Below are 54,087 nucleotides of genomic sequence, written 5' to 3' on the forward strand. Positions count from 1 at the left end.
CACGGTGACCAGGCCCGCGCCCGCGCGGTCGCCGGGGCCGGGCAGGGTGGCGGCAAGGTGTGGCGCCACCACCTCGCCCAGCCATTGGCGAGTCGCCAGCCAGGCCGGCGACGGATGGGCGGCACGCTCGGCGGCTTCCGCGCCGCCCCCCGGCAGACCCATCAGTACCACCCAGCTGGGTGCGTCCAGCACGCCGGGCAGCGGCGCCAGGCCGCTGAGCAAGGCGCCCACCGAGCTGTCCGCCTCCGGCTCGGGGCCGATGAAACGCAGGCGGAACGCAGGTGCCAGGCCGCGCTGCTGCGCATGCCGGTTCGCCAGCCTGAAGGCCTCTGCCGGACCGGCCAGGTCCAGCAGCAGGGTGCCGGGCAGCATCACGAACAGCAGGTCGATCACGGACCGCATCCTTGCGGCTTGAACACGCGCTCGGTCGACGCAGGGTGGCGGGCGAGTGCCGCAGCCGGGCGGCGCGGCCGCGGCAGCAGTTCGCCGCCGCAGTTGGGGCAGCGGCCCTTCAGGCGACCGTCGGCGCAGGGGGCGCAGAAGGTGCATTCGAAGGAGCAGATGCGGGCCTGGTCCGAATCGGCCGGCAGGTCGCGGTCGCAGCACTCACAGCCGGGGCGCAGTTGCAGCATGGTGCTCCTCCTCGGTCAGCGCGCGCGGTCCAGCGCCTGCTCCACCGTGCACAGGGTGGCGAATCGGTCCACCAGCACCGTCTCGGTCCGCTCCTTGATCTGGGCCGGTGTCAGCGTGGCGCCGGCGGGCGTGCGCATGGCGAAGGTGAGGGTGGCTTCGGTGATGTAGTCCACCTCGTAGCCTTCGTCGCTGGCGTGGCGGGTGGTGGTCTCGCAGCACTGTTCGGTGCGGATGCCGGCCACCATCAGGCGGCGGATGCCATGGGTGTGCAGCCACACCGGCAACTCGCTGCCCACCAGCGCGCTGTGGCGGTGCTTTTCCATCCGAAGGGCCGCATCGAAGGGCGCCAGGCCATCGAGCGCCCGCACCAGCCCGCTGGCCGGGGAAAAGGGGTTGTCGGCGGTGTGCGGCGGATCGGTGTGGAACACCTGCACCACCGGGATGCCGCGCGCCGCGCAGCCGGCGACGAGCGCGTTGCAGCGCTCCAGGAAAGCCGGCAGGTCAGCGTCGGACCAGTAGGGGCGGGCGCGGAACGATTGCTGCACGTCGATGAGCAGGAGGGCGGTTTGCATCAGGGGCTCCGGGGTGAAAGTGCCCTCATGGTGCGCCCCGCCGGTCAGTGGGCCAACGCCCGCGGCGGACCCATGGCGGTCATTTCAGGACATCAGGCGCCCAGCCCCGCGCAGGCCTGCAGCGCCGCCTCGGTGCCCTGCTGCACGATGGCTGCGCGCCAGGCGTCGGTGTCGGTGTAGAACGCGGCCAGCAGCCGCTGCTTGATGGCCTGGGCCTGCGGCGCACCCACCTCCGGATGGTTCTCCAGCCACTGGTCGCCGCGCATCGCCTCGATGGTCTCGCGCAGCGGCACGGTGCCGTACTCCAGCGCGATGCCGGTGTATTCCGCCTGCGGGCACTCCTGGTAGGCCGCCATCCACATCAGGCCTTCGAGCTGGGCCGAGCTGGAGCTGCCGTCGTGGATGGAGGTCACGGCCGGCCCCCACCATTGCTGAGCCCGCGCCCAGGCCTGGGCATCGTCCTGGCAGGCGAAGATGCGTTCGCCCACGCCGGTGGGGCCCAGGCCGGTGTGGAAGTCGATCCAGCCGAGACGCTCGCAACGCTGGCCATGCTCCTGCAGCACGTGGCGCAAGGTCTGGTGGCTCCAGGTCGGGTTGGCGCCGCCGTAGAACAGGCCCTGGGGGTGCGTGTACTGGCCGCCGCTGATCGCCTGCTGCAAGGCCTTTTCGCCATGCTGTGCGAGGAAGCGCATCAGCACCGCTTCGTTTTCGGGCGTGGGTGGCCACTGCGGTGGCACCAGCGCGTGCGCGATCTCCTCATAGCCCGGGTTGGTGGGCGGCGGGCGGGAGAAGTCGATGAAGTTGCGGTTCAGGTCCACGTTTTCATGGGTGGTGCGCCGCCACCATGAAAAACCGTAGGGGTTGAGGGCGTGGATGTAGAGCACGGCGGCGCCCGCCGCGTCGGCCGCACGATGAAAGGCCGGGTCCGACAGCAGGGCGATCTGCACGCCGGAGCCGCAATAGCCTTCCACGCCATGGCAGGCGCTGGTCAGGACCAGCAAGCGCCTTGCGTCGGCGGCGCCGAAACGCGCCACGTCCATGGCCAGCACCTCGCCGTCGCGGCCCAGCAGCGGGTGGCGGTGGCTGTGCACATCCAGGCCGGCAGTCTCGGCAGCGGCCAGGAACTTCTCGCGCGCCTCCCGGTAGCTGCGGGAGAAGAACTCGGTGACGGAAGAGGGCATCAGTGGCCCTTCAACGCGGCGTGGCCAGCCACTGCTCTGCCATGCGCACCCATACCGTGGCCCCCAGCGGAATCAGGTCGTCGTTGAAGTCGTAGCTGGGGTTGTGCAGCATGCACGGCCCCATGCCATGGCCGCCCGCGCGGTGCGCGCCGTCGCCGTTGCCGATGAGGAAGTAGCAGCCCGGCTTGGCCTGCAGGAAGTAGCTGAAGTCCTCGGCGCCCATCGTAGGCTCGAAGTCCAGCACATTGGCCGGCCCCGCCACATCGGCCAGCACCTGCTGCACGAAACGGGTCTCGGCCTCGTGGTTGATGGTGGGCGGGTAGTTGCGGTCGAACTGGAACTCGCAGGACGCCTCGAAGGCGGCGCAGGTGGCTTCGGCGATGGTCTTCATGCGCCGTTCGATCAGGTCCAGCACCTCGGTGGTGAAGGTGCGCACCGTGCCTTCGATCACGCACGCTTCGGGCACCACGTTGGTGGCTTCGCCGGTGTGGATCATGGTGACCGAGATCACCCCGGTGTCGATCGGGCGCTTGTTGCGCGAGATGATGGTCTGGAAGGCCTGCACCATCTGGCAGGCTGCCGGCACCGGGTCGATGCCCAGGTGCGGCATGGCGCCGTGCGCGCCCTTGCCGCGGATCGTGATCTTGAACTCGTTGCTGGAGGCGAACACCGGGCCGCTGCGCACCGCGAACTGGCCGACCTGCAGGCCGGGCCAGTTGTGCACGCCGAAGATGGCCTCCATCGGGAAGCGCTCGAACAGGCCGTCCTTCATCATCTCGCGTGCGCCGCCACCGCCTTCTTCGGCCGGCTGGAACACCAGGTACACGGTGCCATCGAAGTTGCGGTGTTTGCTGAGGTGCTTGGCCGCCGCGAGCAGCATGGCGGTGTGGCCATCGTGGCCGCAGGCGTGCATCTTGCCGGGGTGTACGCTGGCATGGCCGAAGGCATTGCGCTCGGTCATGGGCAGCGCGTCGATGTCGGCGCGCAGGCCCACGGCCCGCGACGAGCTGCCGTTCTTCACGATGCCGACCACGCCGGTCTTGCCCAGGCCCCGGTGCACCTCGATGCCCCATTCAGAAAGGGCCTTGGCAATCAGGTCCGCGGTGCGGACCTCCTCGAAGCACAGTTCCGGGTGTTGGTGGATGTCGCGCCGCAGCGCAGCAATGCTGGCCGCGTCGGCCAGGATGGACTCGATCAACTGCATGCTGGTCTCCGGATCGCTGGCCGCTGCGGGCCGCGCTCGATGGAAAAAGGCATCTTAATGCCGCAACAAGTTGTTTGCCCGAGTGGGGCATGGCGGCTTGTGGCCTGTGCGATATTCGCCCGATGGAAGCCGCTGCCACCACCGTACGTGCTGCCTGCCCGCACGACTGCCCCGACACCTGCGCGATGCGCGTCACCGTGCAGGACGGCCGCGCGATCCGCGTGCAGGGGGACCCCGAGCACCCCACCACCCACGGCGCGCTGTGCACCAAGGTCAGCCGCTATCCGGAGCGTACCTACCACCCGGACCGGGTGCTGCATCCGCTCAAGCGCGTGGGCCCCAAGGGCAGCGGGCAGTTCGAGCGCGTGAGCTGGGACGAGGCGCTGGCTGACATCGCCCAGCGCCTGCAGGCCATTGCCGCACGCGACCCCCAAGCCATCCTGCCCTACAGCTATGCCGGCACCATGGGGCTGGTGCAGGGGGAGAGCATGGCGGGCCGGTTCTTCCACCGGCTGGGCGCGTCGCTGCTGGATCGCACCATCTGCGCCGCCGCCGGCGGCGAGGCGCTGCGCCAGACCTATGGCGGCAAGGTCGGCATGCATGTGGAGTTCTTTGCAGAGAGCCGGTTGATCGTGATCTGGGGCAGCAACTCCATCGCCTCCAACCTGCATTTCTGGACCTTCGCGCAGCAGGCCAAACGCAACGGCGCCAAGCTGGTGTGCATTGACCCGCGCAAGACCGAAACCGCCGACAAGTGCCACCAGCACATCGCGCTGCTGCCCGGCACCGACGGCGCGCTGGCGCTCGGCCTGATGCACGAGCTGATCGTGCACGGCTGGCTGGACCTGGACTACATCGCCCGCCATGTCGAAGGCTTCGATGCGCTGCGTGAGCGCGCCCTGCAGTGGCCGCCGGAGCGGGCGGCGCAGGTGTGCGGCATCACGGCCGACGAAGTGCGTGGCCTGGCGCGCGACTACGCCAGCATCGCGCCCGCCGCCATCCGCTTGAACTACGGCATGCAGCGTGTGCGGGGCGGTGGCAACGCGGCACGCCTGGTCGCGCTGCTGCCCTGCCTGACCGGCGCCTGGCGCCATCGCGCCGGCGGGCTGCTGTTCTCCAGCTCCGGCTGGTTCCCCACCAACCCGCAGGCCCTGCAACGGCCCGACCTGCTGACCGGCCGGCAGCCGCGCACCATCAACATGAGCACCATCGGCGACGACCTGCTGCGACCGGGCTCGCCCGAGTTCGGCCCGAAGATCGAGGCGGTGGTCGTCTACAACAGCAACCCGGTGGCGGTGGCGCCGCAGTCGCCCAAGGTGACACAGGGCTTCCGCCGCGAGGATCTGTTCACCGTGGTGCTGGAGCACTTCCTCACCGACACGGCCGACCACGCCGACTATGTGTTGCCGGCCACCACCCAGCTCGAGCACCTGGACGTGCACCTGAGTTATGGCCACACCTACGCGCTGCTCAACGAGCCGGCCATTGCGCCGGTGGGCGAGGCCAAGCCGAACACGCAGGTGTTCCGCGAGCTGGCGGCCCGCATGGGCTTCACCGAACCCTGTTTTGCCGACAGCGACGAGGCGATCGCCCGCGTGGCCTTCCGCGGCGACGCGGTGAGCTTCGACGCCCTGCGCACCCACGGTTGGGTGAAGCTGCCACTGCCCGACGCCCCGTTTGCCGAGGGTGGCTTCCTCACGCCCTCTGGCAAGGCGGTGGCCTGCGCCCCCGGTGTGGACCTGCCTGACCACCTGCCCAACCACGAGAGCGCCGCCGCCACGCCTGCACTGCATGCGCGCTTTCCGCTGGCAATGATCTCCCCGCCGGCGCGCAACTTCCTCAACTCCACCTTCGTGAACGTGGTGAGCCTGCGTGCAATCGAAGGCGAGCCCCTGCTCGAGATCCACGAGCAGGATGCCGCACCGCGCGGCATCCACAGCGGCGCGATGGTGCGCGTGTTCAACGAGCGCGGCGAATACCGCTGCCGCGCCGAAGTGAGCGTGCGGGCGCGGCCCGGCGTGGTGAACGGCCTGGGCGTGTGGTGGCGCAAGTTCGGGCCGGACGGCACCAATGTCAACGAGGTCACGCACCAGCAGCTCACCGACCTGGGCCGCGCGCCCAGCTTCTACGACTGCCTGGTCGAGGTGGCGGCGGTTTGACGGGGATGCGCCGTTTTGTGCGTGCGGGGTGGTGGCTGCTGCTGGCCGCGGCGGTGGCAGCGGGCCTGGCCGGCTGCGGATCGGTGAGCTACTTTGCGCAATCGGTGCACGGCCACCTGAGCCTGATGGGTGCCGCCCGCCCGGTGCCCGACTGGCTGGACGATCCGCAGACCCCGCCCAAGCTGCGCGAACGCCTGGTGCTGGCCAGCCGCATGCGCGAGTTCTCGGTGAGTGAGCTGCACCTGCCGGACAACAACAGCTACCGCCGTTTTGCCGACCTGAAGCGTGGCGCCGCGGTGTGGAACGTGGTGGCCGCGCCAGAGCTGTCGCTCACGCTCAAGACCACCTGCTTCCCGGTGGTGGGTTGCGTGGGCTACCGTGGCTTCTTCGAGCGGGCCGCGGCCGACAAGGCGGCCCAGGAGTTGCGCGAGCAAGGCTACGAGGTGTCGGTGTACGGCGTGCCGGCGTATTCCACCCTCGGCTGGACCAACCTCTTTGGCGGCGACCCGCTGCTGTCCACCTTCATCAGCTACCCCGAAGGGGAACTGGCCCGCATGATCTTCCATGAGCTGGCGCACCAGGTGGCCTATGCCAAGGGCGACACCATGTTCAACGAGTCCTTTGCCACCACGGTGGAAACCATCGGCGGCGAGCGCTGGCTGCAGCGGCACGCCGAACCGGCGGCGCGCGAGGAGTACGAGCGCTATGACGCCCGCCGGCGCGACTTCCGCACGCTCACCCAGCGCTACCGCGACCAGCTGGACGCGCTGTTCAAGAGCGACAAGCCCGATGTTGACAAGCGCGCCGGCAAGGCCGCGCTGATGCGGCAGATGCGCGAGGACTATGCGCGCCTGAAGGCCGAACGCTGGGGCGGCTACAGCGGCTATGACGCCTGGTTCCAGAATGCCAACAACGCGTCCCTTGGCGTGCAATCGGCCTACACCGCGCTGGTGCCCAACTTCCAGCGCCTGTTCGAGCGCCAGGGTGGCGACTTCGACCGGTTCTATGCCGAGGTCAAGCGCCTGGCCGCCTTGCCGCGCGACGAACGCCGCGCCACACTGGGCGCCGACCGCTCACTTGCCACCGATTGACCTCGAACAGTCCCCATGGCTGACATCCACATCCGACGCGACCACACCCTCGGCCTGCCCAAGGCCCGCAAGCTGGCCTGGGCCTGGGCCGAGAAGGTGGAGGAGAAGTTCGACATGGAGTGCACGGTGATCGAGGGCGACACCAGCGACACGGTGGAGTTCACCCGCAGCGGGGTGACCGGCCAGCTCACCGTGGCCCCGGATCATTTCGAGCTGGAGGCCAAGCTCGGGTTCCTGCTCGGTGCCTTCAGCAAGACCATCGAAGCGGAGATCGAGAAGGAGCTAGACGCTCTGCTCAGCGCAAAGAAGGCGAAGCCGGCGAAGCGCTGACACCGTCGTTCTGGCGGCGGTGTCAGGGGCAGGCCGTCCAAGGCTGGCGCGTGGCCCACTTCACTCATGTCCCCCGGCGGCCCGATCAGCGCGCCGGCCCACGCGCGTTGCGTTTACTTCAACGACTCGATCAGGTCGATGTACTCCTGCATGGCTTCTTCGCTGCTCTTGCCCTTCAGGCCGTCCCAGGCGTCGAACTTTGCGCGGCCCACCATGTCGGTGAAACCGGGGCGCTTGCCTTCCACGTCACCTGTGGTGGCCTGCTTGTACAGCGCGTAGATCTTGAGCAGGGTCATGTTGTCCGGCTTCTCCGGCAACTGTTTGGATTCGGCGACGGCTTGTTCGAATTGCGCTTTGAGGTCGGCCACGGGAAGTCTCCTGCGTGAAAATCGGAATTGACGGGGGCAATGGTACTCAGCATCGTCCCGATCCAGCAGGGCGCGCGCCCTAGAACAGCAAACCCGGGAGACCCGACTGATGCCCAAGGCCATCGAGCGCATGTCGCGCGTGGACACTGCGTGGCTGCGCATGGACACCGACGCAAACATCATGATGATTGTCGGCGTCTGGATGCTGGAGCCCCGGCTGTCCTACGAAGCGCTGTGCGAGCGCGCCTCAGCCAGCCTGCTGAAGTACAACCGCTTCCGCCAGCGTGTGGTCGAAGACGCCATGGGCGCGACCTGGGTGGAGGATGAGCACTTCGACATCCATCACCACGTGCAGCTGGAAACGCTGCATCGCAAGCGCGGCCAGACGGCGCAGGCGGCGCTGCAGCAGCGGGTGGCGGAGCTGGCCGCCACCCCGCTGGACCCGGCGCACCCGCTCTGGCAGTTCCAGCTGATCGAGGACGTGGACGGCCAGAGCGCGCTCATCTGCCGCATCCACCATTGCATCGGCGACGGCATCGCGCTGATCTCGGTGATGCTGTCCATCGCGGATGGCGGCAAGCCACCGCCGGCACGCAAGCAGAAGGCCGACGACGAGAGCGACTGGTGGACCGACGCGCTCATCAAGCCGCTCACGGGCCTCACGGTCAAGGCGATCGGCATGTATGGCGATGGCGTGGCCAAGTCGGTGGAGATGCTGGCCAACCCGTACCAGCCGCTGTTCGGCTCGGTGGAGATGGCCAAGACCGGGTTCCAGGTGATCAATGACGTGGCGGCGCTGGCGCTGATGAGCGACGACTCGCCCACGCGCCTGAAAGGCAAGGCCACGCCGGGCAAGCGGGTGGCCTGGGGCCAGCCGCTGCCGCTGGAAGAGGTGAAGGCGGTCGGCAAGGCCTTCAACTGCTCCATCAACGACGTGCTGCTGGCCAGCGTGGCGGGCGCCATCGGCGACTACCTGCGCGACAAGGGCGACGATCCCGCCGGCAAGGAGATCCGCGCCATGGTGCCGGTGAACCTGCGGCCGATGGACAAGGCCCACCAGTTGGGCAACCGCTTCGGCCTGGTGCCACTGACGCTGCCGATCGGCATCGCCAACCCGGTGGAGCGGCTGTATGCCGTGCGGGCCCGCATGAATGAACTCAAGGGCAGCTACCAGCCGCTGCTGGCCTTTGGCGTGCTGGCAGTGGCCGGACTCCTGATCAAGCCGGTGCAGGCCGCGCTGCTGAACATGTTCGCCAAGAAGGCCACGGCGGTAATGACCAACGTGCCAGGCCCCAAGGAGCCGCTGAAGTTCTGCGGCAGCACGGTCAGGCAGGTGATGTTCTGGGTGCCGCAGTCCGGCGACATCGGCATGGGCGTGAGCATCCTCAGCTACGGCGGCGGGGTGCAGTTTGGGCTGATCACCGACCGCAAGCTGTGTCCGGACCCGGAGGCGATCATCGAGCGCTTCGCGCCCGAGTTCGAGAAGCTGCTGATGCTGGCGCTGATGTTGCCGTGGGAGCCTGCCTGAGCCGCGGGCCCTCGGCGGCTCATTCGTCTTCCAACTCGGCCTTGGCCATCTCCACGTCCAACCGCTCCATCGCGTCCATCGGCGTGCAGGCGGCGGCGTCGGCGTAGAGCTTTTCCGCTTCCTTCATCTTCTTGTCGCCTTCGAGCATCACCAGCCCGTTGGCGTACTCCACCATCGCGATGGCCGACGTGGGGTTGAGCTTGAGGGCTTCCTTGTACATCTTCAGGCCGGTGTCCTTGCTCGCGCCCTGGGTCTTGCCCAGCAGCGAGCCCACCTTGTCGATCACCTCGGCATGGAAGGCGCCCAGCGCGATGTGGGCGTCGGCGTGCTTGGGCGCCAGCTTGATGGTGGTTTCCAGCGCCGTCTTCACCTTGCCGCCCAGGCCCTGGGCCAGCGCCTTGGCCACGCTGATGCCCTGGCTGTAGCGGCCCAGCGCATAGGCCATCCAGTAGTGCGCGTTGGGGTTCTTGGGCTCGGCGCCGGCCTGTGCCTCGGCGCGCTCGGCCACCTCCATGAACATCACCAGCTTGGTCTTTTCGTTCTTTTCCAGGTAGTTGGCGTAGATGGCCTGCGCCTTGTTGGCCACCGTGATGCCGGCGTCGCCCGCCTTCAGGCCCGCCTCGTGGGCCTTCTGGAATTCACCGGCGTGGAACAGCGCCCAGGCGGCCAACACCTTGTCGTCCTTGGGGAAGGGCTCGGCGTCGCCGGCATGCAGGCGGGCCCAGTGTTTCTTCAGCGCCGCGGCGTCGTAGCTGTACTCGGCGTTGTCGTAGGGAAAGGCGGTCCACTTGGCCATGCTGAAAGTCTCCTTGGGGGCGTTGAAGGGCAGGGCGTTCAGGACGCCTTCTGGTATTGGCTCACCAGCGCGTGCAGGTGGTCCTTGGCAGCGGGTTCGAGGTAGGGCATGAGCAGGCACAGCACGTGGTGAGCGCCTCGGGCCAGCGCCATGCCGGCGCTCTCGGGCTCCAGCGCCTTGCGCGGGTCGCGCACGTATTCGTAGCTCAGCCAGTAGGTGAGCACCACCACCATCGCGCTGGCCACCGGCTCGGCCTCGCGGCTGTCGATGCGCACCGCGCTGCCGCGCGACAGGCCATCCAGCACCGACTGCACGGCGCGCGACTTGTTCTTCAGCACGTACTGGAAATGCGTTTCCAGGCGCCGGTTCTTGCTGAGCAGGTCGTTGAGGTCGCGGTAGAGGAAGCGGTACTGCCAGATCAGCTCGAACAGCATGTGGAAGAACAACCACGCGTCCTCCACGTTGCGCACGTTGTCGGCCGCATGCAGCAGCTCGTTGAGGGACTTTTCATAGCGGTCGAAGAGCGAGTTGATCAGCTCGTCCTTGGCCGGGTAGTGGTAGTAGAGGTTGCCCGGGCTGATGTTCAGCTCGGCCGAAATCAGCGTCGTGGAGACGTTGGGCTCGCCAAAGCGGTTGAAGAGGTCGAGCGTGACCTCGAGGATGCGCTCGGCGGTGCGACGCGGTTTTTTGGGCTGCATGGGGCGGCGGGTCTCCTCCGGGGCCAATCTACCAAAGTCCCCGAGAGAGGCCTACCCAGGCGTTGCTTGCGCGCCCAACGCGTCACCGCACCCCCGCCTAGAATCGCGCGCCATGGCGGTTTGCTTCGATCACATCTCCAAGACCTACGCCGGTGCGCACCGCCCCGTCCATGCCCTGCAGGACGTCAGCTTCCAGATCGAGGATGGCGAATTCTTTGGCCTGCTGGGCCCCAACGGCGCCGGCAAGACCACGCTGATCGCCATCCTGGCCGGCCTCACGCGTGCCACCCAGGGCCGGGTCACTGTGAACGGGCACGACGTGGTGGGCGACTACGCCGCGGCCCGCAAGGCGCTGGGCATCGTGCCGCAGGAGCTGGTGTTCGACCCGTTCTTCAACGTGCGCGAGGCCTTGCGCATCCAGAGCGGCTACTTCGGCGTGCACAACAACGAGGCCTGGATCGACGAGCTGCTGGAGAGCCTGGGCCTGGCCGACAAGGCCGGCGCCAACATGCGCCAGCTCTCCGGCGGCATGAAACGCCGCGTGCTGGTGGCGCAGGCGTTGGTGCACCGACCGCCGGTGATCGTGCTGGACGAGCCCACGGCCGGCGTGGACGTGGAACTGCGCCAGACGCTATGGCAGTTCATCGCCCGGCTGAACCGGCAAGGCCACACGGTGCTGTTGACGACGCACTACCTGGAAGAGGCCGAAGCGCTGTGCGGGCGCATCGCCATGCTCAAGCAGGGCCGCATCGTGGCACTGGACCGCACCGCCAACCTGCTGGCCGGCACCGCGAGCACCATGCTGCAGTTCAAGACCGACCAGGCACTGCCCGCCTCGCTGGCCGACCGCGCACGCATCACCGGCCGCATCGTGCAGCTCACCGCGCACGACGCCGCCGAGGTGGAGGCGCTGCTGCGCCAGCTGCGCGAGGCGCGTGTGCCGGTGGAGGACCTGGAGATCGGCCGCGCCGACCTGGAGGACGTGTTCCTGGAGATCATGCAGTCGCCTGGGCACCTGGAGGCTGCTGCATGAGCCGCCGGGCCGCTCCCAAGGCGAATACCGCAGCCCGCAGGGCGGAGGTTGCCAGATGACCGCCATCAGCCTGGAGGGCGCTCGCACCCTGTTCTACAAGGAGGTGCTGCGCTTCTGGAAGGTGAGCTTCCAGACGGTGGCTGCGCCGGTGCTCACGGCGGTGCTGTATTTGCTGATCTTCGGCCACGTGCTGGAAAACCGGGTCGAGGTGTTCAAGGGCGTCGGTTACACCAGCTTCCTGGTGCCCGGGCTGGTGATGATGAGCGTGCTGCAGAACGCGTTCGCCAACAGCTCGTCCTCGCTGGTGCAGAGCAAGATCACCGGCAACCTGGTGTTCCTGCTGGTCACGCCGCTGTCACACTGGGCCTGGTACGTGGCCTACGTGGGCGCGTCCATGGTGCGCGGGCTGGTGGTGGGGCTGGGCGTGTTCCTGGTCACCGCGTGGTTCGGGCCGCCGAGTTTTGCGGAGCCGGGCTGGATCATCGTGTTCGCGGCGCTGGGCGCGGGCATCCTGGGCACGCTGGGGCTGATCGCCGGGCTGTGGGCCGACAAGTTCGACCAGATGGCGGCCTTCCAGAACTTCATCATCATGCCCATGACCTTCCTGTCGGGCGTGTTCTATTCGGTGAAGTCGCTGCCGCCGTTCTGGTACGAAGTGAGCCACCTGAACCCGTTCTTCTACATGATCGACGGCTTCCGTCGTGGCTTCTTCGGCGTGAGCGACGTGTCGCCCTGGTTGAGCCTGGGCATCGTGGGGGTGGCCTTCATCGCGGTGGCCACGCTGGCGCTGCGGCTGCTGGCCAGCGGCTACAAGCTGCGGCCCTGATACGATCGGGGCACCATGGCCGACCCGACCGCCGACGACGTTCGCGACTACATCGCCCAGGGCTTGCGCTGCGAGCACCTGGAAGTCGAGGGTGACGGCCGCCATTTTTTTGCCACCATCGTGGCCGCCGAATTCGAGGGCCTGCCGCGTGTGCGGCGGCATCAAAGGGTTTACCAGGCCCTGGGCGATAGAATGCGCGAGCAAATCCACGCGCTGTCCATGAAGACGCTGACGCCCGCCGAGTGGGCCCCCTCTGCCAACGCCGCCGGTTCCACCCCAGCGGCAGGACACCACCACCACTGACACCCACCCGTGGCCGTTGCCGCGGGTGGCGGGAAAGCGTCACCCCTCGACGCCCACCTGTCCGCCCGCCGCAGGCCGCCTCCCGGAAGGCCTGATCCATGGACAAACTTCTCATTCGCGGCGGACACCGCCTCCAGGGCGAGGTGCAGATTTCCGGCGCCAAGAACGCGGCGTTGCCCGAACTGTGCGCCGCGCTGCTGGTGCCCGGCCCGGTGACCCTGCACAACGTGCCGCGCCTGCAGGACGTGGCCACCACCTTGAAACTGGTGCGCAGCATGGGCGCCACCGCCGAGCGCTCCACCGAGCGGGCCGACGAAGTGGTGATCGACGCCTCCAAGATCCACGCGCCGGTGGCGGTGTACGACCTGGTGAAGACCATGCGGGCGTCCATCCTCGTGCTGGGGCCGCTGCTGGCGCGTTTTGGTGAATCGCGCGTGTCCTTGCCCGGCGGCTGCGCCATCGGCTCGCGCCCGGTGGACCAGCACATCAAGGGCTTGCAGGCGATGGGTGCGGACATCGTGGTGGAGCACGGCTACATCGTGGCCAAGTGCAAGCGCCTGAAGGGTGCGCGCATCACCACCGACATGATCACCGTCACCGGCACCGAGAACCTGATGATGGCCGCCACCCTGGCCGAAGGCGAGACGGTGCTGGAAAACGCGGCGCAGGAGCCGGAGATCCCCGACCTGGCCGAGATGCTGATCGCCATGGGCGCCAGGATCGAAGGCCACGGCACCCGCAAGATCCGCATCCAGGGCGTCGAGGCGCTGCATTCGCCGGCGCAGCCACACCGCATCATCCCCGACCGCATCGAGACCGGCACCTTCCTGTGCGCGGTGGCCGCGGCGGGCGGTGACGTGACCTTGCGTGGCGCCTGCCTGCACCACCTGGACGCGGTGGTGGACAAGCTGCGCGAGGCCGGGGTCACCATCGAGGCGGGACCGGACTGGATCCGCGTGAAAGCCGACAAGCGCCCGCGCGCGGTGGGCTTCCGCACCACCGAATACCCGGGGTTCCCGACCGACATGCAGGCCCAGTTCATGACGGTGAACTGCATCGCCGAGGGCGCCGCGATGATCAACGAAACGATCTTCGAAAACCGTTTCATGCACGTGAACGAACTGGTGCGCCTGGGCGCGCGCATCGACATCGACGGCCACTCCGCCATGGTGAACGGCGTGGAGAGCCTGTCCGGTGCCACCGTGATGGCCACCGACCTGCGCGCATCGGCCAGCCTGGTGATCGCCGGCCTGGTGGCCAAGGGCGAAACGGTGGTGGACCGCATCTACCACCTGGACCGCGGCTACGACCAGATGGAAGCCAAGCTGCGCGGCATCGGCGCGGACATCGAACGGGTGAAGGAATGAGCGGAGTGCCCACATGCTGACCCTTGCCCTGTCCAAGGGACGCATCTTCGAAGAGACGCTGCCGCTGCTGAAGGCCGCCGGCATCGAGGTGGACGAAGATCCGGAGCGCTCGCGCAAGCTGATCTTTGCCACCAGCCGGCCGGACGTACGCGTGGTGCTGGTGCGCGCCACCGACGTGCCCACCTATGTGCAGCATGGCGGCGCGGACATCGGCGTGGCCGGCAAGGACGTGCTGCTGGAGCACATGGCGTCCTCGTCCGGCGGTCTGTACCAGCCGCTGGACCTGCGCATCGGCCAATGCCGCATGAGCGTGGCGGTGCGCGATGACTTCGACTACGCCGCCGCCGTGAAACAAGGCTCGCGCATCCGCGTGGCCACCAAGTTCACCCACACCGCGCGCCAGCATTTCGCTGAAAAGGGCGTGCACGTGGACCTGATCAAGCTGTACGGCTCCATGGAGCTGGCGCCGCTCACCGGCTTGGCCGATGCCATCGTGGACCTGGTGTCCACCGGCAGCACGCTGAAGGCCAACCACCTGATCGAGGTGGAGAAGGTCATGGACATCTCTTCCCGCCTGGTGGTGAACCAGGCGGCCCTCAAACTCAAGCGCGAGCCCATTCGCGCGCTGATCGACGCCATTTCCTCTGCCATTCCAAACGCCATCGCATCATGACGCTGAACCTTCGCCAACTGCAGACAAGCGCCCCGGACTTCGAAGCGGAGTTCCAGCGCGTGCTGCATTGGTCGGCGGAGGCAGACCATGCGATCGAGGAGCGGGTGGCCACCATCCTGGCCGACGTGAAGGCGCGCGGTGACGCGGCCGTGCTGGAGTACACCCAGCGCTTCGACGGCCTGCAGGCCGGATCGGTGGCCGCGCTGGAGCTCACGCGTGAGGAGCTGAAAGCCGCGCTGGAGGTCATCACCCCGGCGCAGCGCCAGGCGCTGGAGGCCGCCGCGGCCCGAGTGCGCAGCTATCACGAGCGTCAGTTGCAGGCCTGCGGGCTGAGCTGGAGCTACCGCGACGAGGACGGCACGCTGCTCGGCCAGAAGGTGACGCCCCTGGACCGGGTGGGCATCTACGTGCCCGGGGGCAAGGCTGCGTATCCGTCCAGCGTGCTGATGAATGCCATACCGGCCCAGGTGGCGGGCGTGGGCGAGATCGTGATGGTGGTGCCGACACCGGCGCGCAGCGCCGGATCCAATGTCGCGCGCGGCGAGAAGAACGCGCTGGTGCTCGCCGCCGCCTATGTGGCGGGCGTGCACCGGGCGTTCACGATCGGCGGCGCGCAGGCGGTGGCGGCGCTCGCGCACGGCACGGCCACCATCCCGCGCGTGGACAAGATCACCGGCCCGGGTAACGCCTACGTCGCCGCCGCCAAGCGCCGCGTCTTCGGCCAGGTCGGCATCGACATGATCGCGGGGCCCAGCGAGATCCTGGTGCTGGCCGACGGCAGCACGCCACCCGACTGGGTGGCGATGGACCTGTTCAGCCAGGCCGAGCACGACGAGCTGGCGCAGAGCATCCTGCTGTGCCCGGACGCCGGCTACATCGCCCAGGTGCGCGCGGCCATCGAGCGCCTGCTGCCGGGCATGCCGCGGCGCGACGTGATCCGCGCCTCGCTGGAAGGCCGAGGCGCGCTGATCCACACGCGGAGCATGGAAGAGGCTTGCGAGATCAGCAACCGCATTGCGCCCGAGCACCTGGAGATCAGCGCGCGCGAGCCGCAGCGCTGGGAGCCGCTGCTGCGCCATGCGGGGGCGATCTTCCTGGGCGCCTACACCAGCGAGTCGCTGGGCGACTACTGCGCCGGCCCCAACCATGTGCTGCCCACCTCGGGCACCGCGCGCTTCTCGTCGCCGCTGGGCGTGTACGACTTCCAGAAGCGCTCCAGCCTGATCGAGGTGAGCGCGGCGGGCGCCCAGGTGCTGGGGCCGATTGCCGCCGAGCTGGCCTACGGCGAGGGGCTGCAGGCGCATGCCCAGGCGGCCGAATTCCGACTGACCGACCGCACCGCAAAGGACACCTGATGAGCAGCCTGCAACAACGCCTGCAGAACACCGTCCGCCAGGACGTGCAGTCCATGCACGGCTATGCCATCCAGCCCAGCGCGGGCCTGGTGAAGCTCGACGCGATGGAAAACCCGTTCCGCCTGCCCGAAGCGCTGCAGCGCCAACTGGGCGAGCGCCTGGGGCGCGCGGCGCTCAACCGCTATCCCGTGGCCTGTGTGCACGAGGCCCTGAGTGCGCTGTCGCGCTTTGTCGGCGTGCCTGAGGGCTGCTCGCTGATGCTGGGCAACGGATCGGACGAGCTGATCACCATGCTCAGCATGGCGGTCGCCGTGCCAGGGGCCTGCGTGCTGGCGCCGCTGCCGGGTTTCGTGATGTACGAGATGTCGGCCAGGCTGCAGGGGCTGCAGTTCTTGGGCGTGCCGCTCACGGCGGATTTCGAGCTGGACGAGCCCGCGATGCTCGCGGCGATCGAGACGCACAGGCCGGCCATCGTCTACATCGCCTACCCCAACAACCCGACCGCCAACCTGTGGAACGACGAGGTGATCGACCGCATCGTGGCCGCGGTCGGCCGGCAGGGCCGTGGCCTGGTGGTGTTCGACGAGGCCTACCAGCCGTTTTCTTCGCGCAGCTGGCTGCAGCGCATGGCGCAGCATGAGCACGTGCTGGTGATGCGCACGCTCAGCAAGTTCGGCCTGGCCGGTGTGCGGCTCGGCTACCTGGTGGGCGCCACGCCCCTCATCCAGGAGATCGAGAAGGTGCGCCCGCCCTACAACGTGAGCGTGCTCAACGCCGAGGCCACCCTGTTCGCGATCGAGCATGCGGACGAGTTCGCCCGCCAGGCGGCGGTACTGCGCGCCGAACGCGAGCGCCTGCAGGCCGCGCTGAAGCAGATGCCCGGCGCCCAGCCGTTCCCCAGCGAGGCCAACATGATCCTGGTGCGCGTGCCGGATGCCCGGCGTGCCTTCGAGGGCATGAAAGAACGTGGCGTGCTGGTCAAGAATGTGTCCACCATGCACCCGCTGCTGGCCAACTGCCTGCGCCTCACGGTGGGCACGCCGGACGAAAACACCCTGATGATCGACGCCCTGAAAGCGAGCCTGTGATGGAACCCCGCGTCGCTGAAGTCCAGCGCAACACCAAGGAAACGCAGATCCGCGTGCGCATCAACCTCGACGGCGCCGGCGAGGCCAAGCTGCACACCGGCATCGGCTTCTTCGACCACATGCTGGACCAGATCGCCCGCCACGGCCTGATCGACCTGGACATTGCCGCGCAGGGCGACCTGCACATCGACGGCCACCACACGGTGGAAGACGTGGGCATCACGCTGGGCCAGGCGGTGGCCAAGGCGGTGGGCGACAAGAAGGGCCTGCGCCGCTACGGGCATGCCTACGTGCCGCTGGATGAAGCGCTGTCGCGCGTGGTGGTCGATTTTTCCGGCCGGCCCGGGCTGCACATGGACGTGCAGTTCAAGGCCGGCACGATCGGTGCATTCGACACCCAGCTTGCGTTCGAATTCTTCCAGGGCTTTTCCAACCACGCCGGCGTCACCTTGCACATCGACAACCTCAAGGGCGACAACGCGCACCACCAATGCGAGACGATCTTCAAGGCGTTTGCCCGCGCCGTGCGCATGGCGCTGGAGGTCGATCCGCGCGCGGCCGATGTGATCCCGTCCACCAAAGGCTCCCTCTGATGAACCAGCCCCCACGCTCACTTCGTTCGCTGCCCCCCGAGGGGGCGCGTCAACGCCTTCGGGCGGCCGGGCGGCGCTGACATGGCCCGCACCGTCGCCGTCGTCGACTACGGCATGGGCAACCTGCGCTCGGTGTCGCAGGCGGTGATGCATGTGGCGCGGGGCGAAGGTGTGGAGGTGATCGTCACCTCCTCGCCCGATGCCGTGCGCGCTGCCGAACGCATCGTGCTGCCGGGCCAGGGCGCCATGCGCGACTGCATGCGCGAGCTGCTGGACAGCGGCCTGCAGCAGGCGGTGCTCGAAGCCGCCGCCAGCAAGCCGCTGATGGGGGTGTGCGTGGGCATGCAGATGCTGCTGGACCACAGCGACGAGCAGGACACCCCGGGCCTAGGGCTCATCCCAGGCCGCGTGCAGCGGTTCGAGCTCGGAGGCCAGCTGCAGCCGGACGGCAGCCGCTACAAGGTGCCGCAGATCGGCTGGAACCGGGTGGTGCAGGTGCCCCACGGCGGTGCGGTGCATGCCATGTGGCAGGGCGTGCCCGACCAGGCGTACTTCTATTTCGTGCACAGCTTTTTCGCTCGCCCGTCGGACCCGCACCACAGCGCCGGCGAAACGGAGTACGGTCTGCGCTTTACCAGCGCCGTGGCCCGGGATAACATTTTTGCCACCCAGTTCCACCCCGAGAAGAGCGCAGCGCACGGCCTGGCCCTCTACCGCAACTTCCTCCACTGGAAGCCCTGACACGGTTTCTCGGGATCCCACCTTCCTCCACCACCGCTTCACAGCCATGTTGCTGATTCCGGCGATCGACCTGAAAGACGGCAAGTGCGTGCGCCTCCAACAAGGCGACATGAACGTGTCAACCACCTTCGGCGAGGACCCGGCCGCCATGGCCCGGCGCTGGCTGGATGCGGGCGCCCGGCGCCTGCACCTGGTCGACCTCAACGGCGCTTTTGCCGGCAAGCCGATCAACGAAGCCGCGATCAAGGCCATCCTCGCCGAGGTGGGCGACGACATCCCGGTACAGCTGGGCGGCGGCATCCGCGACCTGGACACCATCGAGCGCTACCTGGACGACGGCCTGAGCTACGTGATCATCGGCACCGCCGCGGTCAAGAGCCCCGGTTTCCTCAAGGACGCCTGCAGCGCCTTCGGCGGCCACATCATCGTCGGCCTGGACGCCAAGGACGGCAAGGTGGCCACGGATGGCTGGAGCAAGCTCACCGGCCACGAGGTGGTGGATCTCGCCAAGAAATTCGAGGACTACGGCGTCGAAGGTGTCATCTACACCGACATCGGCCGCGACGGCATGCTCACCGGCATCAACATCGAGGCCACCGTCACGCTCGCGCAGGCGCTCACCATCCCGGTGTTCGCCTCCGGTGGGCTGTCAAACATTGCCGACATCGAGCGCCTGTGCGCGGTGGAAAGCGAAGGCATCGAAGGCGTGATCTGCGGCCGCTCCATCTACACCGGCGCGCTCGACTTCGTGGCGGCGCAAAAGCGCGCCGACGAGCTGGCCGACGAACTCACGCAGTAAGGCATGCTGGCCAAACGCATCATCCCCTGCCTGGACGTCACCGGCGGGCGTGTCGTCAAGGGTGTCAACTTCGTGGAGCTGCGCGACGCCGGTGATCCGGTGGAGATTGCCGCGCGGTACAACGACCAGGGCGCCGACGAGCTCACCTTCCTGGACATCACCGCCACCAGCGACGAACGCGACCTGATCCTGCACATGATCGAGGCGGTGGCGTCCCAGGTGTTCATTCCGCTCACCGTCGGCGGCGGCGTGCGCACGGTGGAGGATGTGCGGCGCCTGCTCAACGCCGGGGCCGACAAGGTCAGCTTCAACTCGGCGGCCGTCGCCAACCCGCAGGTCATACGGGATGCGTCGCAGAAGTACGGCGCCCAGTGCATCGTGGTGGCCATCGACGCCAAGGCGCGCGAGGGCGGCGGCTGGGACGTGTACACCCACGGCGGGCGCAAGAACACCGGGCTGGACGCGGTGGCCTGGGCCCGCCAGATGGCGGAGCACGGGGCTGGCGAGATCCTGCTGACCAGCATGGACCGTGATGGCACCCGGATCGGCTTCAACCTCGAGCTCACCCGCGCGGTGTCGGACGCGGTGCCGGTGCCGGTGATCGCCTCCGGCGGCGTCGGCAACCTGGAGCACCTGGCCGACGGCATCCAGCTCGGCCATGCCGACGCCGTGCTGGCGGCCAGCATCTTCCATTACGGCCAGCACACCGTGGGCGAGGCCAAGGCGCTGATGGCATCACGGGGCATACCGGTCCGCCAGTGAGCGAGGTCCGCATCATCGGCGGCGCGTGGAAGCGCAGCAAACTGCCGGTGCTGGACAAACCCGGGCTGCGCCCCACGCCCGATCGCGTGCGCGAGACACTGTTCAACTGGCTGGGGCAGGACCTGGCCGGCTGGCGCTGCCTGGATGCGTTTGCGGGCAGCGGGGCGCTGGGTTTCGAAGCCGCATCCCGTGGCGCGGCCAGCGTGGTGCTGCTGGAGCGCGATCCTGCGCTGGTGCGTCAGCTGCGCGCCGCCCAGCAGCGGTTGCAGGCCAGCACGGTGCGGGTGGAACAGGCCGATGCACTGGCATGGATGCGGCGGGCGGCGCCGGCCAGCTTCGACCTGGTGTGCCTGGATCCGCCGTTCGACGCCGGCCTGTTTGAGCCGGCCTTGGCCGCGGCCCGCCGGCTGCTGCGCGAAGACGGTGTGCTCTACCTGGAGGCGCCCGAGCCCTGGAGCGAGCCGGTGCTCGCCCCCTTGGGATACCGCCTGCGCCGCCAGGGGCGGGCCGGCGCGGTGCATTTCCACTTGTTGCAGCGCGACATTACACTGGCCGGATCCCCCGCCGAGGAGCCCGCGTCTTGACCTCCGTGACCCGTCTGACCGCCGTCTATCCCGGCACCTTCGATCCGTTCACCCTGGGCCACGTCGACCTGATGCGCCGTGCCAGCCGGCTGTTCGAGCGCCTGATCGTGGCGGTGGCGGCCGGCCACCACAAGCGCACCATGTTCACCATCGCCGAACGGCTGGAGATGGCGCAGGAGCTGGCGTCCCAGCATCCCAATGTGGAGGTCATCGCCTTCCGCGGCCTGCTGCGCGATTTCGTGGTGCACCACGGCGGCAAGGTGGTGGTGCGGGGGCTGCGGGCGGTGAGCGACTTCGAATACGAATTCCAGATGGCGGGCATGAACCGCCAGCTGATGCCCGAGGTTGAAACACTCTTCCTCACCCCCAGCGACCACTACCAGTTCGTTTCCGGCACTTTCGTGCGCGAGATTGCCATGCTGGGCGGTGATGTTTCCAAGTTCGTGGCACCCTCGGTGCTCCAACGACTGCAGGAGCGGGTGTCGCGCAGCGACCCTGAGTGAGGCCGGCATGGCCCTGATGATCACCGACGAGTGCATCAACTGTGATGTCTGCGAACCGGAGTGCCCCAACCAGGCGATCTCCATGGGCGCGGACTATTACGTGATCGACCCGAACCGCTGCACCGAATGCGTGGGGCATTTCGATGAGCCGCAGTGTGTGCAGGTGTGCCCGGTGAGCTGCATCCCGGTGGACCCGGGGCGTCACGAGACACGCGACATGCTGATGGCCAAGCACCGGGCGTTGCAGGTCGCAGCGGCTGCTCCCGAGCAGGGCCAGCCCGTCAGCGAACCGTGACGGGCGCGTCCGGCGCGTGGCTGGGCGATTTCTTCGACTTCTTTTTCTTGCTCTTGCTGGCCGCCGGCGCAGACGCGGACCGGGCCGCAGGCACGCCTCGTTCGCCCCGGATGCCGACCGCCACGGCTGGCTGAACGGCGGCTTCCCGGCGCTCGCGCTCCTGCGCCAGGCGCCGCGCGAGCGCGGCTTCACGCTTGGCGGCGGCTTGTGCAGCCTGTCGCTGGGCGTTGGTCCGTTGGTCGTCCACGTCCACCGGGCGGCCGGCCGGGCAGGGCTCGCTGCTGTACTGGTTGCCTTCGGGGCCGCAGCGGTAGACCGTTTGAGCCGGTGCCATGGCGGGGAGCAGCACCAGCGCACACACCAGCAGCCGCTTCACGATGCGGCCTCCGGGGTGGCATCGTCCGCCGGCTGGGGCGGCTTCGGTTGCTTGGGCCGTGGCGGCTTCGCATGGATTTTCATCATCGCCTTCTCCATGTCGCCCGCAAGCACCAGGTCCAGCGCTTCCAGCGATCGGTCGATCGCCTTGTCGATCAGTTCCCGTTCGGCCAGAGGCGGCTTGCGAAGCACGTAGTTGATGACCTCCGCCTTGACGCCCGGGTGGCCGATGCCCAGGCGCAGGCGCCAGTAGTCCGGGCTGCCGAGCTGGGCATGGATGTCCTTCAGCCCGTTGTGGCCTGCATGGCTGCCGCCGAGCTTGAGCTTCATCTGGCCTGGCAACAGGTCGAGTTCGTCGTGCACCACCAGCACTTCTTCCGGCGCGATCTTGAAGAAGCGCGCCAGCGCCGCCACCGACTTGCCGGACAGGTTCATGTAGGTCTGCGGTTCCAGCAGCCACACGGGGCCGTCGGGCCGGTTCACCCGAGCCACCAGGCCGTGATAGCCGCGATCGGGCAGCAGCGTGGCACCCAGCTTGCGCGCCACTTCGTCCACCCACCAGAAGCCGGCGTTGTGGCGTGTCGCGTCGTATTCCGGCCCGGGGTTGCCCAGGCCTACCAGCAGTCGAATCATGGGGCGGGATTATCGAGGGGCTCGGAAACGAAAAAGCCCCACCGAAGTGGGGCTCGAGGGGTGCACCCGAAAGGGGGCGGTCGCGTTCGGCGACCAGCCCCTTATTTCTTGCCCTTGCCCTTGGCGGGCGCGGGTGCCGGTGCGGGGGCGGCGGCTGCAGCCACTTCTTCCTCGGCGACGGGAAGGGTCGCCACTGCGATCACCGGGTTCGGCTTGCCGTGCGTCACCACCTTGGTGCCCTTGGGCAGCTTGATGTCGTTGACGTGCAGCGACTGGCCCTTGGTCAGCTCGCCCAGGTCGACGGTGATGAACTCCGGCAGCTGAGAGGCCAGGCAGTTGATTTCCACTTCGGCCATCACGTGGTTCACCAGGCACTTGTCGGTCTTGACGGCCGGCGAGTTTTCCTCGTTCACGAAGTGCAGCGGCACCTTCTTGTTGATGCGGGTGGTCTCGTCCACGCGCTGGAAGTCGATGTGCATGACCATCGGCTTGTAGGCATGCATCTGGTAGTCACGCAGCAGGACCTTCTCGGTCTTGCCGGCCACTTCCATGTCCAGCAGCGACGAATGGAAGGCTTCCTTCTTCAGCGCATGGAACAGGGCGTTGTGATCGAGCTCGATCATCTTGGCCTCGCCGGCGCCATAGACAATGCCAGGCACCTTGCCAGCCACGCGCAGGCGGCGGCTCGCTCCGGTCCCCTGCAACGTGCGCTCATAAGCGACGAATTTCATGGTTTCACTCCAAAGGTGAGGCGCCCGCGACCAGGCGCCTATGGATGGGCCCGAAAGGCCCGACAAAAAAGAGAAGGGACACCGAAGGTGTACCCGCTTCTCCATCTAAAAATTATTGTTCTGCTCCGCAAACAGGGAGGTCACTGATTCGCCGTCCGAAATGCGGCGGATCGTCTCCGCGAACAGGAAGGCCACGGACAACTGGCGAATCTTGGTGCAGCCCTTGGCCGAGGCGCTGAGCGGAATGGTGTTGGTGATCACCACTTCGTCGAGCTGGGAATTCTTGATGCGTTCGATGGCCGGGCCGGAGAACACCGCGTGCGTGCAGTAGGCGTAGACGCTCTTGGCGCCGCGCTCCTTCAGCACCTCGGCCGCTTTCACCAGCGTGCCGGCGGTGTCGATCATGTCGTCCATGATCACGCAGTTGCGGCCATCGATCTCGCCGATGACGTGCATCACCTCGGAGACATTGGCCTTGGGGCGGCGCTTGTCGATGATGGCCAGGTCGCAGTTCAGCTGCTTGGCCAGCGCACGGGCGCGCACCACGCCGCCCACGTCCGGGCTCACCACCACCAGGTCGGAATAGGACTTGGCCTTCACGTCCGACAGCAGCACTGGCGAGGCGTAGATGTTGTCCACCGGGATGTCGAAGAAGCCCTGGATCTGGTCGGCGTGCAGGTCCATGGTGAGCACACGCTCAACGCCCACGGTCTGCAGCATGTTGGCCACCACCTTGGCGCTGATGGGCACGCGGGTGGAACGCGGGCGGCGGTCCTGCCGCGCATAACCGAAGTAGGGCATCACGGCGGTGATGCGGCGGGCCGAAGCGCGCTTGAGTGCATCCACCATGATGCACAGTTCCATCAGGTTTTCGTTGGTCGGGGCGCAGGTGGACTGCACCACGAACACGTCGCGGGCGCGCACGTTCTGGTCGATGCGCACATCGACTTCGCCGTCGGAAAAGCGGCCCACATGGGCCTTGCCGAGGTCCACGCCGAGGTGGGTGGCGATCTCCTGCGCGAGAACGGGGTTGGCGTTCCCGGTGAACAGAACGGTGTTGAACAGCATGTTCTCTCCGTGAGAGCCGGCAGGTTCCGGCCGATTGCGCGTTCCCTCAGGCCTCGCTGTCCCGGAGACTCAGAAAATTTGGCAGGGGAGGAAGGACTCGAACCCTCGCATGTCGGAATCAAAATCCGATGCCTTAACCAACTTGGCGACTCCCCTACACAGGTTCCGGCCTGACGGCCGACACCTTGAAACCGTTTCAGTCTGCCCACCCGGCGAGCGGATGCTGCGTCAGACTGCGGCACATTCGACCGACCCAGCCGGGAGGAAGCTCCCCCTCCCGCCATGTCGCCACAGGTTGGTCGCCTGTACCGTCCCGGATTGCTCCGGCCCTTGCAAACACCGCACTCCCTGAACCCGTCATGCGGCTGTTGCCAAAGCGCTCTTCGAGCCACTGGGCCACATCCCTGACTGCCGGCGCCTGGGCTTCGGCGGCTGGCTGCAAATCATTGCGGCCGGTCACTGAAGCAGTGTCTGCAGGTAAGCCCGCAAGTATAACAGGCTCTGTGTCGCGTACCAAGAGCGGGCTTTGAAAGATCGTTTTTGTCGGGATGTCCACCGGCGGTTTCACGACGGCAAACCACTGCGGCGCCAAGTCCACCGGCGTCAGCTGCTCGCCGATGCCTTCGACGAAGGCGTTGTGGCCGCCGATGAAAAACGGCACGTCGGCGCCCAGCCGTTCACCCAGCTGCAGCAGCTTCTGACGTGACCAGTTCAGGCCCCAGAGTCGGTTCAGCGCCAGCAGCACCGTGGCAGCGTCGGAACTGCCGCCGCCCATGCCGGCGCCCGAGGGCAGCCGCTTCTCGATCGTGATGTCCGCGCCCAGCGTGCTGCCGCGCGCCGGCGGCCGCAGGCGAGCGGCACGCAGGCACAGGTCGTCCTCCGGCAGGGCATGGCCGGTGTCGTGGCGCGTCAGCCTGCCGTCCGCGCGGCATTCGAGGTGCAGCGTGTCCTGCCAGTCGATCAACACAAACAGCGACTGCAGCAGGTGATAGCCGTCGGCCCGGCGGCCGATGATGTGGAGGAAAAGGTTCAGCTTGGCCGGTGCCGGCACATCCCAAAGCGCCTTCATTGCGCTCAAGGGGCCAGCTTGGCGCGCACGGTGACGGCCGGCGGCGCGCTGCGGTGCGCGACGATCCAGCCTTCGCTTCGGCGCTCCAGCGCCACCGTCCAGCCGAGCTGCTCGAAGCCGGCGCCCGGCGCGGGCAAGGGGCTGCTGGGCGCGCCCGCCCAGGGCTTGCCGCGCAGCCAGTCGAACAAGGCGCCCAGCGGCAGCGGCTCGCCGAGCACTTCGTCGGCCAAGGCGGGCAGGTCGCGGAAGCGCTTTTCGCCGTCGCTGCTCTTGAGCACCACGTCGGTCGGGCTCCAGCGCGCCTGCGCCATCACGGTCCCCAGCGGCGAGGTGAGCTGCATCTCGCCGCGTTCGGGGCCGCCACGCAGGTCGAAGGCGGCACTCACGTTGCGGGCCGGTGCGCCGTTGTGGGCGTCCACCTGCACCGACAGGCGGCCGCTGAGCGTGTCGTCCGGGCCTTGGACGGGCGGATTGAACGTGCTGCAGCCGGCCAGCGCGGCACACACCGCCCACGCGGCGACCACGCCTCTCACAAGTCGACCTTCAGGCGCGCCAGCACTTCGCCCAGCACCTCGTTCTTGCTGTCCTTGCGCTTGGCATCGCGCAGCACCTTGCGCGCTTCGTCCCGCTGGCCATCGACCCAGAGCACTTCGCCCAGGTGGGCAGCGATTTCGGGGTCCGGGCGGGCGCTGTAGGCCTTGCGCAGCAGCTGCAGGGCCTCCGGGCGACGGCCGAGGCGGTATTCCACCCAGCCCAGGCTGTCGGTGATGAAGGGTTCACCGGGCGACAGCGCCAGCGCCTTTTCGATCAGCGCCTTGGCTTCGGGCAGGCGCTTGTTGCGATCGGCCAGGGAATAGCCCAGCGCGTTGTACGCGTGGTGGTGGTCGGGCTTGATCTCGATCACCTTGCGCAGCAGGCGCTCCATCTCGTCGGCGCGATTGAGCTTGTCTTCGACCATGGCCTGCTCGTACAGCAGGTCGGCGTCGTTCGGGAAGCGCTTGTTCGCGGTCTCCAGCACCTCATTGGCCTCGCGCCAGCGCTTCACGTCACGCAGCACCTGGGCTTCGGCCACCAGCTTGGCGCGTGCGTCTTCCGGGCTGCGCTCCGGCACCTTCTGCACCAGCGCGCGCGCCTCGCGCAGCTTGCCCTGGCGCGCCAGCAGCACGGCACGACGGGTCTGCACCTCCAGCGCGCGCTGCGGGCTGTCCACCTTGGCCAGCCAGTTCTCGGCCGCGGTGTAGTCGCCACGCATCTCCGCCGCCTGCGACAGCAGCAGCCAGGCCTGGATCAGGCCGCGGTCGGACGAGCCCGAGGCCACGGGCGCGTCATCGTCATCGTCGTCATCGCCTTCGCTCGCGGCCGGTGTGGCCGCCGCCGGCTTGCCGGCTTGCACGACCTGCACATAGCGCTGCAATGCCGCGTCCGCTTCCTGAGGATGGTGCAGTTCCAGATGCAGCGCCCCCAGCGTGAGCCAGGCGGGCGCGATATCGGGTTGCTCGCGCGTCAGCTGCTCGAGCTGGACCACTGCATCGGGATAACGCTGCGCATTCGTCAGCGCCCTGACATAGGCCAGCCGCACCATCGGCTCGGCCTTGGGCTGGCGCAGGTAGCCCGTGATCACGCTTTCCACTGCCGGTGTCGTGGGCAGCATGTCCAGCGCCAGCAGCGCCGGACCGGGCGCGGTGGGGTCGTCCTTCTGTGCTTCGTTCAGCAGGGCGCCGGCCCTGGCCTTGTCGTCCGCCGCCAGCCACATGCGGCCGATGGCCACGCGCGAGGCCGTGCGGGTCTCCGGCGCCTCTAGGTAGGGCTGCAACAGTTGCTCCAGCAGCGTGGCCACCTGCTTGTGGTCGGCGCTGCGCTGCAGCAGGCGCGGCAGCGAGGAGATCAGCCCGGCGCGCTCCGCCGGCGGGCTGGCCAGCAGCAGGGCGCCCAGCGGTTCCATCGCGTCGGTCGGCCGGTTCAGGCCCATCAGCAGCTGCACGTGGTAGCGCAGCGCCTCGGTCGAGCGCGGCAGCGCGGCCCGCCAGGCGGTGGTGGCGCTCAGCGCCTGGTCGCCTGCGCGGGCCTGCAGTGCAATGTCCACGGCGCGGCGGAACAGGGCTTCGTCCTGGGTGCGTCGCGCGGCGTCCAGGATCACCTGGAACGCCGTACCGGGCTCGCCGGAGCGCAACTCCATTTCACCCAGCAGCAACTGGTAGAACAGCGGCGCGTCGAGGTTGGAGTTGACCACCGGTTCAGGCGCCGCAGCGGCCGTTTCAGGTGCCGCCGCCGTCACCGGCGCCTGGACCAGCAGCGCAGCGCATGCCGCGGCGGCCAGGGCGGAACGTCGGCAGCGGCGCAGAAAAAGGGCAGACATCGAAGCTCCTGATTCGAAAATTGATTCTAGAACCGCACCAGGGCCACACCGGTCCGGCCGGTGCGCCGCAATGCCCATAATGCCCCGATGCCGGAATTGCCCGAAGTCGAAGTCACGCGGCGCAGCTTTGCCGAGCGCATCGCCGGAGCCCGGGTCACCGGCGTGCGGCTGGGCGCTCCCTTGCGCTGGCCACTGGGTTGCGACCCGGAAACGCTGCACGGGTTCACTGTGGGTGAAGTGCAGCGGCGCGGCAAGTACCTCTGGGTCCCGCTTCTCGACGGCCGCCACCCCGTGTGTGGCTTGTTGCTGCACCTGGGCATGTCGGGCTCATTGGCGTTCGGGGAGCCGGGGGCGCAGCCTGGAAAGCATGATCATTTCGACCTGTTCACCACCCGCGGAGTGCTCCGGCTGACCGACCCCCGGCGCTTTGGCGCGGTGGTGTGGTCGCCTGGTCTGGAGCACGGCATGGCCGCCAAGCTCCTCAGCGGGCTGGGCCGGGAACCGTTTGATCCGGCGCTGACGCCGGAGGTCGTGCATGCAGCCTTGAAGGGCCGGCGTACGAGCATCAAGGCTGCCTTGCTGGCCGGCGACATCGTCGTCGGCGCCGGCAACATCTACGCCTGCGAAGCCTTGTTCTGCGCCGGCATCGACCCGCGCACCGCGTGCCACCGGATCAGCCGGCCGCGTGCCGAGCGGCTTCTCGCCTGTGTGCGCGGCACGCTGGCGCAGGCACTCGAGCTGGGCGGCTCAACCTTGCGGGATTTTCGCGACGCCCACGGCATGAGCGGCGCCTTCCAATCGCAGGCGCAGGTCTACGGCCGGGAGGGCGAGGCGTGCCGCCGTTGCGGCGGCACGGTGCGGCGCATCGTGCAGGGCCAGCGCGCCAGCTTCTTCTGCCCGGGGTGCCAGAAGCGCTGATCGCGCTGCCGAGGCGGCTGAGGTCAGTGCCCCGCAGTGGCGGTGGCAAGCACCGTCCCGGCCTCGCCGCCGAGCCAGCCCGTCCGCGTGTCCACGAAGTAGGCGCTGGCCAGATTGCGGTTGGTGCCGCTCGGCTGCAAGGTCCACGTGGCGCCACCGTCGCTGGTGGACACCACTGCACCGCCAGTGCCCACCGCCCAGCCATGCAGTGCATCGGCGAAGAAGACGTCGTTCATGTCTGCCGTGGTGGGAACAGGTATGCGGCGCCAGGTCATTCCACCATCGGTGGTCTGGATCAAGGTTCCGCTGGTGCCTACAGCCCAGCCGACCGTGGCGGTCTGGAACATCACGCGCCGCAGATGGTCCACCACACCGGAGGGCCGCAGCGACCAGGTGAGGCCGCCGTCGGCCGTGCGGGCAACGTAGCCGTTCGTGCCGACCACGACGCCTTCGTTGGCGTTGATGAAGCGCAGGCCCGCGACACCGTAGCGCAGCGTGCTCAGCTTGGTCCAGGTCTGGCCAGCGTCGGTGCTCGTCGCAAGGTCGCCGTTGTAGTTGACGTTGAAGCCCCGGTTGGCGTCGACGAAATGAAAGTCCACGATGGAGCTGTCCGGGATGGAGCCGGCAGATGTCCACCAGGATTGGCCACCGTCAGTGGTGCGCTTGATACCGGTGCCGCCCGACAACATCCAGCCGTCGGTGGAGGAACTGAACTGCAGCCGGGAGGCATAGCCGCCGTAGTAGTAGCTGTTGGGCATGTCGCGGCGCGTCCAGGTCAGCCCGGCGTCCGCGGTGCTCAGCAACCAGCCCGCATCGGAGACGGCCAGGCCCTTCTTGGCGTCGAAGAACCACAGCGAGCTCAGCGCACCGGTGGCTTCTTCGGGTGCACCACCGAGCACGCGCTGCCACGACACACCGCCATCGGCCGAAAGATAGGTCCGGGAGCCGTAGCTCAGCAGCACGCCGGCGGCGGTGATGCGCACACGAAGTGCGTCATACATGCTTTGCGTCGCTTCGCCGGGCACCGCCAGGCGCGTCCACGCACCGCCGGCGTCTCGGGTCAACCACACGGCACCGTCCTGTCCGCGCAAGGCGAGCGTGTTGTCATCGATGAACTCGCCCGCGTAGACAGCGCCCGCCGGAGTCGGCAAGGTCAGTGCAGACCAGGTGGTGCCAGCGTCCGTGGTCCGATAGAGGGTGCCCGCAATCAGCAGCCAGCCGTTGGTCGCGCTGAAGAACCTGAAGCCCGTGGGTGAGTAGTACCCCGATGAACCGAGGCTCGGTGGAACAAACTGCGACCACGTGGCTCCGCCATCCACCGTGCGCCAGAGCGTTGGCTTGTAGTACGTGGCCGGGTCACCCGAGTCGTACGTTGTGCCAAAAACCCAGGCATGCGAGTCGTTCACGAAGCTGGCCGCCTGGAACGAGGTGCCCCAGTTGCTCGGCAGCACACTCACGGGCGTGTGGGCGGGGTCCGTCGACTTGAGCACCCCGCCGTAATACGCGAAATACCAAAGGGTACCGTTGGCCGCGACGGCAGCGGGGGACGGGCCGGACGCCGGCAGCCAATCATTGCCACTGTTCTTGGTATAGCGGACTTCACCATAGCCCGAGGTCAGCACCGCCGTGGACGGGTCGATGATCGTGAGGCTGGTACCGGTACTGCCGAATGAATTGAAACCGGCCGCCTGCTGGGTCCAATGGGCGCCCCCGTCCACGGTGCGAAGCACGGTGCCGTTGTCGCCGGCAGCCCAGCCGGTCATCGAGTTGCTGAATCGCACGCTCGACAGGCGCGCCGTCACACCGGAGGCCTGGGGCGTCCAGTTGAGGCCACCGTCGCTGGTCTTCAGCATCTGGCCGCCGCCGCCCACGGCCCAGCCATTGCTGGCGTCGACGAAGGTGATGTCCTCGATCACATTGCCCACCGGCAGGGGCCGTTGCCAGCACCAACCGGCTTGAGCCTGACCAGAGCAGACGGCGCTCTTCACCATCGCCGTGCGGCTGGCGGTGACCTTGAACGCGGCGGTCCGGGTCTCCCCGCTCTCGTTGGTGACGGTCAGGGTGACGTTGAATTCGCCCGCCGTGGCGTACTGGTGGGAGGGTTGGGCCTCGGTGCTGCTGCTGCCGTCACCGAAGTCCCACTTGAAGGACAGCTTGCTGCTGCTGCCCAGGTCGCTGCTGAACTGCGCCGCCGAGTCCACGTCCACGGACGAGGCACTCGAAATGGTGACGGCTGGGGGCAGCGGCGTGGGGCCGGCTGCGTCATCGCCACCGCCGCCCCCGCAGCCGGACAACAGCAGGCACAAACCGGACAGCACGCCGGCAAGACGATTGGTTCTCACTCCCTCTCCCTGACATCTCGTTTCAAAGCGGGCGATCATATGAGGCGATTTGCCGCGAGCCATCCCGGGAACGAGTGGTCTTTCGACGCCGACGAGCGGTAGGCCCTGGCCTCCGCTTGGTGATGTAGTGCCGCCCCGCGCGCCGCCGCTGTCAGCAGATGTTTCCCGCCGGGCCTGCCAAAAATGCTTGCGATACCATTCTTTGCACCCACAGCCCCGGTCTTCCGCCATGCAGCCATCATTCGCCAGCAGTCTCGACGCCCTGTCGGGTTGGCGCAGCGCGCTGGACCGCCATGTCAGCGAGCTGGCGCGTTACCTGGCCGAGCACGAGCTGCTGGACGACGCTGCCGCGCAGTCGGTCGACGGCGTGCGCCAGCGCCTGGCGGCCGACAAGCTGGTGGTGGCCTTTGTTGCCGAGTTCTCGCGCGGCAAGTCGGAGCTGATCAACGCGATCTTTTTTGCCGATACCGGCCGGCGCATCCTGCCCGCCACGCCCGGGCGCACCACCATGTGCACGGTGGAGCTGATGTGGGATGCCGCCGAGCTGCCCGAGCTGGCGTTGCTGCCCATCGGCAGCCGGCTCGAGGGCTTGTCGCTGGCCGAGTTGGGCCAGCGCCCCGAGGCCTGGCTGCGCGTGCCGCTGGACCCGTCCTCGCCCGACCGCCTGGCGGAGGCGCTGATGCAGGTGATGCGTGCGGAGTTCGTGCCGCAGGAGCAGGCCCGGGCCCTGGGCTTCTGGAACGACGAAGAACCGGACGACAACCCGCCGGTGGACGCACAGGGGCGCGTGGAGATTCCGGCCTGGCGCCACGCCCGCATCAACTATCCGCATCCGCTGCTCAAGCGCGGCCTGGTGATCCTGGACACACCGGGGCTCAATGCCATCGGCGCGGAGCCCGAGCTGACGCTCAGCCTGCTGCCCACCGCGCATGCGGCGGTGTTCATCCTGGGTGCCGACACCGGCGTTACCAAGTCGGACCTGACGATCTGGCGTGACCACCTGGGCAGCCAGACGCTGGCGCGCTACGTGGTGCTCAACAAGATCGACACCTTGCGCGACCCGCTGCTGCCCGCCGACGAGGTGACGGCGCAGATCGACCGCCAGCGCCAGGCCACCGCCGCCACGCTGGAGATCGCGCCCGAGCGGGTGTTTCCGCTGTCGGCGCGTGAAGCGCTGGCGGCCCGCATCGAGGGCAACACCACGCAGCTGAATGCCAGCCGCCTGCCCGCGCTGGAAACCGCGCTCAGCGGCCAGCTGCTGCCGCAGCGCCGCGAGATGCTACAGCAGGTGGTGCTGGAGGCCGTGGGCGCCCTGGAGAACCAGGCCTCGCGCCGCCTGGGCGACCGCCGCCGCCAGATGGCCGAGCAGATGCTGGAGCTGCGCGGCCTGCGCGGCAAGAGCGGCTCCAAGGTCAAGCTGATGATCCAGCGGGTGGACCAGGAGACGCAGGAGTTCGAACGCTGCACCGCGCGGCTGTCCGCGCTGCGAGCGGTGCATGCCCGCATGCTGCGCGAGACGCTGCTGGTGCTGTCCAGCGACCGGCTGCGCGACGAAGTGGCCGAGATGCAGAAGCAGATCAGCGAGTCCTTCTTCAAGCTGGGTGCCAAGAAGGCCTTCATCGCGCTGTGCGAGCGCCTGCGCGCCATGCTGGCGCAAGCCAGCGAGCGCTGCAACGAGATCCACGAGATGCTGGGCGCAACCTACAAGCAGCTCAACAGCGAATTCGGTTTTGCGCTGGTGCAGACCAAGGCACCAAGTCTGGAGCGTTATGCGCGCGACCTGGACCTGATCGCACGCAACTACAGCCAGTACCTGGGCTTGTCGCAGGCGTTGCGGCTGTCCGAGCCGCGCTTTCTGGAGCAGTTCCGCCGCATGCTGCTGTCCAAGCTGCGGGTGGCGTTCGAAAACGCCAGCGGCGAGATCGAGCTGTGGAACAAGTCGGCTTCCGCGCAGATCGATTCGCAGCTGCGCGAACGCCGGCGCGGTTTCAAGCGCCGCCGTGAAGCGCTGGAACGCATCCAGGTGGCCGCCACCGACCTCGAGCAACGCATCGCCGAGCTCGAAGGCCAGGACGAGCGTGACCAGCAGATGCTGGCGCGGCTGCAGGCCCTGGTGGCCGCGGTACACGAACGCGCCCATGCGCCGGTGCCGGTGGAAGAGCCGGTGGCCGAAGGCGCCGCCACGCGCGAGCCGCCTGCCTTGACGCTCGTGGCCTCGCGCCGCGCCTGATGACCCGGCCGGACACCGACATCGCCGGGCGGGTGATCGCCTGGCAACGCAGCCATGGGCGCCATGCCTTGCCGTGGCAGCGCACACGGGATCCGTATCGGGTGTGGCTGTCCGAAATCATGCTGCAGCAGACGCAGGTGAGCACCGTGCTCGGCTACTACGAGCGTTTCCTGCAGCGTTTTGCCGATGTGCGTGCGCTGGCCGCCGCGCCGCTGGACGACGTGCTCGCGGCCTGGAGCGGCCTGGGCTACTACAGCCGGGCGCGCAACCTGCACCGTTGCGCGATCGCGGTGGTGGAGCGCCACGGCGGCGAGTTTCCGCGCAGCAGCGCCTTACTCGCCGAGCTGCCCGGCATCGGCCGCTCCACGGCGGCGGCCATCGCGGCATTCTGCTTCGGCGAGCGGGCCGCCATCCTGGACGGCAACGTCAAGCGGGTGCTGACGCGGGCGCTCGCCTTCGGCGAGGACCTGGCTCAGTCGGCCAGCGAGCGCGCCTTGTGGGCGCGGGCGGAAGCGCTGCTGCCGGAAGAGGGGATCGAGTCCTATACCCAGGGCCTGATGGATCTGGGTGCCGGCGTGTGCCTGGCGCGCCGCCCGCAATGCCTGCTGTGCCCGCTGCAGGACGTTTGCCTGGCGCGCCAGCAGGGGCAGCCCGAACGCTACCCGGTGAAGACCCGCAAGCTCAAGCGCGGCCGGCGTCAAAACGCCTTGTTGTGGCTGGCAGCGGGCGACCGGCTCTGGCTGTCGCAGCGGCCGGCCGTGGGCGTGTGGGCGGGGCTGTGGAGCCTGCCCGAATACGCCTCTGCGGAGGAGCTCCAGTCGCTCACCAGCGCGTGGCCCGGCGAAGCGAAGGTGCTGGACGCCGTGCAGCATGTGCTGACGCATTTCGACTGGCATCTGCAGCCGGTGCGTCATGCCTTGCCCCCCGAACTGCCTGCGCAGGTGCTGCAGCAGGTGGAAGCCGCCTTGCCGGCCGGGCGCTGGGTGGCGCGGGATCAGGCGCTGCAGCTCGGGCTGCCGGCGCCCATACGCAAGCTCATCAGCTGACCACGCCTTTGCTGCGCAGGAACTCGTCCACCAGCTGCAGCCGCACCTGGGGCTCTTCCAGCTCCATCAGCTTCTGCTTGGCGGCCAGGGGGATGGGCAGCAGCTCGCACCAGCGGTTGGCCACCCAGCCGGCGTCGTCGAAGCGATAGGGTTCGGCGAACGGCACGGAGCCCTGCTGCTTCAGCGTGGCGATGGCATTGGCCAGTGCACGCACCGTGGGGATCATGTTTTCGCTGGGTGCCAGCGACGGGTCGTCGGGCAGCAGCTCCACCTTGGCGCGCCACAGCCCGTCGGGTTGCTGCACCGGGTTGCTGAGGCGAAAGCGCTGGCGGCCGATGCACTTGGCGCGCAGGATGCCGGTTTGTTCGCTATCTACCTCGGTCAGCTCGGCCAGCACGCCGGCGGTTTCGAAGCGCGGCTTCTGGCCCTCGCGCTTGAGCTCGCTGCCCTGGCGCAGGCACACCACGCCAAAGGGCTGCTGCTCGCGCAGGCATTCGCTCACCAGGTCCAGGTAGCGCGCCTCGAAAACCTTCAGGCTGAGCAGCCCGCCGGGAAACAGCACGCTTTGCAGCGGAAACAGCGGCAGGGTCTCGTTGTTGTTCAATCTCGGGCGTCCAGTTCGCGGTGGCGCACCAGTGTGACCACGCGGCCCTTGAATCGTTCAGCCAGCAGCTCGGCAATGTAGACCGAGCGGTGCTGCCCGCCGGTGCAGCCGATGGCCACCGTGAGGTAGCTGCGCTGGTCTTCTTCAAAGGCCGGCAGCCAGCGGTGCAGGAACGCATCGATCATGTCGAGCATCTCCGCGGCCTCGGGCTGCGCACGCAGGTAGTCGGCCACCGGCGCGTCGCGGCCGGTGTGGGGCCGCAGCTCGCGGATGTAATACGGGTTGGGCAGCACACGCACGTCGAACACGAAGTCGGCATCGCGCGGCACGCCGTGCTTGAAGGCGAAGGACTCGAACACCAGCGTCAGCGCGCTGCCGTTGGCCTGCACGAGATCGCGCACCCAGGCACGCAGCTGGGCCGGGCGCAGCTGGCTGGTGTCCACCACGGTGGACAGCTCGCGCAGCGCCTCCAGCAGCTTGCGCTCGATCTCGATCACTTCCACCAACGCCCGCTGGCCGTCGATGTCGCCGGCGCGGCGGGCGGGTTGGTTGTGCGAAGGGCTGGACAACGGATGCGGCCGGCGCGATTCGGAATACCGGCGCAGCAGCGCATCGGTGCTCGCGTCCAGGAACAGTGGCCGGATGACCACGCCCTCCTGGCGCAGATCGTTGATCAGGGACACCAGCTGCGGCAGGGAGCCGGCGCTGCGCACGTCCATCGCGATGGCCAGGCGTCGCGCCTCACGCTGCTGCTCCAGCCGCAGGAACTCGCGCAGCAGCTCCGGCGGCAGGTTGTCCACGCAAAAGAAGCCCGCGTCCTCCAGCGCATGCAGCGCCACCGACTTGCCGGAGCCGGAGATGCCGGTGATCAGGACAACTTCCCGCGGCGCGGCAGGGGTGGATGTGTCGCTCATGCGCGTGACCGTTTCTTGGCTGGTGCCGCGGTGTTGCCGGCCACGGCCAGCAGCTCCTGCGCATGGGCCACGCTGGTGCCGGACAGGCGCTCACCACCCAGCATGCGGGCGACCTCGGCCACCCGCGCTTCACCCTGCACCGGCTGCACGTCGCTGGTGGTCACACCCTGGTGCGCCGCCTTGGACACCACGTAGTGATGGTCGGCACAGGCCGCCACCTGCGCCAGGTGGGTCACGGCCATCACCTGGCGGTCGCGCCCGAGTTGCTTCATCAGCCGGCCGACGGTGTCGGCCACCGTGCCGCCCACGCCGGCATCGATCTCGTCGAAGATCAAAGTGCCGGCGCCACTCGCGTCACGGCAGGTGGTGACGGCAATCGCCAAAGCCAGGCGCGACAGCTCGCCACCGGAGGCCACCTTGGCCAGCGGCCGCGGCGTGCTGCCGGCATGGCCGGCAACCAGGAACTCCACCAACTCCAGCCCGAACGACTGGGGTGTGTCCTGCGGCAGCAGGGCTACTTCGAAGCGGCCGCCGCCCATGCCCAGCTGCTGCATCGCTTCGGTGACCGCGCTCGCCAAGCGGGGGGCTGCCTTCTTGCGCAACTGGCCGATGCGCTGGGCTTCGGCCCGGTAGGCACGCTCGGCTTCGGCGCGTGCCGCCTCCAGCGCCTGCAGGTCGGTGGCCGCGTCCAGCGAGGCCAACTCCTGCTTCCACTGCGCCAGCAGCGCCGGCAGCTCGGCGGGCGGGCGGCGATAGCGCCGCGCCAGGCTCATCCAGGCGGACATGCGCTGGTCCAGCTCACCCAGGCGCTCGGGGTCGAGCTCGGTGTGGTTCAGGTAGGCGTTCAGGGTGTGGGCCGCGTCCTGCAGCTGCGCCTGCGCGCCCTGCAGCACCTCGATCACCCCCGCCAGCTGCTGGTCGAAGGCGGCCACTTCGCCGAGCGCATCAACAGCGCGTGCGCTCAGGCTGTCGGCATTGCTGTCGCCATCGCTCACCGCGTCCAGCGCCAGCCGGGCGGCGTCCAGCAGCGCCTGCGCGTTGGACAGGCGCTGGTGTTCGGCATTGAGCTCGTCCCACTCATTGTCGGCGGGCGCGAGCTTGTCCACCTCGCCGATCTGCCAGGCTAGGCGCTCGCGTTCGCGTTCGAGCTCGCCTTGCTGCGAGCGCGCGCGCTCCAGCGCGTCGCTGGACGACTTCCATTGCGACCACAACGCCACCAGTGGGCGGGTGTCGACGCCGGCCTGCGCGTCCAGCAGCTCGCGCACCGAGGCGGGTCGCGTGAGGCTTTGCCAGGCGTGCTGACCATGGATGTCCACCAGGTGGTCGGCCGCCTCGCGCAGCTGCGTCACCGTGGCGGGGCTGCCGTTGATCCACGCCCGGCTCTTGCCTTGCGCGTCGATGGTGCGGCGAAGCAGCAGCACGCCATCGTCGGCGTCGAAGCCGGCGTCCACCAGCCAGGGCTGCAGCGACGCGGGAGTGTCGAACTCGGCCGTGATGTCCGCGCGGGCGGCGCCTTCGCGCACCACGCCGGCATCGGCGCGAGCGCCCAGGGCCAGCTGCAGCGCATCGATCAGGATGGACTTGCCGGCACCGGTTTCGCCGGTGAGCACGGAGAAGCCGCCGTTGAGCTCGACTTCCAGCGCGGGGACGATGACGAAGTCACGAAGGGCAAGGCGTTTCAGCATGAGGGTGCCACCGTATCAGGGCTCAGACGACGCCTTCGTACCAGCGCAACTTGCGGCGCAGGGTGGCGTAGTAGCTCCAGCCGCGCGGATGCAGGAAGCGCACCTTGTGCGCCGAGCGCCGCACGCGCACCTGGTCGCCGTGCAGCAGGCTGGCCAGGCCCTGCATGTCGAAGTTGGCGGATGCGTCGCGGCCGGCCACGATCTCGATGCGGATCTCGCCGCCGTCGGGCAACACGATCGGCCGGTTGGACAAGGTGTGGGAGGCAATCGGCACCAGCACCCAGCCGGCCAGCCCGGGATGCAAGATGGGGCCGCCGGCCGACAGCGCATAGGCGGTGCTACCGGTCGGAGAAGCCACGATCAGACCGTCGGCGCGGATGTTGGCGATGAACTCCTCGCCGATGTGCACGCTCAGCTCCACCATGCTGGCGGTGGCGCCGCGGCTGACCACCACGTCGTTCATCGACACGCTTTCGAAGATCTGCGCGCCGTCGCGCCAGACGCAGCCGTCCAGCATGGCACGGTGTTCTTCCTCGAAGTCGCCGGCGATGATGGGCGCCAGCGCTTCCAGCACCTGGCCCACCGGCACGTCGGTGATGAAACCCAGGCGGCCCTGGTTGATGCCCACCAGCGGCACGTGGTAGCGCGCCAGCTCGCGCGCAATGCCCAGCATGGTGCCGTCGCCACCCACCACCAGCGCGATGTCGCAGTGCTTGCCGAGTTCAGCTCGGCTCATCACGCCATATTCGCCTGCGAGGCCGGTGGCCTGGGCGGTGTCCGCCTCCAGCGAAACCTCCACGCCCTGGCGCACCAGGTATTGGGCAATCTCCTCCAGCACCGGGCGAATACCCTGGCCCTGCGGTTTGCCCACGAGCGCGGCGTGACGAAAGCGTGTCGGCATGCGAGGAATTACACCACAGGGATTTTGCAGCGCAGGCCGGCGTTGGACGCGCTGAACAGGCCACGCTCCGTACAATGAAACCCATGGACGAGCGTGCGAAAACCCTGTTGAAAACGCTGGTCGAGCGCTATATCGCCGAAGGCCAGCCGGTGGGCTCGCGCACGCTGTCCAAGGCCTCCGGGCTGGACCTGTCGCCTGCCACCATCCGCAACGTGATGGCCGACCTGGAGGAGCTGGGCCTGATCGCCAGCCCGCACACCTCGGCCGGCCGCATCCCCACCGCACGCGGCTACCGCCTGTTCGTGGACACCATGCTCACCGCCCGGCCGCCCGACATGGACCGGCTGGTCGCCGGCGAGGTGCGCGAGCAGCTGCGCCCCGACCAGCCGCAGCGTGTGATTGCCAATGCGGCGCACCTGCTGTCCAACCTGTCGAGCTTCGTGGGCGTGGTCACCGCACCGCGCAAGCCCAGCGTGTTCCGCCACATCGAGTTCCTGCGCCTGGGCGAGAAACGGGTGCTGGTGATCATCGTGTCCCCCGACGGCGACGTGCAGAACCGGGTCATCTTCACCGCGCAGGACTATTCGCAGGGCCAGCTGATCGAGGCCACCAACTACCTCAACGAGCACTATGGCGGCCTCACGATCGAGGAGGTGCGCGAGAAGCTCAAGACCGAGATCGACCAGCTGCGCGGCGAGATCGGCACGCTGATGCAGGCCGCGGTGGACGCCGGCACCGAAGCCATGGCCGAGAGCCACGAGCAGGTGGTGGTGTCCGGCGAGCGCAACCTGCTCACGGTGCAGGACTTCAACGACATGGGCTCGCTGCGCAAGCTGTTCGACCTGTTCGAGCAGAAGACGCAGCTGATGCGCCTGCTCGACGTGTCCAGCCGCGCCGAGGGCGTGCGCATCTACATCGGCGGCGAAAGCCGGGTGGTGCCCTACGAGGAGCTGTCGGTGGTGACCGCGCCCTACGAGGTGGACGGTCAGGTGGTGGGCACGCTGGGCGTGATCGGCCCCACCCGCATGGCCTATGACCGCATGATCCAGATCGTGGACATCACCGCGCGCCTGGTGGGCAACGCGCTGAGCCAGAAGTAGGCGCCACCTACAATCCGCCGCGCGGGCCGTTAGCTCAGTCGGTTAGAGCAGAGGACTCATAATCCTTTGGTCGCAGGTTCGAGCCCTGCACGGCCTACCACCTCCCGACCGACGCCCGCTGCCACCGGCTGTCGTCCCCGCCGCACAGGGGCGCGTTGTGTCCATGGCTTGCTGCCCATTCGGGCTAGCATCGCCTGGGCTGGCTTGCCAGCCCACCCACCCATCCTGGAGACACCATGAAACACGCTACCGGTTCGCTGCTTCTCGCTCTTGCTTGCGCCCTGGGCGCCACCACCGCGTTCGCCGCTGACGCGCCCAAGGCCGACGGTACCGTGGCCGAGGCATGCAAGGGCGATGTGGAAAAGCTCTGCCCCGGCGTTCAGCCGGGCGAAGGCCGTGTCGTGGCTTGCCTGAAGGAGCACAAGAAGGACGTCTCCAAGGAGTGCAAGACCGAGATCGTCAAGCAGCGCAAGGCGCACAAGGCCGGCTGACGCCGCTGCAGCAGCTCAGGGCAGGGCGACCACGCGGTCGCGGCCCTGGTGCTTGGCCTGGTACAGCGCCTCGTCGGCGCGCCTCAGGGTTACCTCGATCGGCTCACCCGGTTGCCACTGGGTGACGCCGATGCTCACCGTCAGGCCCGTGGCGAGCCCGGTACGGGCTTCGCCCGGCTGGCAGGCGGCCAGGCGCATGCGTTCGGCGGCGGCTTCAGCCAAGGCCTGCCCGGTGCCTGGCATCAGCACGACGAACTCCTCCCCGCCGAAACGCGCCAGCCAGTCCGACTTGCGCACCGTGCGCCGCAGCATGCGGGCCACATGGCGCAGCGCCGCGTCACCGGCCAGGTGGCCGTGGCGGTCGTTGACCGCCTTGAAGTGGTCCAGGTCCACCATCGCGATGCACAGCGGCTGGCCGGTGCGCGCCGCGGCGGCCGCCTCGCGCTCCAGTGCGGCCATGAAGGCATAACGGTTCAGCACCCGCGTCAACGCGTCGGTGGTGGCCTGGCGATGCAGCTCGGCTTCGTGGCGGGCCGCGGTGCGCTCGCTCACCAGTACCGCGATCAGGAAGGACAGCGCCGCCGTCACGTACACAGTGGCCCGGAACCGTCCCACCAGCTCGGGACCGAGTGCCTCGAACCCCGGCGCCGCCGGCCAGCCATGCAGCTGGAAGGTGATGAACAGCACCAGGTTGATGGCCACCGCGGTGGCCATGGTGGCCCGCTCCGCCCAGGGCACGAACATCGGTGTCACGGCGGCGAGCACCAGGAAGTACAGCTGCACGTTGAACTGCGTGCCCTGCGACACCAGCACCAGCATGGTGATGTGCAATGGCATCCACACCAGCAGCAGGCGCCGCGCCACGACAAAACGCCCCCGCGCGTTGAGCCACCACACCAGGGGGAACGCGGCGCAGCTGGGCAGTGCGCCCCACACGCCGCGCAAGAGCGCCGGGTTGCCGCTGGCGATGTACAAGGCGTCGTAGAAGGCGATGCTCACCAGGGCGATGAGCACGCCCACATTGGTTTCCATCACCTTGCGCTTGAGGCTGCGATCGGGCGTGAGCTCGCAGCCGGCATTGAGCAAGGCCAATGCGTATCGTCGCCACAGCGCTTTCACCACACGATATTAGTGGGCTGCTCCCGCGCTGCATGCGACGGAATGCGCACTTTGCGCCGATTGGGGTGGGCGAGCCCGGGCACCAAATCTGCTGCGTTCTAAGGCCCCCGACCCGTTGAACAAAGGAGATGGCGATGGCCCAGATCTGCGATGTGATGACCCGCGACGTGCGCGTGGTGAGTCCGGACGACACGCTGCAGCGCGTGGCGCAATGCATGGAAGAGCTCAATGTGGGCGCGATCCCGGTGGTCGACGGCGACAAGCTGGTCGGCATGGTGACCGACCGCGACATCACCGTGCGCGCGGTGGCCCAGGGCCGCCCGGTGGACACCACCGCGGCACGCGAGGTGATGAGCGCCCACGTGCGCTGGTGCTACGAGGACCAGGACGTGGACGACGTGCTGGACGAGATGCGCGATGTGCAGATCCGCCGCGTGCCGGTGGTCGACCGCGAGCACAAGCTGGTGGGCATCGTGTCGCTGGGCGACCTGGCCGAACGTGGCGGGCAGCAGCCCCGCGTGGCCGAGACGCTGAGGGACATCTCCACCCCGTCGCAGCCTGACCGGCACTGACCGTCATGGCAGCGGCCCCCCAGGACAGCGGCGCCGGCGCCGCACCCCCGACCCCGGCGCATCCGGGCGACGAAGCGCCGGCCGGCGCGCCGGGCTCCGGCGAATCGGTGTGCCGCCGCTGCGGCGGCAGCGGGCGCGACCAGGGCCAGGCGTGCCCGGACTGCGGCGGCACCGGCAAGGTGATCGAAGGCATCGGCGGCGGCTGAAATTCTTGCCTGTTCCCGGGCACCCGTGTTGCCGCACTTCGTTCTGTATCGACCCCCTAAGGAGCTCACATGCAACCTACCTGGATCGTGCTGGCCGACGAAGGCCGCGCGCGCATTCTCGAGATGCGCCAGCCCGGCCGCGACCTGGAAGAGGTGGAGGAATTCACCGACCCGGCAGCCCATGCCCGCAATGCCGACCTGCAGCGCGATGCGCACGGCCGGCGTGCACCGGCCGACAGCTACGGCGGCGCGCCCAACGTGCAGACCATGGGCGCCACCTCCACCACATCGGCCGGCGAGGACAAGGTGGACATCGAGGCCGAACGTTTTGCGCGCCAGGTGGCCGAGCGCCTGACGCAGGCCCACCGCCAGCACCGCTACGAGCGCCTGCGCATCGCCGCGGCGCCCAAGTTCCTGGGGCGCTTGCGCAAGGTGCTCGACAAGGAGGTCAGTGCCACGGTCGAGGAAGAGCTCGACAAGGACCTGCTGCAGCTGGACCGCCGCACGCTCACGCAACGCCTGTATCCATCGCAGCAGCAGGGCAGCTGACCCTTTCGGGGGTGGTACAGCCCTTGCCCCGGTGCAGCTGACATCCCCCGAAAAGACAGTCATGGCCCCAACCCCACAAAGCCCCGGCGCGGGGGAGCGACGCGCCGGGCACCTCGTGATCATTGGCGGCAACGAGGACCGCGACAACGACAAGCAGGTGCTGCGCCGCTTCGTCGAGCTCACCGCCAGGGCAGACCCGAAGATCGTGGTGCTCTGCGCCGCGGGGGCCACCGGCGACACCGCCTGGAAGGTGTATGACCAGGCCTTTGCGGACCTGGGCGTGCAGCAGCGCCTGGCGCTGGAGATGGCCTCGCGGGAGGACGCCAACGATCCCAAGGCGGCCGACCGGCTGCTCACTGCCGACGGCATCTTCATCGCCGGTGACGACCAGAAGCGCCTGCTGGCGGTGATTGGCGGCACGCTGGTGCACCAGGCGCTGCACAAGGCCTGCGACGAGCTGGGCCGCTGCATCGCTGGCACCAGCGCCGGCGCGGCTGCACTGTCGCAGCACATGATGCATGACGGCGGCGCCGGGGCACCGGCGCCCGGCACCGCGCTCAGCCTGGCGGCCGGCCTCGGGCTGCTGCAGCGCGTGCTGATCGACCAGCATTTTTCCGAGCGCCAGCGCCTGGGACGCCTGCTCTCGGTGGTGGCCCAGAACCCCACGCTCATCGGCGTGGGCATCGACGAGGACACCGCGCTGGTGATCGAGCGCAGCGGCGGTGGCCTGGAAGTGGTGGGCGATGGCGCGGTCACCTTGATCGACGGGCGGCAGATGTCGTCCAACTTCCTGCCCGGCCCCGAGCACGAGGCGCTGGAGCTGGTGGACGTCAAGCTTCACCTGCTGCCGGCCGGCGCGCGCTACGGCAGCGCTGCCAAGGCCGTGCCACCCGCATTGCAGGACATCGTTTCCATCCTCACGAGCCGAGGGAGCCCGTTGTCATGAAGATCGTCGAAGCCCGCTTCCTCAGGGGGCCGAACCTGTTTGCGCGCCGCACGGTGCTCGAAGCCATCGTGGACCTGGAAACGCTGGATGAAGTGGCCTCGAACCAGATAGACGGTTTCACCGACCGGCTGATCCAGATGCTGCCCGGCATTGGCGAGCATCACTGCGGCGTCGGCTACCGCGGCGGCTTCGTCGACCGCCTGCGTGAAGGCACCTACATGGGCCACATCGCCGAGCACATCATGCTGGAGCTGCAGGCGCTCGGCGGTTACGACATCGGCTACGGCAAGACGCGCATGGTGCACGGCCGGCCGCGCCACTACCGCATCGTGGTGGGCTACAAGCTGGAGAAGCTGGCCATGCGGGCGCTGGAGCAGGCGCTGCAGGTGGTGCAGGCGGCGGCCGACGGCCGGGTGCTCGACATCGCGCCGCTGGTGGAGGAGCTGCGCGCCATCCGCTGCAAGCAGGGCCTGGGGCCCAGCACACAGGCGATCGTGGATGCGGCGCATGACCGCGGCATCCCGGCGATCAGGCTGTCCGACGACGCCAGCCTGTTCCAGCTCGGCTGGGGCTCACGCCAGCGCCTGGTGCAGGCCACGGTCACCGGCGCCAGCGGCCACATCGCGGTCGGCATCGCCAGCGACAAGGAGCTCACCAAGCGGCTGCTCTCCGCCGCCGGCATTCCGGTACCGCGCGGTTTCATCGTCACCTCGATCGAGGAGGCCCAGGTGGCGGCGCGTGATGTCGGCATGCCGGTCACCCTGAAGCCCCTGGATGCCAACCAGGGCAAGGGCGTCACCACCGGCATCCGAACGCCCCAGGAAGTGGCGGTGGCCTTCGAACGCGCGCGCCAGCACGGGCCCAAGGTGATCGTGGAACAGCATGTGCGCGGCCAGGACCACCGCGTGCTGGTGGTCAACGGCCGCGTGGTGGCCGCCTCCCGCCGCCTGCCGCCCCAGGTGGTGAGCGACGGCCGGCGCACCGTGCGCGAGCTGGTGGAGGAGGTGAACGCCGACCCGCGGCGCGGCGTGGGGCACGAGTCGGCGCTGACACGCATTCCGCTGGACGCGTCGGCGGCCGACTGCCTGGCGGCCCAGGGCCTGGGTTTCGAGAGCGTGTTGCCCACCGGCGCGGTGGCGCTGCTGCGCGGCAACGCCAACCTGTCCACCGGCGGCACCGCGGAGGACGTGACCGACCAGCTGCATCCGGACACCGCGGCCCTGTGCGTGCGCGCTGCGCGGCGCATCGGGCTGGATGTGGCGGGTATCGACCTGGTGTGCGCCGACATCGCTGCACCGCTGGGCCCGCAGGGCGGGGCGCTGATCGAGGTGAATGCCGCGCCCGGCATCCGCATGCACGAGCAGCCGTCCGAAGGTGTGCCGCGTGCGGCCGGCCGGGCCATCGTCGACGGCCTGTTCCCGCCCGGCGACGACGGCCGCATCCCCTTGATCGCGGTCACCGGCACCAACGGCAAGACCACCACCACGCTCGCCATCGCGCACGTGCTGCGGGCGGCGGGCCTGCGCACCGGCTGCACCACCACCGAAGGCGTGTATGTCAATGGTGAGCGCATCATGGACGGCGATTGCACCGGCTACTGGTCCGGCCGCGCGGTGCTCACCGACCCGGACGTGGATGCCGCGGTGCTGGAAACGGCGCGCGGCGGCATCCTCAAGCGCGGCCTGTGCTACGACCGCAGCGACGTGGCCGTGGTGCTCAACGTCACGGCCGACCACCTGGGCCAGGACGGCGTGGACACGCTGGAAGAGCTGGCGCGTGTGAAGGCCGTGGTGGCCGATACGGCGCGCAAGGCGCTGGTGCTCAACGCCGAAGACCCGCACTGCGTGGCCATGACCGAAGAGCTGCGCGAAGGCGTGGAAGTGATCTTCTTCGCCATGCAGGCGGAGCATCCGGTGGTGCAGGGCCACCTGCAGGCCGGCGGGCGCGCCGTGCTGCTGCGCGACGGTGAGATCGTGCTCGCCACCCGGGACGGCAGCGTGCCCGTGGTGCGGGCGGACCGCCTGCCGTTCACCCTCGGTGGCCGCGCGCGCCACAACGTGGCCAATGCGCTGGCGGCCGTGGCGGCGCTGGTGGGCAGCGGGCAGGCGCTGGGCACCATCGCGCAGGCGCTGCAGGGTTTTGCCTGCAGCAGCGAGGCCAACCCGCTGCGCCTGAATGTGTTCCAGCTCGGCGAGGTTCGGCTGGTGGTGGACTATGCCCACAACCTGGCGGCCTACCGGGCGCTCATCGACACCTGTCGCGGCTTCGGCAGCGGCCGCCTGGTGGGCGTGGTGTCGGCGCCGGGAGACCGGCGCGACCGGGAGCTGCAGGACATCGGCGAAGCGTGTGCGCAGGGCTTCGACGAGATCGTGATCTACGAGATCGACGAGGACCGGGGCCGCCCGCTGGGTGCCACCGCCCGGGCCTTGCTGCAAGGTGCACAGCGCACCGGCCGCCCGGCGAGCGTGGAAGTGGACATGTGCCGCGCCTTGCGCCAGGCCTTGCAGCGCTGCCGGCCGGGCGACACCCTGGTGTATGCCTGCGCCACCCGCCTGAGCGACCTGCAGGCCGCCTTCGGCCACTTGCCGATGGCCGAGGAACGGGCCAGCGGCGGGCCGGCGCTGCGCCTGGCGTGGTCGTCGGAGCTGCCGCGCAGCCCGGTCGGCGAGGCCGAGCGCCTGCAGGAGCGCGACGTGGCGGCCACCGGGCGGCGCGTGCTGCTGCCACGCCGGCACGAGCCTGCCTGAGCCTTCGATCCACTCACACAAGGAGAGCCCGCGATGCAAAGCAAAGCCAAACTGTTCGGCCATCCCGTGCACCAGATGCTGATCGTGTTTCCGCTCGGGCTGCTGGCCACTGCGGTGGTGTTCGACCTGATCCACATCGCCACCGACCGGCCGCTGATGGCGGTGGTGTCCTACTGGATGATGGCCGCCGGCGTGGTGGGCGGCCTGGTGGCCGCGCCCTTCGGCTGGATCGACTGGGGAGCGATTCCCAAAGGCACGCGGGCCAAGAGCGTGGGCCTGACCCACGGCTTGGGCAATGTGGTGGTGCTGCTGCTGTTCATCGGCAGCTGGTTCCTGCGCCGGCCGGCCCCTGAAGCGCCCGGGATGCTGGCCCATTCGCTGGCCTTCCTGGGCGCCGGGCTCTCGCTCTTCACCGCCTGGCTGGGTGGCGAGCTGGTGGACCGCCTCGGCGTGGGGGTCTACGACGACGCCGGGCTCGATGCGCCGAATTCACTGCGCGCGCGGCACGAAGCGCCGGCCGCGCGCACGGCGACGCATTGAGCTACGCTGGCGGGATGCAGAAACCCGCACGTTACCTGGTGATCGTGGAGCAGGACGGCGGCATGCTCGCCCGCCTGTTCGATGACGACATGCGGCTGGCCGCCGAGTTCGACGCCAGCTCCGAAGAGGTGGTCGTCATGACGGCCGGCCTGCAGCCGCAGCGCGGGGCCATCGCAGCGCAGTGGGACAAGCCTCTGCGCGGCCACAGCGCCAGCGAGCGTGCCGCCGCGCTGGTCTACACGCTGGACGTCTGAACCGCCCGCTTCAGGAGCGCGGGTTCACCGGCGGGGCCTTGGTCACGCGGGTCTTGCCGCCGGTGGTGACCAGGATCACCGGGTCACCCGGGTTCAGCGTTTCCTGGCCCTTGGCCTGCACGATCGCGCGGCGGTCGCCGTTGCGCATCTGCAGCAGGATCTCCACCGCGTCCTCGCTGGTGCCGGCGCGCTCGATCGCGTTGCCCACCACCGCGCCGGCCACCGCGCCCAGCACGCCCACCACCACGGCTTCGCGCCGCCCACCGACCGACGAGCCCGCCACGCCGCCCGCCACCGCACCGGCGGTGCCGCCGATGCCGCTTTGCGAGCCGTCCACCCGCACCGGGCGCACCGACAGCACGGTGGCGTCCTGCACCTGCGACAGGCGCTGCGCGTCGCCGCGCTGCACGACGTCCGGGCTGGTGGTGGAGCAGCCGGCGACCAGGGCCAGCAGCAGCGGCGCTGCGATCAGGGTGCGTTTCATGGGGAGGACTCCTCGGGCGTGGTGGATGGCGTCAGCAACGGGCACGGCCAAGCCGGCGTTGACGCCTGTGGTGCGGTGAGACCGCACCCGCGTGGCGGAGTTCCGGTAAAGATTCAGCCGTGCAGGCGCGAATTGCGCGGCACGCTGGCGAGCAGGAACTCCATCTGGTCGGCCAGGATGCGGCGGCCGCGCAGGATCATGTCCTCGTGCAGGCTGGGCACGTAGGGCAGGTACAGCAGGCTCATGTGCGCCTCTTCCGGCAGCCGGTTGCCCTTGCGGCCGTTGCAGCTGCGGCAGGCGGTGATGCAGTTCATCCAGCTGTCGCGCCCGCCGCGCGAGGTGGGCACGATGTGCTCGCGGGTCAGGTCGTCAAAAGGAAAACGGTGGCCGCAATAGGCGCACAGGTGGCGGTCGCGCGCAAACAGCTTGGGGTTGGACAGCGCCGGCGCCTGGCGCCAGGCCCGCGTGGGAATCGCACCGCGCACCGCGATGATGGGGTGCACCTCGATGCGCGACTGCCGGCCAGTGGCACGCTGAATGCCACCACGCAGCACGTGAAACGCTTCGCCGAGTGTCCAGGCCACGCCGTCGCTGGCGTAGATCACCGCGGCTTCCTTCGCCGTGATCCAGGCCTGCGGGCGGCCGGAAACATCGAGCTGCAGCACGTCCATGGTGCGAAGCCACTCCTTTCGACAATGCGGATGGAACAGGACTTGCGGTTGGCGCTGACCGTCACAGCATATCGCGGGAAGGTGTCAGCACTCAACCTCGCGATCCATGGGCTTTCAAGCAGCTACCGTTCCTAGAATGACTTCATGCGACTTCCTTCGCTGCTTGCCGGGCTGCTGAGCGCCGCCGTGCTGCTGTGGGCTGCGGGCCCGGGCCCCGCGGATGCGGCCGCGCCCGAGCCGGTGCCTCCCGCCGCGTCGGCCGCCGCCTCAGGCGCCAGCGCCGGCGCCTCGGCGGCCGCGCCCCCCGCGTCGGCGGCATCCGGCGCCGAGGCTGATACCGAACTGGTGGAGCCACCCCCGCCACCGTCGCCTGCGGGCCAGCGCGTCTACGAAGCCGCGCGCGGCACGCTGGTGCAGGTGCGAACCCTGCTCAAGGCGCAGGACAGCCAGGCGACGGTGGGCTCAGGTTTCCTGGTGAGCCCGGAGGGCCACCTGATCACCAACTTCCACGTGGTCAGCACCTATGCCCTGCAGCCCACCAGCCACCGCCTGGTGTATTCCACCGCCGACGGTGGCCAGGGCGCGCTGCAGCTGATCGACGTGGACGTGGCGCATGACCTGGCGCTGCTCAAGCCGGTGCAGGCCGATGCGTTTGCCGGCCGCGGCGCCTTGAGCTTCCGCCCGGCCACGCTGGCCTTGGGCCGCGGCGAGCGCCTGTATTCCCTCGGCAACCCGCTGGACGTGGGTTTTGCGGTGGCCGAAGGCTCCTACAACGGGCTGGTGGAGCGCAGCTTCCTGCCCACCATCTTCTTCGGCGGCTCGCTCAGTGCCGGCATGAGCGGCGGGCCCACGCTGGATGCCAAGGGCCGGGTGATCGGCGTGAACGTGGCCACCCGCCGCGACGGCGAGCAGATCAGCTTCCTGGTGCCTGGGCAGTACGCCAAGGAGCTGCTGGAGCGCAGCCGCGGCGCTTCGCCGCTGGGGCTGCCCGCCTACCCGCAGATCACCAAGCAGATGCTGGTGCACCAGGAGGCCCTGACCAAGGCCTTCATCGCGCTGCCCTGGCGCAATGCCGGCAACCAGCGCTATGCGATTCCGGTGCCGCGCGAGGATTTCCTGCGCTGCTGGGGGCGCAGCACGCCACCCGAATCGCGTGGCCTGGAGTTCGAGCGCTCGGACTGCAACATGGACAGCCGGGTCTACATCACTTCCGGCTTTTCCACCGGTTTCATCAGCGTGCGCCATGAGGCCTATGACGGCCGCAAGCTCGGGGCGCTGCGCTTTGCGCAGCGCTACTCGGCGAGTTTCCGCAACGAGTTCATGGGGGCCAACAACGCCTACCTCACCGCGCCCCAGTGCCATGAACGCTTCGTGGACCGGGGCGGGCTGCCGCTGCGTGCGGTGATGTGCCTGCGCGCGCACAAGAAGCTGCGTGGCCTGTACGAGGTGGCGGTGCTGGTGGCCACGCTGGACCAGTCCACGGCCGGCGTGCAGGGCCGCTTCGACGCCCATGGCGTCAGCTTCGAGAACGCCAAGGCGCTCACCGAGCATTACCTCAACGGCTTTGCATGGACCGATCCGAAGACCGCCTCGCGCTGATCGAAGTGCTGGAGCGCGACGGCCGGGTGCGCCGCGGCTTCCTGGTCACGCGCTGGCCGGTCACACTGGGCCGGGCGCTGGACAACGACGTGGTCATCGACGATCCGCATGTGGCGGCCCATCACTGCAGCCTCGTGCAAGGCCCGGCCGGCGAGGCCGGCGCACCGCTGCTGTTGCAGGTGGGCCCCACCCGCAACGGTGTGCAGGTGGGGCCACGCACCCTGGTGGAAGGGGAAACCGCGCCGCTGCCTCCGCTGGGCGAGGCGTTCCAGATCGGCGGCACCCGCCTGCGCGTGCGGCTGCCCGGTGATCCGCTGGAGCCCGAGCGCCCGCTGGGCCTGGCCACCACCGGCGCGCATCCGCTGGTGACGCTGGCCTGCGCGCTGGCGCTGTGGGCGCTGGTGCTCATCGAGCATGGCATCTACCTGGACCCGGGCTCCAGCCTCACCGACTGGCTGATGCCGCTGCTGGCCTGGCCGCTGGGCGCTTTGGGCTGGTGCGTGGTGTGGGGCATCGGCTCCAAGCTGTTCCAGCACCGCTTTGAGTTCTGGGCCCACTTTGCCATCCTGATGAAGGGCCTGCTGGCGATGGCCGTGCTGGACGTGATGCTGCCGGTGCTGGCCTATGCGTTGTCCTGGGAGTGGCTGGCGCGCATCAGTCCGGTGGTGAGCGCGCTGGTGGCGGGCGCCACGCTGTACCGCCACGCCGTGCTCGTGGTGCCGGTGACCCGCTGGGCCATCGCTGCCGGCATTGCGGGCTGCCTGCTGATCGCAGGCGCAGTGCTCGGCACGCTGAACTACCAGCGCAGCGATCGCCTGTTCAGCGAGCCGTACCTCGCCACCCTGCCGCCGCCGGCGTTCCGCATGGCGCCCGGGGTGTCGGTGAAGGATTTTGTGGGTGACTCCGCTCCCTTGCGCGACAGGTTGGACCGGCGCGCCGCCGAGGATGCACAAAAGGGCGGGGCCGATTGAGGGCCCACTGACCGTTGGAGCCAAGCTGTGGGCCGCCCGGCGTGACCGAATGCCGCTCTAGGCGATAGCCCCTAGAAAATTCATGGGCTGAACCCCCCGCTGGACACGGAAGTCTGCAAAATAGAACGACCGTTCGTTTTCTGAAGCAGCCCCGTGGCCCTGACCGAAACGCCCCTGAAGACCAAGCCGCCCGCGCCCAAGCCGGCGCAGCGCACGACCTTGCAAAAAGGTCAGCAGACCCGGGCGACCATCCTGGAGGCTGCGCTTGCGCTCGCGTCCAGCATGGGGCTGGAGGGGCTGTCCATCGGCGCGCTGGCTGAAGTGACGCAGATGAGCAAGTCGGGCGTCTTCGCCCACTTCGGCTCGCGCGAGGAGCTGCAGATCTCCGTCATCCGCGAATACCACCAGAAGTTCGAGGAAGAAATCTTCTACCCGGCCATCCGCGAGCCGCGCGGCCTGCCGCGCCTGCGCGCGCTGTTCGAGCGCTGGGTGCGCCGGGTGTCGGTGGAAATCGATTCGGGCTGCATCTACATCAGCGGCGCGGTCGAATTCGATGACCGGCCCGGCCCGGTGCGCGATGCGCTGGCGTCCATGGTGCGCGCCTGGCATGCCGCGATGGAACGATCCATCCGCATCGCCATCGAAGAAGGCCACCTGCGGGCGGACACCGATCCGCTGCAGATGCTGTTCGAGATCCACGGGCTGATCCTGGCCCTGCACCACGACGCGCGCTTCCTGCGCCTGCCGGGTGCCACCGATCGTGCACGGCGCGGCTTCGAGCGCACCGTCAGCCACTACGCCGTCGTTGGAGACCCGGCGGTCCCCCCTCAGAAGGCTCCGCCCAAGGCGCGCCGCTGAATCACCGAGCATCAAAAAGGAGTTCGTCCATGCCTCAGTACAACCCGCCGCTGCGCGACATGCAGTTCGTCCTGCACGAGATGCTCAAGGTCACCGATGTCTACAAGGCGATGCCCAAGCATGCCGACGTGGACATGGACACCATCAACGCGGTGCTGGAAGAGGGCGGCAAGTTCGCCTCCCAGGTGCTGTTCCCGCTGAACCAGGTGGGCGACCGCGAAGGCTGCAAGCTCAACAAGGAAACGCACGAGGTCACCGCGCCCACCGGCTTCAAAGAAGCCTACAAGCAGTACGTCGAAGGCGGCTGGCCCGCACTGAGCTGCGATCCGGAATACGGCGGGCAAGGCCTGCCGATCGCGGTGAACCAGTGTTTCTACGAGATGATGAACTCGGCCAACCAGGCCTGGACCATGTACCCCGGCCTGTCTCACGGCGCCTATGAGTGCCTGCATGAACACGGCACCGCGGAGCAGAAGGCCACCTACCTGCCCAAGCTCACCAGCGGCCAGTGGACCGGCACCATGTGCCTGACCGAACCGCATTGCGGCACCGACCTGGGCCTGCTGCGCACCAAGGCCGAACCGCAGGCCGACGGCACCTACCGCATCACCGGCTCCAAGATCTTCATCTCCGCCGGCGAACACGACCTGGCCGAAAACATCATCCACCTGGTGCTGGCGCGCCTGCCGGACGCGCCGGCCGGCAGCAAGGGCATCTCGCTGTTCGTGGTGCCCAAGTTCCTGCCCAATGCCGATGGCACGCCGGGCAAGCGCAACGGCGTGTTCTGCGCCGGCCTGGAGCACAAGATGGGCATCCATGGCAACGCCACCGCCCAGATCGTGCTCGAAGGCGCCATCGGCACCCTGGTGGGCCAGCCCAACAAGGGCCTGGCCGCGATGTTCGTGATGATGAACGCCGCCCGCCTGGGCGTGGGCAACCAGTCGCTGGGCCTCACCGAAGTGGCCTACCAGAACGCGGTGGCCTACGCGAAGGACCGCATCCAGATGCGCGCACTGTCGGGCCCCAAGGCCGCCGACAAGCCGGCCGACCCGATCATCGTGCACCCCGACGTGCGCAAGATGCTGCTCACCGCCCGGGCCTATGCCGAAGGCGGCCGTGCGCTGGCGATCCACATTGCGCTGCTGATCGACAAGGAACTGTCCTCCACCGACGAGGACGAGCGCAAGGACGCCGCCGACCAGGTGGCGCTGCTCACCCCGATCGTGAAGGCCTTCCTCACCGACAACGGCTGGCTCGCCACCTCGCATTGCATGCAGGTCTTCGGCGGCCACGGCTACATCGCCGAGTGGGGCATGGAGCAGTACGTGCGCGACGCGCGCATCAACATGATCTATGAAGGCACCAACACCATCCAGTCGCTGGACCTGCTGGGCCGCAAGGTGCTGGCCGACAACGGCGCCAAGCTGAAGAAGTTCGGCAAGCTGGTGCAGCAGTTCATCGAGGACGAAGGCACCAACGAGGCCATGCAGGAGTTCGTGAACCCGCTGGCCGACATCGGTGACAAGGTCACCAAGCTCACCACCGAGCTCGGCATGAAGGCGTTCCAGAACGCCGACGAAGTGGGCGCCGCCGCGGTGGACTACCTGCGCGTGGTGGGCCACCTGGTCTTCGCCTACTTCTTTGCACAGCAGGCCAAGGTGGCGCTGGAGAAGCAGAACTCCGGCGACCCGTTCTACACCGCCAAACTGGCGACGATCCGGTTCTACTTTGCCAAGCTGCTGCCGGAAACGGCCACGCTGATCCGCACCGCGCGGGCCGGCCTGCAGCCGCTGATGGCGATGGACGAAGCGCTGTTCTAAGCAAATCGCGCTCAATGGTTCGGTGGCGGTGGAAAAGGGGTTTTTCCGCCGCTGTTCGCCAACCGCCCCCTACAACAAACACGGGGCTGCCAGTGAGGAAGTGAGAGAGACAACCATGAAAAAGACCACCATCGCCCTGTTGCTCGCCAGTGTGGCGGGCGTCGCCTTCGCGCAGACGGCCAGCCCGGTCGGCCTGTGGAAGACGATCGACGACGAGACCGGCAAGGAGAAGTCGTTCGTGCGCATCACTGAGAACAACGGTGCGCTGGTCGGCAAGATCGAGAAGCTGCTCGATCCCACCAAGGCCGACGCCAAGTGCGAGAAGTGCACCGACGAGCGCAAGGACCAGCCCGTCGCTGGCATGACCATCATCCGCAACGTCAAGAAGGACGGCAGCGACGAGCTGTGGGAAGGCGGGGACATCCTCGACCCCAACAACGGCAAGGTCTACAAGGTGCGCTTGAAGCCGGAAGATGGCGGCAAGAAACTCACGGTGCGCGGCTACATCGGCATGCCGATGCTGGGCCGCAGCCAGACCTGGGTGCGCGTCGAATAAGGCGCCACCCTGAAACGATCGGGAGGCTGTGACCGCACGGCCTTCGCGATTCACTTCCTCCCGATCACTGAATCCACGGAGTACACACAATGAGTCGATTCCAAGTCCGCAAAGTCGCCGTGCTCGGCGCCGGCGTGATGGGCGCGCAGATCGCCGCCCACCTCGTCAACGTCAAGGTGCCGGTGGTGCTGTTCGACCTGCCCGCCAAGGAAGGCCCGAAGAACGGCATCGTCACCAAGGCCGTGGAAGG

59 protein-coding genes and 2 tRNA genes (2 of these 61 running past the window's edge) are annotated in these 54,087 nt (G+C 68.4%); 37 read left to right on the plus strand and 24 right to left on the minus strand.

Annotated elements, in window-relative coordinates:
• The 5 genes from VPH43_RS23275 to VPH43_RS23295 all read right to left on the minus strand — a co-directional run.
• Nucleotides 1-402, minus strand: the 5' end (the start) of a protein-coding gene (locus VPH43_RS23275; protein WP_328580157.1) for a GlxA family transcriptional regulator. The gene continues 618 nt to the left of window position 1, outside the view; only the first 402 of its 1,020 coding nucleotides appear in the window; the start codon lies at nt 400-402; the stop codon falls past the left edge of the window.
• The gene (locus VPH43_RS23280; RefSeq protein ID WP_328580158.1) at nt 390-632 is read right to left on the minus strand and encodes a DUF1272 domain-containing protein; all 243 of its coding nucleotides are present in this window, start codon (nt 630-632) and stop codon (nt 390-392) included. The genes VPH43_RS23275 and VPH43_RS23280 overlap by 13 nt, the downstream gene beginning before the upstream one ends.
• Nucleotides 633-647: 15 nt before the next feature.
• On the minus strand, nt 648-1,205 hold the full coding sequence (locus VPH43_RS23285) for an isochorismatase family protein (protein WP_328580159.1): 558 nt from the start codon (nt 1,203-1,205) through the stop codon (nt 648-650).
• A gap of 92 nt (nt 1,206-1,297) precedes the next feature.
• Nucleotides 1,298-2,386, minus strand: a complete 1,089-nt coding sequence (locus VPH43_RS23290; RefSeq protein ID WP_328580160.1) for a M14 family metallopeptidase — start codon at nt 2,384-2,386, stop codon at nt 1,298-1,300.
• Nucleotides 2,387-2,396: 10 nt separating this feature from the next.
• Nucleotides 2,397-3,590 (minus strand): M20 aminoacylase family protein, encoded by a 1,194-nt coding sequence (locus VPH43_RS23295; protein ID WP_328580161.1) that lies wholly within the window; start codon nt 3,588-3,590, stop codon nt 2,397-2,399.
• Between the two features lie 122 nt (nt 3,591-3,712).
• Here VPH43_RS23295 and VPH43_RS23300 point away from each other — a divergent pair, with 122 nt between their 5' ends.
• The 3 genes from VPH43_RS23300 to VPH43_RS23310 are packed head-to-tail and all read left to right on the plus strand — an operon-like array spanning nt 3,713 to nt 7,170.
• On the plus strand, nt 3,713-5,749 hold the full coding sequence (locus tag VPH43_RS23300; RefSeq protein ID WP_328580162.1) for a molybdopterin-containing oxidoreductase family protein: 2,037 nt from the start codon (nt 3,713-3,715) through the stop codon (nt 5,747-5,749).
• Nucleotides 5,750-5,754: 5 nt separating this feature from the next.
• A complete protein-coding gene (locus VPH43_RS23305) occupies nt 5,755-6,840 on the plus strand; it encodes an aminopeptidase (RefSeq protein ID WP_328580227.1) in 1,086 nt (361 codons plus the stop codon).
• Between the two features lie 15 nt (nt 6,841-6,855).
• On the plus strand, nt 6,856-7,170 hold the full coding sequence (locus VPH43_RS23310; protein ID WP_328580163.1) for a polyhydroxyalkanoic acid system family protein: 315 nt from the start codon (nt 6,856-6,858) through the stop codon (nt 7,168-7,170).
• Nucleotides 7,171-7,283: 113 nt separating this feature from the next.
• Here VPH43_RS23310 and VPH43_RS23315 read toward each other — a convergent pair whose 3' ends face one another.
• On the minus strand, nt 7,284-7,538 hold the full coding sequence (locus tag VPH43_RS23315; RefSeq protein ID WP_328580164.1) for an acyl-CoA-binding protein: 255 nt from the start codon (nt 7,536-7,538) through the stop codon (nt 7,284-7,286).
• A gap of 109 nt (nt 7,539-7,647) precedes the next feature.
• Here VPH43_RS23315 and VPH43_RS23320 point away from each other — a divergent pair, with 109 nt between their 5' ends.
• On the plus strand, nt 7,648-9,066 hold the full coding sequence (locus VPH43_RS23320) for a wax ester/triacylglycerol synthase family O-acyltransferase (protein WP_328580165.1): 1,419 nt from the start codon (nt 7,648-7,650) through the stop codon (nt 9,064-9,066).
• 19 nt (nt 9,067-9,085) lie between these two features.
• On the opposite strand, the gene VPH43_RS23325 is transcribed toward VPH43_RS23320, so the two are convergent.
• Nucleotides 9,086-9,862: a hypothetical protein gene (locus tag VPH43_RS23325; RefSeq protein ID WP_328580166.1), complete on the minus strand. Its 777-nt coding sequence runs from the start codon at nt 9,860-9,862 to the stop codon at nt 9,086-9,088.
• Nucleotides 9,863-9,900: 38 nt separating this feature from the next.
• Complete coding sequence (locus VPH43_RS23330; RefSeq protein ID WP_328580167.1) at nt 9,901-10,560, minus strand: TetR/AcrR family transcriptional regulator; 660 nt, start codon at nt 10,558-10,560, stop codon at nt 9,901-9,903.
• A gap of 112 nt (nt 10,561-10,672) precedes the next feature.
• Here VPH43_RS23330 and VPH43_RS23335 point away from each other — a divergent pair, with 112 nt between their 5' ends.
• The 14 genes from VPH43_RS23335 (at nt 10,673) to VPH43_RS23400 (ending at nt 21,482) form a co-directional block, all read left to right on the plus strand.
• Nucleotides 10,673-11,593, plus strand: coding sequence for an ABC transporter ATP-binding protein (locus VPH43_RS23335; RefSeq protein WP_328580168.1), 921 nt, complete (start codon nt 10,673-10,675; stop codon nt 11,591-11,593).
• A gap of 55 nt (nt 11,594-11,648) precedes the next feature.
• Nucleotides 11,649-12,419, plus strand: coding sequence for an ABC transporter permease (locus VPH43_RS23340; protein WP_328580169.1), 771 nt, complete (start codon nt 11,649-11,651; stop codon nt 12,417-12,419).
• 15 nt (nt 12,420-12,434) lie between these two features.
• Entirely contained in the window at nt 12,435-12,722 is a 288-nt protein-coding gene (locus VPH43_RS23345) for a BolA family protein (protein WP_328580170.1), read from the plus strand.
• Nucleotides 12,723-12,820: 98 nt separating this feature from the next.
• A complete protein-coding gene (murA, locus tag VPH43_RS23350) occupies nt 12,821-14,089 on the plus strand; it encodes a UDP-N-acetylglucosamine 1-carboxyvinyltransferase (protein WP_328580171.1) in 1,269 nt (422 codons plus the stop codon).
• 13 nt (nt 14,090-14,102) lie between these two features.
• Nucleotides 14,103-14,762, plus strand: coding sequence for an ATP phosphoribosyltransferase (hisG, locus tag VPH43_RS23355; RefSeq protein WP_328580172.1), 660 nt, complete (start codon nt 14,103-14,105; stop codon nt 14,760-14,762).
• Nucleotides 14,759-16,117: a histidinol dehydrogenase gene (gene hisD, locus VPH43_RS23360; protein ID WP_328580173.1), complete on the plus strand. Its 1,359-nt coding sequence runs from the start codon at nt 14,759-14,761 to the stop codon at nt 16,115-16,117. The genes hisG and hisD overlap by 4 nt, the downstream gene beginning before the upstream one ends.
• Complete coding sequence (hisC, locus tag VPH43_RS23365) at nt 16,117-17,205, plus strand: histidinol-phosphate transaminase (protein WP_328580174.1); 1,089 nt, start codon at nt 16,117-16,119, stop codon at nt 17,203-17,205. The genes hisD and hisC overlap by 1 nt, the downstream gene beginning before the upstream one ends.
• On the plus strand, nt 17,205-17,798 hold the full coding sequence (hisB, locus tag VPH43_RS23370) for an imidazoleglycerol-phosphate dehydratase HisB (protein ID WP_328580175.1): 594 nt from the start codon (nt 17,205-17,207) through the stop codon (nt 17,796-17,798). The genes hisC and hisB overlap by 1 nt, the downstream gene beginning before the upstream one ends.
• Before the next feature lie 81 nt (nt 17,799-17,879).
• Nucleotides 17,880-18,539: an imidazole glycerol phosphate synthase subunit HisH gene (hisH, locus tag VPH43_RS23375; protein WP_328580176.1), complete on the plus strand. Its 660-nt coding sequence runs from the start codon at nt 17,880-17,882 to the stop codon at nt 18,537-18,539.
• 46 nt (nt 18,540-18,585) lie between these two features.
• Nucleotides 18,586-19,338: a 1-(5-phosphoribosyl)-5-[(5-phosphoribosylamino)methylideneamino]imidazole-4-carboxamide isomerase gene (gene hisA, locus VPH43_RS23380; RefSeq protein WP_328580177.1), complete on the plus strand. Its 753-nt coding sequence runs from the start codon at nt 18,586-18,588 to the stop codon at nt 19,336-19,338.
• Nucleotides 19,339-19,341: 3 nt separating this feature from the next.
• Nucleotides 19,342-20,100 (plus strand): imidazole glycerol phosphate synthase subunit HisF, encoded by a 759-nt coding sequence (hisF, locus tag VPH43_RS23385; RefSeq protein ID WP_328580178.1) that lies wholly within the window; start codon nt 19,342-19,344, stop codon nt 20,098-20,100.
• Nucleotides 20,073-20,684, plus strand: a complete 612-nt coding sequence (rsmD, locus tag VPH43_RS23390) for a 16S rRNA (guanine(966)-N(2))-methyltransferase RsmD (RefSeq protein ID WP_442909334.1) — start codon at nt 20,073-20,075, stop codon at nt 20,682-20,684. Before hisF ends, rsmD begins: the two co-directional genes overlap by 28 nt.
• Nucleotides 20,681-21,187, plus strand: coding sequence for a pantetheine-phosphate adenylyltransferase (coaD, locus tag VPH43_RS23395; protein ID WP_328580180.1), 507 nt, complete (start codon nt 20,681-20,683; stop codon nt 21,185-21,187). The genes rsmD and coaD overlap by 4 nt, the downstream gene beginning before the upstream one ends.
• A 7-nt stretch (nt 21,188-21,194) precedes the next feature.
• Nucleotides 21,195-21,482, plus strand: a complete 288-nt coding sequence (locus tag VPH43_RS23400) for a YfhL family 4Fe-4S dicluster ferredoxin (protein ID WP_328580181.1) — start codon at nt 21,195-21,197, stop codon at nt 21,480-21,482.
• Here the strand turns inward: VPH43_RS23400 and VPH43_RS23405 are convergent.
• The 8 genes from VPH43_RS23405 to VPH43_RS23440 form a co-directional block, all read right to left on the minus strand.
• Nucleotides 21,469-21,858 (minus strand): hypothetical protein, encoded by a 390-nt coding sequence (locus VPH43_RS23405; RefSeq protein ID WP_328580182.1) that lies wholly within the window; start codon nt 21,856-21,858, stop codon nt 21,469-21,471. The genes VPH43_RS23400 and VPH43_RS23405 overlap by 14 nt on opposite strands.
• A complete protein-coding gene (gene pth, locus VPH43_RS23410) occupies nt 21,855-22,490 on the minus strand; it encodes an aminoacyl-tRNA hydrolase (RefSeq protein ID WP_328580183.1) in 636 nt (211 codons plus the stop codon). The genes VPH43_RS23405 and pth overlap by 4 nt, the downstream gene beginning before the upstream one ends.
• Before the next feature lie 101 nt (nt 22,491-22,591).
• Nucleotides 22,592-23,221: a 50S ribosomal protein L25/general stress protein Ctc gene (locus tag VPH43_RS23415; RefSeq protein ID WP_328580184.1), complete on the minus strand. Its 630-nt coding sequence runs from the start codon at nt 23,219-23,221 to the stop codon at nt 22,592-22,594.
• Between the two features lie 105 nt (nt 23,222-23,326).
• On the minus strand, nt 23,327-24,289 hold the full coding sequence (locus tag VPH43_RS23420; protein WP_328580185.1) for a ribose-phosphate pyrophosphokinase: 963 nt from the start codon (nt 24,287-24,289) through the stop codon (nt 23,327-23,329).
• A 79-nt stretch (nt 24,290-24,368) separates the two neighbouring features.
• Nucleotides 24,369-24,445, minus strand: a tRNA-Gln gene (locus tag VPH43_RS23425).
• 40 nt (nt 24,446-24,485) lie between these two features.
• Nucleotides 24,486-25,358, minus strand: a complete 873-nt coding sequence (gene ispE / locus VPH43_RS23430) for a 4-(cytidine 5'-diphospho)-2-C-methyl-D-erythritol kinase (RefSeq protein ID WP_328580228.1) — start codon at nt 25,356-25,358, stop codon at nt 24,486-24,488.
• 5 nt (nt 25,359-25,363) lie between these two features.
• Nucleotides 25,364-25,882, minus strand: a complete 519-nt coding sequence (locus VPH43_RS23435; RefSeq protein ID WP_328580186.1) for a lipoprotein insertase outer membrane protein LolB — start codon at nt 25,880-25,882, stop codon at nt 25,364-25,366.
• A 5-nt stretch (nt 25,883-25,887) separates the two neighbouring features.
• Nucleotides 25,888-27,714, minus strand: coding sequence for a tetratricopeptide repeat protein (locus tag VPH43_RS23440; protein WP_328580187.1), 1,827 nt, complete (start codon nt 27,712-27,714; stop codon nt 25,888-25,890).
• Between the two features lie 87 nt (nt 27,715-27,801).
• On the opposite strand from VPH43_RS23440, the gene mutM reads away from it, so the two are divergent.
• Entirely contained in the window at nt 27,802-28,632 is an 831-nt protein-coding gene (gene mutM / locus VPH43_RS23445) for a bifunctional DNA-formamidopyrimidine glycosylase/DNA-(apurinic or apyrimidinic site) lyase (protein WP_328580188.1), read from the plus strand.
• A gap of 23 nt (nt 28,633-28,655) precedes the next feature.
• On the opposite strand, the gene VPH43_RS23450 is transcribed toward mutM, so the two are convergent.
• Nucleotides 28,656-31,013: a YCF48-related protein gene (locus tag VPH43_RS23450; RefSeq protein WP_328580189.1), complete on the minus strand. Its 2,358-nt coding sequence runs from the start codon at nt 31,011-31,013 to the stop codon at nt 28,656-28,658.
• Nucleotides 31,014-31,203: 190 nt separating this feature from the next.
• Between VPH43_RS23450 and VPH43_RS23455 the strand changes: the two genes are divergently transcribed.
• Nucleotides 31,204-33,204 (plus strand): dynamin family protein, encoded by a 2,001-nt coding sequence (locus tag VPH43_RS23455; protein ID WP_328580190.1) that lies wholly within the window; start codon nt 31,204-31,206, stop codon nt 33,202-33,204.
• Nucleotides 33,204-34,250 carry an A/G-specific adenine glycosylase gene (gene mutY, locus VPH43_RS23460; protein WP_328580191.1) on the plus strand — a complete coding sequence of 349 codons (1,047 nt, stop codon included), beginning with the start codon at nt 33,204-33,206 and terminating at the stop codon, nt 34,248-34,250. Before VPH43_RS23455 ends, mutY begins: the two co-directional genes overlap by 1 nt.
• Here the strand turns inward: mutY and VPH43_RS23465 are convergent.
• Genes VPH43_RS23465 through VPH43_RS23480 form a run of 4 tightly spaced genes read right to left on the minus strand, consistent with a single transcriptional unit; the run spans nt 34,243 to nt 38,354 of the window.
• Nucleotides 34,243-34,854, minus strand: coding sequence for an LON peptidase substrate-binding domain-containing protein (locus VPH43_RS23465; RefSeq protein WP_328580192.1), 612 nt, complete (start codon nt 34,852-34,854; stop codon nt 34,243-34,245). The two genes, mutY and VPH43_RS23465, sit on opposite strands and share 8 nt — an antisense overlap.
• On the minus strand, nt 34,851-35,768 hold the full coding sequence (rapZ, locus tag VPH43_RS23470; RefSeq protein WP_328580193.1) for an RNase adapter RapZ: 918 nt from the start codon (nt 35,766-35,768) through the stop codon (nt 34,851-34,853). Before rapZ ends, VPH43_RS23465 begins: the two co-directional genes overlap by 4 nt.
• Entirely contained in the window at nt 35,765-37,453 is a 1,689-nt protein-coding gene (gene recN, locus VPH43_RS23475; protein WP_328580194.1) for a DNA repair protein RecN, read from the minus strand. Before recN ends, rapZ begins: the two co-directional genes overlap by 4 nt.
• A 22-nt stretch (nt 37,454-37,475) precedes the next feature.
• Complete coding sequence (locus tag VPH43_RS23480; RefSeq protein WP_328580195.1) at nt 37,476-38,354, minus strand: NAD kinase; 879 nt, start codon at nt 38,352-38,354, stop codon at nt 37,476-37,478.
• A 74-nt stretch (nt 38,355-38,428) separates the two neighbouring features.
• On the opposite strand from VPH43_RS23480, the gene hrcA reads away from it, so the two are divergent.
• The 3 genes from hrcA (at nt 38,429) to VPH43_RS23495 (ending at nt 39,945) form a co-directional block, all read left to right on the plus strand.
• The gene (gene hrcA, locus VPH43_RS23485) at nt 38,429-39,454 is read left to right on the plus strand and encodes a heat-inducible transcriptional repressor HrcA (protein ID WP_442909332.1); all 1,026 of its coding nucleotides are present in this window, start codon (nt 38,429-38,431) and stop codon (nt 39,452-39,454) included.
• A gap of 23 nt (nt 39,455-39,477) precedes the next feature.
• A tRNA-Ile gene (locus tag VPH43_RS23490) sits at nt 39,478-39,554 on the plus strand.
• A gap of 136 nt (nt 39,555-39,690) precedes the next feature.
• Nucleotides 39,691-39,945, plus strand: coding sequence for a cysteine rich repeat-containing protein (locus VPH43_RS23495; protein ID WP_328580197.1), 255 nt, complete (start codon nt 39,691-39,693; stop codon nt 39,943-39,945).
• Between the two features lie 15 nt (nt 39,946-39,960).
• Here the strand turns inward: VPH43_RS23495 and VPH43_RS23500 are convergent, their stop codons facing one another.
• The gene (locus VPH43_RS23500) at nt 39,961-41,064 is read right to left on the minus strand and encodes a GGDEF domain-containing protein (protein WP_328580198.1); all 1,104 of its coding nucleotides are present in this window, start codon (nt 41,062-41,064) and stop codon (nt 39,961-39,963) included.
• 134 nt (nt 41,065-41,198) lie between these two features.
• Here VPH43_RS23500 and VPH43_RS23505 point away from each other — a divergent pair, with 134 nt between their 5' ends.
• The 7 genes from VPH43_RS23505 to VPH43_RS23535 all read left to right on the plus strand — a co-directional run bounded on the left by VPH43_RS23505 (nt 41,199) and on the right by VPH43_RS23535 (nt 46,878).
• Nucleotides 41,199-41,636: a CBS domain-containing protein gene (locus tag VPH43_RS23505; protein WP_328580199.1), complete on the plus strand. Its 438-nt coding sequence runs from the start codon at nt 41,199-41,201 to the stop codon at nt 41,634-41,636.
• Between the two features lie 5 nt (nt 41,637-41,641).
• Entirely contained in the window at nt 41,642-41,842 is a 201-nt protein-coding gene (locus tag VPH43_RS23510) for a hypothetical protein (protein ID WP_328580200.1), read from the plus strand.
• A gap of 69 nt (nt 41,843-41,911) precedes the next feature.
• Nucleotides 41,912-42,391 carry a host attachment protein gene (locus VPH43_RS23515; protein WP_328580201.1) on the plus strand — a complete coding sequence of 160 codons (480 nt, stop codon included), beginning with the start codon at nt 41,912-41,914 and terminating at the stop codon, nt 42,389-42,391.
• Nucleotides 42,392-42,452: 61 nt separating this feature from the next.
• The gene (locus VPH43_RS23520) at nt 42,453-43,337 is read left to right on the plus strand and encodes a cyanophycinase (protein WP_328580202.1); all 885 of its coding nucleotides are present in this window, start codon (nt 42,453-42,455) and stop codon (nt 43,335-43,337) included.
• Nucleotides 43,334-46,084 (plus strand): cyanophycin synthetase, encoded by a 2,751-nt coding sequence (gene cphA, locus VPH43_RS23525; protein ID WP_328580203.1) that lies wholly within the window; start codon nt 43,334-43,336, stop codon nt 46,082-46,084. The genes VPH43_RS23520 and cphA overlap by 4 nt, the downstream gene beginning before the upstream one ends.
• Before the next feature lie 33 nt (nt 46,085-46,117).
• Nucleotides 46,118-46,624, plus strand: a complete 507-nt coding sequence (locus tag VPH43_RS23530; RefSeq protein ID WP_328580204.1) for a DUF2231 domain-containing protein — start codon at nt 46,118-46,120, stop codon at nt 46,622-46,624.
• A 14-nt stretch (nt 46,625-46,638) separates the two neighbouring features.
• Nucleotides 46,639-46,878: a hypothetical protein gene (locus VPH43_RS23535; RefSeq protein ID WP_328580205.1), complete on the plus strand. Its 240-nt coding sequence runs from the start codon at nt 46,639-46,641 to the stop codon at nt 46,876-46,878.
• 10 nt (nt 46,879-46,888) lie between these two features.
• On the opposite strand, the gene VPH43_RS23540 is transcribed toward VPH43_RS23535, so the two are convergent.
• Both VPH43_RS23540 and VPH43_RS23545 read right to left on the minus strand, forming a co-directional pair.
• On the minus strand, nt 46,889-47,362 hold the full coding sequence (locus VPH43_RS23540) for a glycine zipper 2TM domain-containing protein (RefSeq protein WP_328580206.1): 474 nt from the start codon (nt 47,360-47,362) through the stop codon (nt 46,889-46,891).
• Between the two features lie 113 nt (nt 47,363-47,475).
• Nucleotides 47,476-48,033 carry an HNH endonuclease gene (locus tag VPH43_RS23545; RefSeq protein WP_328580207.1) on the minus strand — a complete coding sequence of 186 codons (558 nt, stop codon included), beginning with the start codon at nt 48,031-48,033 and terminating at the stop codon, nt 47,476-47,478.
• 144 nt (nt 48,034-48,177) lie between these two features.
• On the opposite strand from VPH43_RS23545, the gene VPH43_RS23550 reads away from it, so the two are divergent.
• The 6 genes from VPH43_RS23550 to VPH43_RS23575 all read left to right on the plus strand — a co-directional run.
• On the plus strand, nt 48,178-49,632 hold the full coding sequence (locus tag VPH43_RS23550; protein ID WP_328580208.1) for a S1 family peptidase: 1,455 nt from the start codon (nt 48,178-48,180) through the stop codon (nt 49,630-49,632).
• A complete protein-coding gene (locus VPH43_RS23555) occupies nt 49,602-50,603 on the plus strand; it encodes an FHA domain-containing protein (RefSeq protein ID WP_328580209.1) in 1,002 nt (333 codons plus the stop codon). The genes VPH43_RS23550 and VPH43_RS23555 overlap by 31 nt, the downstream gene beginning before the upstream one ends.
• A 153-nt stretch (nt 50,604-50,756) precedes the next feature.
• Nucleotides 50,757-51,461, plus strand: coding sequence for a TetR/AcrR family transcriptional regulator (locus VPH43_RS23560; protein ID WP_328580210.1), 705 nt, complete (start codon nt 50,757-50,759; stop codon nt 51,459-51,461).
• A gap of 29 nt (nt 51,462-51,490) precedes the next feature.
• The gene (locus VPH43_RS23565) at nt 51,491-53,281 is read left to right on the plus strand and encodes an acyl-CoA dehydrogenase C-terminal domain-containing protein (protein ID WP_328580211.1); all 1,791 of its coding nucleotides are present in this window, start codon (nt 51,491-51,493) and stop codon (nt 53,279-53,281) included.
• 115 nt (nt 53,282-53,396) lie between these two features.
• Nucleotides 53,397-53,837 (plus strand): DUF2147 domain-containing protein, encoded by a 441-nt coding sequence (locus tag VPH43_RS23570; protein ID WP_328580212.1) that lies wholly within the window; start codon nt 53,397-53,399, stop codon nt 53,835-53,837.
• 89 nt (nt 53,838-53,926) lie between these two features.
• Nucleotides 53,927-54,087, plus strand: the 5' portion of a protein-coding gene (locus VPH43_RS23575) for a 3-hydroxyacyl-CoA dehydrogenase/enoyl-CoA hydratase family protein (protein ID WP_328580213.1). It continues 2,218 nt past the right edge of the window; 161 of the gene's 2,379 nt are visible here — the first part of the coding sequence; it begins with the start codon at nt 53,927-53,929; the stop codon falls past the right edge of the window.

The organism is Ideonella sp. BN130291, from assembly GCF_036231905.1.
Taxonomy (GTDB): Bacteria; Pseudomonadota; Gammaproteobacteria; order Burkholderiales; family Burkholderiaceae_C; genus CAMLIZ01.

Bases quoted from the DNA above. Each gene is read 5' to 3' on its own strand.
- VPH43_RS23280 (WP_328580158.1), bottom strand. From the start codon at position 632: ATGCTGCAACTGCGCCCCGGCTGTGAGTGCTGCGACCGCGACCTGCCG.
- VPH43_RS23285 (WP_328580159.1), bottom strand. From the start codon at position 1,205: ATGCAAACCGCCCTCCTGCTCATCGACGTGCAGCAATCGTTCCGCGCC.
- VPH43_RS23290 (WP_328580160.1), bottom strand. From the start codon at position 2,386: ATGCCCTCTTCCGTCACCGAGTTCTTCTCCCGCAGCTACCGGGAGGCG.
- VPH43_RS23295 (WP_328580161.1), bottom strand. From the start codon at position 3,590: ATGCAGTTGATCGAGTCCATCCTGGCCGACGCGGCCAGCATTGCTGCG.
- VPH43_RS23300 (WP_328580162.1), top strand. From the start codon at position 3,713: ATGGAAGCCGCTGCCACCACCGTACGTGCTGCCTGCCCGCACGACTGC.
- VPH43_RS23305 (WP_328580227.1), top strand. From the start codon at position 5,755: ATGCGCCGTTTTGTGCGTGCGGGGTGGTGGCTGCTGCTGGCCGCGGCG.
- VPH43_RS23310 (WP_328580163.1), top strand. From the start codon at position 6,856: ATGGCTGACATCCACATCCGACGCGACCACACCCTCGGCCTGCCCAAG.
- VPH43_RS23320 (WP_328580165.1), top strand. From the start codon at position 7,648: ATGCCCAAGGCCATCGAGCGCATGTCGCGCGTGGACACTGCGTGGCTG.
- VPH43_RS23325 (WP_328580166.1), bottom strand. From the start codon at position 9,862: ATGGCCAAGTGGACCGCCTTTCCCTACGACAACGCCGAGTACAGCTAC.
- VPH43_RS23330 (WP_328580167.1), bottom strand. From the start codon at position 10,560: ATGCAGCCCAAAAAACCGCGTCGCACCGCCGAGCGCATCCTCGAGGTC.
- VPH43_RS23335 (WP_328580168.1), top strand. From the start codon at position 10,673: ATGGCGGTTTGCTTCGATCACATCTCCAAGACCTACGCCGGTGCGCAC.
- VPH43_RS23340 (WP_328580169.1), top strand. From the start codon at position 11,649: ATGACCGCCATCAGCCTGGAGGGCGCTCGCACCCTGTTCTACAAGGAG.
- VPH43_RS23345 (WP_328580170.1), top strand. From the start codon at position 12,435: ATGGCCGACCCGACCGCCGACGACGTTCGCGACTACATCGCCCAGGGC.
- murA (WP_328580171.1), top strand. From the start codon at position 12,821: ATGGACAAACTTCTCATTCGCGGCGGACACCGCCTCCAGGGCGAGGTG.
- hisG (WP_328580172.1), top strand. From the start codon at position 14,103: ATGCTGACCCTTGCCCTGTCCAAGGGACGCATCTTCGAAGAGACGCTG.
- hisD (WP_328580173.1), top strand. From the start codon at position 14,759: ATGACGCTGAACCTTCGCCAACTGCAGACAAGCGCCCCGGACTTCGAA.
- hisC (WP_328580174.1), top strand. From the start codon at position 16,117: ATGAGCAGCCTGCAACAACGCCTGCAGAACACCGTCCGCCAGGACGTG.
- hisB (WP_328580175.1), top strand. From the start codon at position 17,205: ATGGAACCCCGCGTCGCTGAAGTCCAGCGCAACACCAAGGAAACGCAG.
- hisH (WP_328580176.1), top strand. From the start codon at position 17,880: ATGGCCCGCACCGTCGCCGTCGTCGACTACGGCATGGGCAACCTGCGC.
- hisA (WP_328580177.1), top strand. From the start codon at position 18,586: ATGTTGCTGATTCCGGCGATCGACCTGAAAGACGGCAAGTGCGTGCGC.
- hisF (WP_328580178.1), top strand. From the start codon at position 19,342: ATGCTGGCCAAACGCATCATCCCCTGCCTGGACGTCACCGGCGGGCGT.
- VPH43_RS23400 (WP_328580181.1), top strand. From the start codon at position 21,195: ATGGCCCTGATGATCACCGACGAGTGCATCAACTGTGATGTCTGCGAA.
- pth (WP_328580183.1), bottom strand. From the start codon at position 22,490: ATGATTCGACTGCTGGTAGGCCTGGGCAACCCCGGGCCGGAATACGAC.
- VPH43_RS23415 (WP_328580184.1), bottom strand. From the start codon at position 23,221: ATGAAATTCGTCGCTTATGAGCGCACGTTGCAGGGGACCGGAGCGAGC.
- VPH43_RS23420 (WP_328580185.1), bottom strand. From the start codon at position 24,289: ATGCTGTTCAACACCGTTCTGTTCACCGGGAACGCCAACCCCGTTCTC.
- ispE (WP_328580228.1), bottom strand. From the start codon at position 25,358: ATGAAGGCGCTTTGGGATGTGCCGGCACCGGCCAAGCTGAACCTTTTC.
- VPH43_RS23440 (WP_328580187.1), bottom strand. From the start codon at position 27,714: ATGTCTGCCCTTTTTCTGCGCCGCTGCCGACGTTCCGCCCTGGCCGCC.
- mutM (WP_328580188.1), top strand. From the start codon at position 27,802: ATGCCGGAATTGCCCGAAGTCGAAGTCACGCGGCGCAGCTTTGCCGAG.
- VPH43_RS23450 (WP_328580189.1), bottom strand. From the start codon at position 31,013: ATGATCGCCCGCTTTGAAACGAGATGTCAGGGAGAGGGAGTGAGAACC.
- VPH43_RS23455 (WP_328580190.1), top strand. From the start codon at position 31,204: ATGCAGCCATCATTCGCCAGCAGTCTCGACGCCCTGTCGGGTTGGCGC.
- mutY (WP_328580191.1), top strand. From the start codon at position 33,204: ATGACCCGGCCGGACACCGACATCGCCGGGCGGGTGATCGCCTGGCAA.
- rapZ (WP_328580193.1), bottom strand. From the start codon at position 35,768: ATGAGCGACACATCCACCCCTGCCGCGCCGCGGGAAGTTGTCCTGATC.
- recN (WP_328580194.1), bottom strand. From the start codon at position 37,453: ATGCTGAAACGCCTTGCCCTTCGTGACTTCGTCATCGTCCCCGCGCTG.
- VPH43_RS23480 (WP_328580195.1), bottom strand. From the start codon at position 38,354: ATGCCGACACGCTTTCGTCACGCCGCGCTCGTGGGCAAACCGCAGGGC.
- hrcA (WP_442909332.1), top strand. From the start codon at position 38,429: ATGAAACCCATGGACGAGCGTGCGAAAACCCTGTTGAAAACGCTGGTC.
- VPH43_RS23495 (WP_328580197.1), top strand. From the start codon at position 39,691: ATGAAACACGCTACCGGTTCGCTGCTTCTCGCTCTTGCTTGCGCCCTG.
- VPH43_RS23505 (WP_328580199.1), top strand. From the start codon at position 41,199: ATGGCCCAGATCTGCGATGTGATGACCCGCGACGTGCGCGTGGTGAGT.
- VPH43_RS23510 (WP_328580200.1), top strand. From the start codon at position 41,642: ATGGCAGCGGCCCCCCAGGACAGCGGCGCCGGCGCCGCACCCCCGACC.
- VPH43_RS23515 (WP_328580201.1), top strand. From the start codon at position 41,912: ATGCAACCTACCTGGATCGTGCTGGCCGACGAAGGCCGCGCGCGCATT.
- VPH43_RS23520 (WP_328580202.1), top strand. From the start codon at position 42,453: ATGGCCCCAACCCCACAAAGCCCCGGCGCGGGGGAGCGACGCGCCGGG.
- cphA (WP_328580203.1), top strand. From the start codon at position 43,334: ATGAAGATCGTCGAAGCCCGCTTCCTCAGGGGGCCGAACCTGTTTGCG.
- VPH43_RS23530 (WP_328580204.1), top strand. From the start codon at position 46,118: ATGCAAAGCAAAGCCAAACTGTTCGGCCATCCCGTGCACCAGATGCTG.
- VPH43_RS23535 (WP_328580205.1), top strand. From the start codon at position 46,639: ATGCAGAAACCCGCACGTTACCTGGTGATCGTGGAGCAGGACGGCGGC.
- VPH43_RS23540 (WP_328580206.1), bottom strand. From the start codon at position 47,362: ATGAAACGCACCCTGATCGCAGCGCCGCTGCTGCTGGCCCTGGTCGCC.
- VPH43_RS23545 (WP_328580207.1), bottom strand. From the start codon at position 48,033: ATGGACGTGCTGCAGCTCGATGTTTCCGGCCGCCCGCAGGCCTGGATC.
- VPH43_RS23550 (WP_328580208.1), top strand. From the start codon at position 48,178: ATGCGACTTCCTTCGCTGCTTGCCGGGCTGCTGAGCGCCGCCGTGCTG.
- VPH43_RS23555 (WP_328580209.1), top strand. From the start codon at position 49,602: ATGGACCGATCCGAAGACCGCCTCGCGCTGATCGAAGTGCTGGAGCGC.
- VPH43_RS23565 (WP_328580211.1), top strand. From the start codon at position 51,491: ATGCCTCAGTACAACCCGCCGCTGCGCGACATGCAGTTCGTCCTGCAC.
- VPH43_RS23570 (WP_328580212.1), top strand. From the start codon at position 53,397: ATGAAAAAGACCACCATCGCCCTGTTGCTCGCCAGTGTGGCGGGCGTC.